Consider the following 44,742-nt stretch of genomic DNA (forward strand, 5'->3'; position numbering starts at 1 on the left):
ACGTCGGCATCATCGGCATGCTGATCCTCACGCGCTGGTGGGACTTCTGGACCAGCTGACGGGGCGGGGCGGGGCGGGGCGGAACCGATCGACGACTCGTATCGAACTGCCGGGGAGACAGCGGTGGGCAAAGAAGCGGCGGCCGAAAGGCCGGGCGAGGGACGATTCACCCGGCGGGTCACGATGCGCGGCCTCATCGCGTTCGGCGTCGCGTCCGTGACGGCGCCGGCCGCCCTCCTCTGGCCGACCCGGCACGCGGCCGGAGACCGTACGACCGACGACCGGGGCTCGGGCGCGGGCGCGTTCGACGACCGGGGCTCGGGCGCGTTCGACGAGATGTACGAGGGCCGGCACATCCGGGGCGCGAGAGTCGCCGGTGGCCGGCAAGACGAGGGCGCCGCCTGGGAGATCACCGTCGACGGCCGCCCCCTGCACCTCATGCGGCGCGCCGACGGCGGATATCTGAGCATGGTCGACCACTACCAGTCGTATCCGACGCCCCTCATCGCCACCCGCAGAGCGGTGGACGAACTCGGCCCCGGCCAGCAGCTGCGCGACAACGCCTGAGCACTGCCCCGCACATCGCACCGGAGGAGCGCACCGAAGTGGTCTACACGCGCAAGAACCAGGCCCGGCTCACCAGCACCGAGAAGCGCCGCTTCGTCAACGCCCTGCTCGAACTCAAACGCAAGGGCCAGTACGACGAGTTCGTCCGCACGCACATCGAGCACTACGTCTCCGACGGGGAGAGCGGACTGCGGGTGGCCCACATGACGCCCTCCTTCCTGCCCTGGCACCGCAGGTTCCTGCTGGAGTTCGAGCGGGCCCTCCAGCGGGTGGACTCCTCGGTGTCCGTCCCGTACTGGGACTGGACGGTGGACAGGAAACCGAGCTCATCGCTCTGGGGCAGCGGCCTCATGGGCGGCAATGGACGCCGCTCCGACCGGCAGGTCATGACCGGCCCTTTCGCCCGCAGGAACGGGCACTGGACCATCAAGGAAGGGGCGACGGCCGGCGACTTCCTCATGCGCGACTTCGGCCGGCCGGACAACCCGATCGCGCTGCCCACCAAGGCGGAACTGGCCAGGGCCATGCGCGACCCGGTCTACGACACACCGCCCTGGGACTCCACGTCCGCCAAGGGCTACCGCAACAAGCTGGAGGGATGGACGTCCCGCTCCGGCAACGCCAAGTGGCGCAACCACAACCGCGTCCACCGCTGGGTGGGCGGGCACATGCTCGGCGGCGCGTCGGTCAACGACCCCGTCTTCTGGCTGAACCACGCCTTCGTGGACCTGCTGTGGGACCGCTGGCGGGCGCGGCATCCCCGCTCGGCGCCCTATCTGCCCGCCGAACCGACGGGCGCGGACAACGGCCCGCTGCACGGCCACGTCGCCGCCCGCCACGAGGCGATGCCGCCGTGGGGCGTGACGCCGGACGAACTGCTCAGCCATCGAGGCATCTACCGCTACGGGTGACCGCGCGCTGCCTTCGGCACAGGTGAGCGCCCGCCGCCTTTCGCTACGGGTGACCGCCCGCCGCTATACGGGTGACCGCCCGCCGCCAGGCATCACAAAGCCCCCGGTGGTCCGTGACCGCCGGGGGCTTTCGCATGAGGGGATCAGCCGCCGTAGCCGCCGTGGCCGCCCGGCTTGCCGTGGTGGCCGTGACCGCCGTCGGCGTTCACGCAGGTGTTGCCGAACGCCGGGTTCAGCAGCCCGATGACGTCCACAGTGTTGCCGCACAGGTTGACCGGGACGTGGACCGGGACCTGGACGAGGTTGCCCGAAAGGACACCGGGCGAGCCGACGGCCGCAGCTTCGGCGCCCGCGTCCGCCATGGCCATTCCGGTGCCACTGAGCACCACGGCGCCCGTGCCGAGGGCAACAGCGGCTGCCTTCGCGATGCGAGACATCACGTTCTCCTTTGAATTGACGACTACCGCCGCACGTACGCGGCCGTACTGTCCCTTCAACGGCGTCACGGTCTGCAGGTAACGGCACTGATCGGTACATCATTGGTGAAATCGTCTGAGAGCCCGTGTCCAGTGCTCCCCCGAGCCGTTGCGCATCACATGATCTCAACACGACGAATGGCCGCCGCCTTCGCTCTCGCCGTCGGTGCCTCCGCCCTGGCCGCGCCCGCCGCGAACGCCGCCATCTCCCCCACCGACCTGGTCGACTCGCTCGCCATGAGCGGGATCCCAAAGGAGCAGCAGGACGAACTGCCGACCGTGACCAGCCAGCTCAACGGGCTGAACGAGTTGCACGAGCTGAACCAGCTGCACCAGCTGACCGACATGGCGGCGCCGGTCATGGGGCTGCTGCCCGCGATCGAGCCGTAGACACGCGGCGCCGTAGAGGCACGGCAAAGAGGCAGGGTGAAGAGGTGAAGAGGCAGGGTCGGGCCCTCGGGAGTCCGGCCCTGCTTTTAATTCCCGTGACCGTGCCGGGTACCGCTCACTACACTCGCCGGACATCGATCAGTCAGCCGAGCGAGGGGAGCCGGGCCATGCGTCACCGCACAGCCGTCCGTACTCCCCGTTCGCGGTTCGACGTGATCCTGGTGTCTTCGCCCGCGCGGTAACGGCTGCGCGGCCGTCACCGCTCCACCGCGGCGAACACCGGACCGGCACTCACTGGCCGACCCCTTTTTCCTTCCTGACGCCCGTCACGCCCGTCACGCCGGTCACGCCCATCACGCCCGGAAATCGCGCTGCCCTGCCCCGCATCACACCGAAAGGCCCCGGGCCATGCGCACCAACTCCCGACCCCTGCCGTCCCGTTCCTCCGCCGACGTCCGCAACATCGGCATCCTCGCCCACGTCGACGCCGGGAAGACCACCGTCACCGAACGGATCCTGTTCCTGACCGGCGCCACCCACAAGAGAGGCGAGGTCCATGACGGCACGACCGTCACCGACTTCGACACGCAGGAACGCGACCGCGGGATCACCATCTTCGCCGCGGCCGTCAGCTGCGCGTGGGACGGCCACCGGATCAACCTGATCGACACTCCCGGTCACGTCGACTTCGCCGACGAGGTCGAGCGCTCGCTGCGGGTGCTCGACGGCGCGGTCGCGGTGTTCGACGCCGTCGCCGGGGTCGAGCCGCAGAGCGAGTCGGTGTGGCGCCAGGCCGATCGGTACGACGTGCCGCGTATCGCGTTCGTCAACAAGCTGGACCGGGCGGGCGCCGATCTCGACACGGCGGTCGCGTCGATACGGGAACGCCTGCACACGGCCCCGCTGGTGGTACAGCTGCCGATCGGGCAGGAGGACGGGTTCACCGGCGTCGTGGACCTGCTGCGCATGCGTGCTTCTGTCTGGCACACGCCCGATGGGTCGTACGACGTGATCCCGATCCCCGAGGCCCTGCGCGAGGAGGCGCTGCGGCGTCGGCACCTCCTTGAGGAGACGGTGGCGGAGCTGCACGCCGCGGCGATGGAGGAGTACTGCGCGACGTCGGCGCTCTCCACCTCGGCTCTGGCCTCGGCGCTGCGCGATCTCACGCTCAGCGGCGAGGGCCTGGTGGTGCTCTGCGGTTCCGCCTACCGCAACCGCGGCATCGAACCGCTCCTTGAGGCCGTCGTGGCGTACCTGCCGTCGCCGGTGGACGTGCCCGCGGTGCGCGGAACCCTGGACGGCGCCGTGCGGGAGCGTGCCGCGGACCCCGCGGCGCCGTTCGCGGGCCTTGCCTTCAAGGTGAACGCGACGGCGACCGGGCGCCTTACGTATCTGCGCGTGTATTCGGGAACGATCACGAAGGGAGACACAGTGATGGACGCGGGCACGGGCCGCACCGAGCGGATCGGCCGGATCCTGCGCGTACAGGCCGACCGCCACGCCGAACTGGACCGGGCGACGGCCGGCGACATCGTGGCCGTGGTGGGCCTGAAGACGGCACGCGCCGGTACGACGCTGTGCTCTCCCGCGGCGCCCCTGATCCTCGAACCGCCCACGGTGGCGGCGTCGGTGGTCTCCGTGGCGGTGGAGGCCCACAGGACGGTGGACACGGGCCGCCTCTCGTCGGCCCTCGCCCACCTGGTCGAGGAGGATCCCTCACTGGCGGTGCGGGTCGATCGCGAGACGGGCCAGACCGTCCTTTCCGGCATGGGTGAACTGCATCTGGAGGTCGCCGTGGAGAAGATCCGCCGCGCCCACGGCATCGGGGTCGGCGTGGGCCGCCCGCAGGTGTCGTACCGCGAAACGGTCGTCCGAGGGGTGTCGGACCTCGTGTACCGGCACGTGAAGCAGGACGGCGGCGCGGGTCAGTTCGCGCACGTGGTCATCGACGTCGAGCGCTTGGAGGAACACACGTTCACCTTCACCTCCACGGTGACCGGGGGCCGGGTGCCGCAGGAGTACGTCCGCGCGGTGGAGGCGGGTTGCCGCGACGCGCTCGCCGAGGGCCCCATCGGCGGCCATCCGGTGACGGGCCTGCGGGTGACGCTGACCGACGGCTCGACGCACTCCAAGGACTCCTCGGAGATGGCGTTCCGTACGGCGGGCAGATTCGCCCTGCGTACGGCACTGCAGTCGGCTGTCATGCAACTCCTCGAACCGGTCGTGGAGTTGACGGCGACGGTGCCGGACGATGCGGTCGGCACCGTACTCGGCGACCTGGCGTCACGCCGCGGCCGAGTCACGAACTCGACCACGCGGTCGGGCACGGCCACGATCACGGCAACGGTGCCACTGGCCGAACTATTCGGCTACGCATCCCGCCTACGCAGCCGCACCCAGGGCCGCGGCACCTTCACGACGCGACCACTGGGGTACGCGGCGGCGCCGACGGGGGTCACGACCGCGACGCCGGCCCGGTAGCGACCTGACGTAGACCGAAGCGAAAAAAGGTGGGGCCCGGCTCCAGAGCCGGGCCCCACCTGAACCACGCCTTCGCCATATCCACCGACGTGGCGTATCGCTTCAGCCGCTCACACGTTGAAGCGGAACTCCACAACATCCCCGTCCTGCATCACATACTCCTTGCCCTCCATGCGCGCCTTGCCCTTCGCGCGGGCCTCTGCGACCGAGCCGACCTCGACCAGGTCGTCGAAGGAGATGACCTCCGCCTTGATGAAGCCCTTCTGGAAGTCCGTGTGGATGACGCCCGCGGCCTCGGGGGCCGTGGCGCCCTGCGGGATCGTCCAGGCGCGGGATTCCTTGGGGCCGGCCGTGAGGTAGGTCTGCAGGCCCAGGGTGCGGAAGCCCACGTGGGCCAGGGTGGCGAGGCCGGGTTCTTCCTGGCCCACCGACTGGAGGAGTTCCAGTGCCTCTTCCTCGTCCAGCTCCGCGAGGTCCGACTCCAGCTTGGCGTTGAGGAAGATCGCCTCCGCGGGGGCGACCAGCGCGCTCTGGGCGGCCTTGAACTCGTCGTCCGTCAGCTCGTCCTCGTCCACGTTGAAGACGTAGAGGAAGGGCTTGGTGGTGAGGAGGTGCAGGTCGTGGAGGAGTTCCTCGTTGCCCGAGCCCTGGACGATGCCCGCCGAGAAGAGCGTGTCGCCCCGCTCCAGGATCTCCTTGGCCTCTTCCACCGCCTTCACCTTCGGGGCGATGTCCTTCTTGATGCGCGATTCCTTCTGGAGGCGCGGGAGAACCTTCTCGATCGTCTGGAGGTCCGCGAGGATCAGCTCCGTGTTGATCGTCTCGATGTCGTCCTTGGGCGAGACCTTGCCGTCCACGTGCACGACGTTCTCGTCCTTGAACGCGCGGATGACCTGGCAGATCGCGTCCGACTCGCGGATGTTCGCCAGGAACTTGTTGCCCAGGCCCTCACCCTCGCTCGCGCCGCGCACGATGCCCGCGATGTCGACGAAGTCGACCGTGGCGGGCAGGATCTTCTGCGAGGAGAAGATTTCCGCCAGTTTCGTGAGGCGGGGGTCCGGGACGCCGACCACGCCGACATTCGGCTCGATCGTGGCGAACGGATAGTTGGCCGCAAGCACGTCGTTCTTGGTCAGGGCGTTGAACAGGGTCGACTTGCCGACATTGGGCAGACCGACGATTCCGATCGTGAGCGACACGTTGCGACTTCCCGTACGTGAGTGCTGTGGGTGGACGGCCCGAAGGGCCGGAGCGACCATGGGGCGATCCCCCAGTCTACGGCGTGCGGGCCACGCCCTCGTCGGCGTATCGCTCTCCTATCGAACGCATGGCCAAGGTCGGCCAAAGGGCGTGTCTCATGCCGGATTATCGGTACGGCTCGACCTAGGTTGGTCCGGTGGAGCAACACAGGACGCGTCCCCCTCAGCCTCCGGCCCGGCCGCGACGCACCGCGCCCCTGCCGCCGCAGGGCAGGTCCGGGCCCGCGCAGGGCAGGCCCGCCGAATCCGCGGCCGTCTACCGCGCCGCGTCCCGTCCCCGCCGCCCCGTTCCGCCCTTCGTACGCAAACTGCGCGCGATGCCGCTCTACCGCGCGCTGCGGGCCATGCCGAACCCACGCCTGACGGGGCTCGGCAGCGGGCTCTTCTGCGCCGCGGTGATGTTCCTGCTCGCCTGTCTGCTGTGGCTGCTCTTCGGCGGTTCGATCGTCGCGTACGGCGTGCTGTTCCTGCCCGTGAGCGCGCTGACCGCCCTGTGGGTGCGCCCCGCCGACCTGATGACCGCGCCGGTGGCCGTGCCGATCGCGTTCGCCGTCGGGTTGCTGCCGATCTCGGGGGGCAGCGGGGGGTTCGGCGGGCAGCTCATGGGGCTGATCACGTCCCTCGCGTTGCACGCGGGCTGGCTGTACGGCGGGACGCTCGTCGCCTGTTTCATCGTGATCGTGCGCAAGATCAAGCATCTGGCGCAGCGGCGGCGGGCGCGGCCGGTCAGCGGCGCGAAGCAGACCGGGGGGCGGATTCCCACCGCCCAGCGGCGGCGCGCAGCACCCGCCGAGTAGCGACGTCGGTTCCGGTCCTCGCGGGCGGGGCTGCCATGGCTGCTACGCCTTCCGCGACTCCGCCGCCGCCATCGCCGCCCCCACGATGCCCGCGTTGTTCTGCAGCTGCGCGGGGACAAGCTCGGCCTTGATGTCCTTGATCAGCGGCAGGAACTTGTGGGACTTGCGGCTCACGCCGCCGCCGATGATGAACAACTCGGGCGAGAACAGCATCTCCACGTGCGCCAGATACTTCTGGACGCGCCGCGCCCAGTGCTCCCAGCTGAGGTCCTCGTCCTCCTTCGCCTTGGACGAGGCGCGCTTCTCCGCGTCGTGCCCGTGCAGCTCCAGATGGCCGAGCTCGGTGTTCGGGACGAGGCGGCCGCCGGTGAAGAGGGCGCTTCCGATGCCGGTGCCGAGGGTGAGCAGGATGACCGTGCCCTTGCGGCCGCGGCCCGCGCCGAAGTGCATCTCGGCCACGCCCGCCGCGTCCGCGTCGTTCAGGACGGTGACCGGGGCGCCGCCGCCGAGCCGGTCAGCGATCAGGCTCTCGATGTCCGTGCCGATCCAGCTCTTGTCGACGTTGGCCGCCGTACGCGCCGTACCGCCCGTGATCACGCCGGGGAACGTGGCGCCGATCGGTCCCGTCCAGCCGAAGTGCTCGACCACCTCGCGCACCTTGTCGGCCACGCCGTCGGGCGTGGCCGGTTGCGGGGTAAGCACCTTGTGCCGCTCTTTTGCCAGGTCACCACGGTCCAGGTCTACGGGAGCACCCTTGATCCCGGATCCGCCGATGTCCACACCGAAGATCTGCATGAGAACCACCGTACGGCCAGTGCCCGGCCGTCGCGTTACTTCTGTGACAGCTCCGCGGCCTCGGCGCGCAGGTCGCGGCGGAGCTCCTTCGGCAGCGAGAAGGTGATCGACTCGTCGGCCGTCTTCACCGTCTCCACGTCGCCGTACCCCCGCTCGGCGAGCCATTCGATGACGCCGTCCACCAGGACGTCGGGAACGGACGCGCCCGAGGTGAGGCCGACCGTACTGACGCCTTCGAGCCACGCCTCGTCGATCTCCTCGGCGTTGTCGACGAGATGCGAGGCCGGCGCGCCCGCGTCGAGGGCGACCTCGACCATGCGGATCGAGTTCGAGGAGTTCTTGGAGCCGACGACGATGACGAGCTCGGCGTCCTCCGCCAGCTTCTTCACCGCGATCTGGCGGTTCTGCGTGGCGTAGCAGATGTCGTCGCTCGGCGGGGAGAGCAGATTCGGGAACTTGCCCTTGAGGGCGTCGACCGTCTCCATGGTCTCGTCGACCGAGAGGGTGGTCTGCGAGAGCCAGACGACCTTGTCGGGGTCCCGGACCTCGACGTTCGCGACGTCGTCGGGGCCGTCGACGAGCGTGATGTGGTCGGGCGCCTCACCGGACGTACCGATGACTTCCTCGTGGCCCTCGTGGCCGATCAGGAGGATGTCGAAGTCGTCCTTGGCATAGCGGACGGCTTCCTTGTGGACCTTGGTGACCAGCGGGCACGTCGCGTCGATCGTCGCCAGTTTCCGCTCGGCGGCCTCCGCGTGGACCGTCGGCGCCACTCCGTGCGCGGAGAACATGACGATGGAGCCCTCGGGGACCTCGGCCGTCTGGTCGACGAAGATCGCGCCCTTCTTCTCCAGGGTCTGCACCACGTACTTGTTGTGAACGATCTCGTGACGGACGTAGATCGGGGACCCGTACTGCTCAAGGGCCTTCTCGACGGCGATCACGGCACGGTCCACACCCGCGCAGTAGCCGCGGGGGGCGGCGAGCAGGACTCGGCGGGCAGGAGTCGAAGCAGTCATACCCCCATCGTAAGGCCGAGCCCAGCGCGTCAAAGATCGCCTTCTTGGGGAGACTGGAGGCCTGCGTTCACTTACGGAGGCATGATGTCCGGTTACTCCGGCAACTCAGACACGACGGCCGGTGGTGCTCATCCCGGTGGCGCCCGTCCCGGCACCGCCGCCGAGGACGACGGGCTCCGGCGCAGTCTCAGCTTCCGTGATCTTGTCGTCTACGGCTTGCTGTTCATCGCCCCGATGGCGCCGGTCGGCGTCTTCGGGACTCTCGACGCCAAGTCGCACGGCGCGGTGGCGCTCGTCTACATCATCGCCACGATCGCGATGGCGTTCACCGCTTTCAGCTACGCCCAGATGGTGAAGGTGGCCCCCCGGGCGGGCTCCGTCTTCGCCTACGCGCGCGTGGGGCTCGGCAACGGTCCCGGATTCATCGCCGGGTGGATGGCGATGCTCGACTACCTCCTCATCCCGGCCGTCGCCTATCTCTTCTCCGGTATCGCGATGGAGGCCCTTGTGCCTTCGGTGTCCCGGTGGGTGTGGACGGCGATCGCGGTCCTGGTGACGACCGCGCTGAATCTGTGGGGCGTACGGGCGGCCGCGCGGGTCGGGTTCCTGGTGCTGGCGATGGAGATCGTGGTCCTCCTTGTCTTCGTGGTGTCGGCGATCGTCGTCCTCGCGACGGACGGTGCGCAGCGGGACTGGCTCTCGCCGCTGAGCGGGGACGGCTCGCAGGGTGCGTTCGCGCTGGGGGCCGTGGTGGGAGCGGTGTCGGTGGCGGTGCTCTCCTATCTGGGCTTCGACGCGATCGCCTCGTTCGCGGAGGAGGTGACGGGCGGGTCGGCGAAGGTGGCGCGGGCGGTCCTGTGCTGCTTGGCGCTCGCCGGCGTGCTGTTCATCGCCCAGACGTACCTGGTCGCTCTGCTCGAACCGATGTCGTCGGCCCAGCTCGCCGCCGACCCGGCCAAACAGGGCTCCGCCTTCTACGACGCGACCGACTCGGCCGTCGGGGACTGGCTGCATGACCTCGTGGCCGTCAGCAAGGCGATCGGCGCGGCGTTCGCGGCGCTGGCCGGGCAGGCCGCGGCGGGGCGGCTGCTGTTCGCCATGGCGCGTGACCGGCGGCTGCCGGGGGCTCTGTCGAGAACGGATTCGGGTACGCCCCGGCTCGCGCTGCTGTGTGCGGCCGTCGTGACGCTGGTGGCCGCGGTGTGGGCGGCTCGGCGGGACGACGGGATGGATCACCTGGTCTCGGTGGTGAACGTGGGTGCCTTGACGGCGTTCGTGCTGTTGCACGCGAGCGTGGTGGGGTGGTTCGTCGTTCAGCGGGAAGGGGGGCCTGTCAGCTGGTGGCGGCATCTGCTCGTCCCCGTGCTCGGGGCGGCCATCACCATCGCGGTGATCGTCGAGGCGGCCGGGTCCGCGCAGGTGGTGGGGTTGATCTGGTTTGTTGTGGGGCTTGCGGTGCTGGTGGGCCAGCGGACTCGGCGTGGGCAGTCCTAGGCCGCGTTTTCTGGCGGGGCGCCTGGCGGGTGTCTGTCCTGGACCGCCGCTTCGCGGCGGATGTCTCCCGCCCGCCCACCCGGCACTCCGGGTCCTGCCCTTGTCGTAGGAGGCCGGGGCGGGAGAGCGGGGTCTGTCAGAGCCGGCCGATACGCTCGGTGCATGGCTTTGAATACGTCTGCTGACGCTCCGCTGCCCGTCGGTGAGGTGTCGCGGCTCATCGGGGGGTGGATCGACCGGCTCGGTGCCGTGTGGGTCGAGGGGCAGATCACGCAGCTGTCCCGCAGGCCCGGCGCCGGCGTCGTATTCATGACGCTGCGCGATCCCTCGCACGACATCTCCGTCAGCGTCACCTGTTACCGCCAGGTGTTCGACGCCGTCGCGGACGTCGTCTCCGAGGGCGCCCGCGTCGTCGTCCACGCCAAGCCCGAGTGGTACGCACCTCGCGGGCAGCTCTCCCTGCGGGCCGTCGAGATAAAGCCCGTCGGAGTGGGCGAACTACTCGCGCGCATCGAGCAGTTGAAGAAGAGCCTGGCCGGGGAGGGGCTCTTCGCCGCCGACCGGAAGAAGGCGTTGCCCTTCCTTCCGCAGCTCATCGGGCTCGTCACGGGGCGCGCCTCGGCCGCCGAGCGCGACGTCCTGGAGAACGCCCGGCACCGCTGGCCCGCCGTCCGCTTCGAGGTGCGCAACGTCCCCGTCCAGGGCGTGCACGCCGTCCCGCAGGTCGCGCAGGCCGTGAAGGAGCTCGACGCCCTCGACGCCGTGGACGTGATCATCGTGGCCCGCGGCGGCGGCAGCGTGGAGGATCTGCTGCCGTTCTCGGACGAGCAGCTCGTACGGGCCGTCGCCTCCTGCCGTACGCCGGTCGTCTCCGCGATCGGCCACGAGCCGGACAACCCCCTGCTCGATTACGTGGCCGACCTGCGCGCCTCCACCCCCACCGACGCCGCCAAGAAGGTCGTCCCGGATGTCGGCGAGGAGTACGAGCGCGTGCGCTGGCTGCGGGACCGGGCCCGGCGCTGCATGGACGCCTTCCTGGACCGCGAGGACCGCGGCCTCGCCCACGCGCTCGCCCGCCCCTCCATGGAGAATCCGCACCGCATGATCGAGGAGCGCGAGGAGCAGGTCTCGGCGCTGGTCGACCGCAGCCGCCGCACGCTCGGGCATCTCCTGGACCGCGCCGAGTCGGAGCTGACGCACACCCACGCGCGCGTGGTGGGCCTCTCCCCCGCCGCCACGCTCCAGCGGGGTTACGCGGTGTTGCAGAAGGCGGACGGCTCGGTGGTACGGGCCGCGGAAGAGGTGGACGCCGACGAGGAGCTGCGGGCCAGGGTCGCCGAGGGCGAGTTCACCGTACGGACGGTAGGGCCGTAGGCAGGGCGTAGCACCGCAGGAGACCACAGGAGACCGCAGGGGGCCGCAGATCCCCGGAACCGCAGAACCCCGCGGCACACACATGCCGCACAAGCCACAGAAGCCGTACGAATCGACATTTAGGGTGGGGCACATGACCAGCAAGACGGACGAGGCCACGAGCCCGGCGGACGCACTCGGCTACGAGCAGGCGCGGGACGAGCTCATCGAGGTCGTACGCCGCCTGGAGACGGGCGGCACCACGCTCGAGGAGTCGCTCGCCCTGTGGGAGCGCGGCGAGGAGCTGGCGAAGGTGTGCCGCCGCTGGCTGGACGGCGCCCGCGCCCGCCTGGACGCGGCCCTGGCGGGCACCGACGGGGACAGCGACGACGACGAGGCCGCGGACGACGCCTGAGCCGCCCGCCCGGCGGGATCACGCCCGCGACCTGGTGCGTTGTGAAGCGGATCACCTCACGGCCGATTTGGTTGAAACTTAAACCGCAACGTCGTACGGTCGACACCGCAAGCTGATCCACGCTTCCACCCACGCAACGCACCGAGAAGGTTGATCCATGTCTCTCGTCCTTGACCCCGCCGCACAGGACCTGCTCTTCCGCGAGGCCCGCACCGCGAACTCCTTCACCGATGAGCCGGTCACCGAAGAGCAGGTCCAGGCGATCTACGACCTGGTCAAGTACGGTCCGACCGCCTTCAACCTGTCGTCGCTGCGCATCACGCTGGTCCGCTCCCCCGAGGCCCGCGAGCGTCTCGTCCAGCACATGGCCGAGGGCAACCAGCCCAAGACCGCGAGCGCCCCGCTCGTCGCGATCCTCTCCGCGGACAACGAGTTCCACGAGGAGCTGCCGGCGCTGTTCCCGCACTTCCCGCAGGCCAAGGACGTCTTCTTCGCGGAGCGCCCGGCCCGTGAAGGCGCCGCGCACCTCAACGCCGCGCTGCAGGCCGCCTACTTCATCATCGGCGTGCGCGCCGCCGGTCTGGCCGCGGGCCCGATGACCGGCTTCGACGCCGCCGGCGTCCAGAAGGAGTTCCTGGACGACGACCACACCCCGCTGATGGTCGTCAACATCGGCAAGCCCGCCGAGAACGCCTGGTTCCCGCGCTCCCCGCGCCTCGAGTACGACCAGGTCATCGAGACCGTCTGAGACTCGGACGCGTAGTACGCCCCGGACACGCAGCACGAGTGAGGGCCCCGGCGACAGCGCCGGGGCCCTCACTCGTTCGTTTCCGCAGGTGTCAGGACGTCTTCAGCGCCCGCGCCATCTCCGTCAGCTGCCCGAACGAGGCCGTGCCCGCGACCACCGTCGTCGCGCCCTTGTCCTCGCGCACCAGGGCGTCGTACGTCGCGCCCTTGTAGCGGTGCCACGTCTTGCCGCCGATCTCCTCGGTGGCCTTCGTCCGCTCGGCCCGCTGCGTGGCCTCGTCGATGAACTCGGACGGCTTCGCCGTGGACTGCTTGACCGCGACGTACTCACCGGACGGGGCGAGGTACCCCAGGTGCCAGCTGTCGCCCTTCGAGCCGTCGAACCGCACCGACGTCGGCTTCCACGCCTTGGCCAGGCCCTCGGGCGCGGCCACCGGATAAGCCGCGGCCCTGCGCGCGGACAGCAGCTCCACGCGGTAGTCGACGCGCTTGACGGGGCTCTTGGAGTCGTCGTGCGGGATGAAGATGTACATCGCGCCGGCGACCAGAACGATCACCGCCATCGACCACAGCATGTTCCGTACGGTCTGCTTGCCTTGTCTGCCTGCCACGTCCCCATGTTCTCAGGCCACGGACGCGGCTCTTCCCCCGGTGCTCCCCAAGCGGGTGCCCAGTGCCCGTTCCGCTCATGCGTGGGGCCCTCTGCTCATTTTGTCGGCCTACGGATAGAGTCAAGTCACACCCTCATCCGGCCGTCGTCGTATCAGCAGAAAGGTGCGCTCCGATGACCGAGCATCAACACCATCTCCCGTCCGAGCTCGAAGTCTCTCCCGAGGCTCCCGACCGCAACCTCGCCCTGGAGCTCGTCCGGGTCACCGAGGCCGCCGCCATGGCCGCGGGCCGCTGGGTCGGCCGCGGCGACAAGATCGGTGCCGACGGCGCCGCCGTCAGGGCCATGCGGACCCTCGTCTCCACCGTCTCGATGAACGGCGTCGTCGTCATCGGTGAGGGCGAGAAGGACGAGGCCCCGATGCTCTTCAACGGCGAGCGCATCGGTGACAGCACCGGCGCCGAGGTCGACATCGCCGTCGACCCGATCGACGGTACGACCCTGTGCGCGAAGGGGATGCCGAACGCCATCGCCGTGCTCGCCGCCGCCGACCGCGGCGCCATGTTCGACCCGTCCGCGGTCTTCTACATGGACAAGCTGGTCACGGGCCCCGAGGCCGCCGACTACGTGGACATCAACGCCCCGGCGTCCGTGAACATCCGCCGCGTGGCCAAGGCCAAGGGCCGTTCGCCCGAGGACGTCACGGTCATGATCCTCGACCGCCCCCGCCACGAGGGCATCGTCAAGGAGATCCGCGAGACCGGCGCGCGCATCAAGTTCATCTCGGACGGCGACGTCGCCGGTTCGATCATGGCCGTACGCGAAGGCACCGGCGTCGACATGCTCATGGGCATCGGCGGCACCCCAGAGGGCATCATCTCGGCCTGCGCGATCAAGTGCCTGGGCGGCGTGATCCAGGGCAAGCTGTGGCCGAAGGACGACGCGGAGCGCCAGCGCGCGCTCGACGCCGGGCACGACCTGGACCGCACCCTTTCGACGACCGACCTGGTCCAGGGGGACAACGTCTTCTTCGTCGCGACCGGCATCACGGACGGCGAGCTGCTCCAGGGCGTGCGCTACGCCGCGGAGACCGCCTCGACCTCGTCCCTGGTCATGCGCTCCAAGTCGGGCACGATCCGCAAGATCGACTCGGATCACCGCCTCGCGAAGCTGCGCGCCTACAGCGCCATCGACTTCGACCGCGCCAAGTAGACTTGATCGCGCGCGAGTTGCGCGTGCAGCGCGAGTTGCGCACGACAGAGGGGGCGCCCCGTGCGGGGGACGCCCCCTCTGTTGCGTACGGACCGGTCGACAGACCAGGTGACGAACGGCTATCCCGCGGCGGCGATCGGCCCCGCGGACGTGTGCGCGGCCTTCTTGAGCTCCACCTCGCGCCGGCGCCGCCTGGCGAGCACCACGCGGCGCTCGGCGGCCGTGAGGCCGCCCCAGACTCCGTACGGCTCGGGCTGGAGCAGTGCGTGCTCCCGGCACTCGACCATCACAGGACAGCGGGCGCAGACCCGCTTCGCGGCTTCCTCGCGGGAGAGGCGTGAGGCGGTGGGCTCCTTGGACGGGGCGAAGAACAGCCCGGCCTCGTCTCGGCGGCACACCGCCTCGGTGTGCCATGGAGCGTCTTGGTTCCTATCGCGCACTGGCACCCGCGGGGCCGGAACAGCGGCGACCTGCAGGGACTGATGCGACGGCTGCAGCACGGGTCTACTCCTGACGACGGCTTCGCGAGCGAGAGACGATGCAGCAAGCTCTACCCGCTGTGCATGCGCCTATGCACTGAGTTCCGATGTACGAAAGTTCGCGCTGCCGTCGAGCGCGTGCGCCCCTGCTTTGGTGGCCGAATGCGCCCCCTCGTTCAGTGCCCCAGATGCTTGCGCAGCTGCTTGTGCAAGTCCCGCACGAGCTTGCCCCGCTTGGGTTTCGCCTCGATGTTGCCAAGGACCGCGAAACCGTCGACGAAGACCACCGGAGCGTCCTGTTCGGCTGAATCGAGCATGTCCACCTCGAAGTTGCCGAGAATGCCCGTACCGCGTCCCCGCAGCGAGACGTTCTCCGGGACGCGGACCTCGACGTTGCCGAAGACCGAGACCGCCTTGATGAGGACCTGCCGCTGCTCGAAGATCGCCTCGCTGAGATCGATCTCCACGTTGCCGAATATCGCGTACGCGTGGGTGCGGCGGCCCACGCGCCAGCGGCCCTTGCGGACGGAGCTGCTGAAGACCGCGACCAGGTTCTCGTCGGGGACCGGGGGCACCGAGCCGTCCGAGGGCCGGACCGGGGCGGGCTCGGGCCTCGCCGTCGACCGCCCCGCGCCGCTCGCCGCCGGCAGGTCGCTGACCAGCGGCTCCAGGTCACCCATGGTCTTGGCGCGATAGACGCCGTCGATCCGCTCGCCGTGCTCCTCCGCGGTGAGCCGGCCCTCCGCGAGGGCCTCGCGGAGGATGTCCGCCGTGCGGTCCCGGTCGGCGTCCGACGCGCGCAGGCCTGCCGGCTGCGGGTCCGGGTGGGTGGTCTGCTGGGGGCGCTTCTCTAGGTCCACACCGCTCAGCGTACCCAAACGCGATAGATCGCGACTAGACCCGCGGAACCCTGACGCATCCCTGAACTACCCCAGCGGCCTCCAGCAGCTTCTACTGAGCCTTACCTCACAGGCTCGGCCCGATCCGCGCGTTCTACGCTGGTTGGCGCGCCGCCAATGGAGGCCGCGCCGCTGTCTGCCGAGTGAGGAATGGCCGTAATGTCTGTTAGCCCCCGCCCACCCATCCCGGCGTTCGAGTACTCCGAACTGCTCCCCCTGGGAGAGGACACCACGCCGTACCGGCTGGTGACCGCCGAGGGTGTCTCCACCTTCGAGGCCGACGGGCGGACGCTCCTCAAGGTCGATCCGGAGGCGCTGCGCAAGCTCGCCGCCGAGGCGATCCACGACATCCAGCACTACCTGCGGCCCGCGCACCTGGCCCAGCTGCGGCGCATCGTCGACGACCCGGAGGCCTCGGGCAACGACAAGTTCGTGGCGCTCGACCTCCTGAAGAACGCGAACATCGCGGCGGCGGGCGTGCTCCCCATGTGCCAGGACACCGGCACGGCGATCGTCATGGGCAAGCGCGGCCAGAACGTCCTCACCGAAGGCGAGGACGAGAAGGCGCTCTCCAAGGGCATCTACGACGCGTACACGAAGCTGAACCTGCGCTACTCCCAGATGGCCCCGCTGAACATGTGGGAGGAGAAGAACACCGGCTCCAACCTCCCGGCCCAGATCGAGCTGTACGCGACCGACGGCGGCGCCTACAAGTTCCTCTTCATGGCCAAGGGCGGCGGCTCGGCCAACAAGTCGTTCCTCTACCAGGAGACGAAGGCCGTCCTGAACGAGGCCTCCATGATGAAGTTCCTGGAGGAGAAGATCCGCTCCCTGGGTACGGCCGCCTGCCCGCCGTACCACCTGGCGATCGTCGTCGGCGGCACCAGCGCCGAGTTCGCCCTGAAGACCGCGAAGTACGCCTCCGCGCACTACCTGGACGAGCTGCCCGCCGAGGGCTCCCCGACCGGCCACGGCTTCCGCGACAAGGAGCTGGAGGAGAAGGTCTTCGAGCTGACGCAGAAGATCGGCATCGGCGCGCAGTTCGGCGGCAAGTACTTCTGCCACGACGTACGCGTGGTGCGTCTGCCCCGGCACGGCGCCTCGCTGCCCGTCGCGATCGCCGTCTCCTGCTCGGCCGACCGCCAGGCCACCGCGAAGATCACCGCCGAGGGCGTCTTCCTGGAGCAGCTGGAGACGGACCCGGCGCGCTTCCTGCCGGAGACCACGGACGAGGCCCTCAACGACGACGCCGAGGCTGCCGACGTCGTGAAGATCGACCTCAACCAGCCCATGGACGACATCCTCGCCGAGCTCACCAAGCACCCGGTGAAGACCCGCCTCTCGCTCACCGGCCCCCTGGTCGTGGCCCGCGACATCGCGCACGCCAAGATCAAGGAGCGGCTCGACGCGGGCGAGGAGATGCCGCAGTACCTGAAGGACCACCCGGTCTACTACGCGGGCCCCGCCAAGACCCCCGAGGGCTACGCCTCCGGCTCCTTCGGCCCGACGACGGCCGGCCGGATGGACTCCTACGTGGAGCAGTTCCAGGCGGCGGGCGGCTCCAAGGTGATGCTCGCCAAGGGCAACCGCTCCAAGCAGGTCACCGACGCCTGCGACGCGCACGGCGGCTTCTACCTGGGCTCGATCGGCGGCCCCGCCGCGCGCCTCGCCCAGGACTGCATCAAGAAGGTCGAGGTCGTCGAGTACGAGGAGCTCGGCATGGAGGCGGTCTGGAAGATCGAGGTCGAGGACTTCCCGGCCTTCATCGTGGTCGACGACAAGGGCAACGACTTCTTCCAGAACCCGGCCCCCGAGCCGACGTTCACGCACATCCCGGTGCGCGGCCCGGGCCTGGCGTAAGTACTGCGGCTACGGCCCCTCCACGCGCGCGTGCAGGGGCCGCAGCCGTACCGCGCTCTCGATCGGAACTCTCAGGCGAACCGCTGGTCGGCCGCCCCTGCGCACTTCTGGAGCCGCAGCGGCTCCTTGGCCCCCGCCAGGGTCAGACAGAGCCCGGTGTCGGCGGCGGGACGCACCGTGCCCGCCTCGCGGACGAACTTCTGGTTGCCGCCGCCGTGGCAGTTCCACAGCGTCACGGCGGCCCCCTCCTTGTAGGCGCCGTCGGGCACGTCGAGACAGCGGTCCTGGGTCAGGCCGGTGTGCAGCGAACCCCGGCCGCCGGAAGTGCCGTCGTACCACCAGGTCTGGTTGCGGTTGCCCGTGCAGTCCCAGCCCTGCACCTTGGTGCCGTTGCGGGTCTTGGACGCGTCGACGTCCACGCACGTCCCCGTGCCCTCGTTCTTCAGTGGCTTGTACGCGTCGTCCCAGCCGCCCCGGTACAGCTTCGGGCTGCCGGTGCTCGCCGGGTCCGCGCAACCGCCCTCGCTCAAGCCCGCTTCGTAGATCTGCGTCAGGCAGGACGCGAAGGCCGCGTGGCCGCGGGCGTTGGGGTGGAAGGACTGGCGGACCGAGTTGGAGTCCGGCGGGAAGGGGTTGGACAGGTCCACGTAGAGGCCGCGCGCCCAGGTGTCCTCCATGCAGACCTCATGGCCGTGGAAGAGCCGGGAGTTGTCGAGGTAGGTCGCCCCTGCCGCCTTCGCCGCCTTGCGCATGCCGGTCTCGAAGGCGGGGACGGCGTAGTTGCGTCCCCACTCGGTGTCGGAGTCGTAGCCGAGACCGCCGCAGACCAGTTTGCCGGGGAACTTCGGGTTGTCCCGGAAGTCCGGGCCGATCGGGCTCGGGTAGCCCATGACGACCAGCTTGTAGTCGTCGCCCGCGTATCCCGCGTCCTTCATGACGGTCTTCAGGTCGCGGATGGACTGCTCGACCTTGGGCACGAGCGCGTCGACCCGCGCCTGCCAGCCCGCCGAGTACTTGCCCGCGCAGGCCCCCTGGCCGAGCAGGAAGCGCGTCACGCAGTCGGTCATCACCGGCGCGAACTGGAGGTCGTCGTTGGCCCCGATGACCAGCATGACGGCCTTGATCCGGGTGTTGCGCGCCTTGATGGCGAGGTTGTCGCTCTGCACCAGCTCGTCGGGGTACTGCTTCTGGCCGCCGATCCTGATGTTGACGGTCTGCGCTCCCGAGCAGGCGACGTTGTACGTCTCGTCCGCCGGGATGCCGGTGCGGTGGATCGCGGCGTCCGGGGAACGGTGGCACCAGTTGTCGGGGCCGTCGGTGCCGGGTTCGTACGTTCCGACGCCCTCCCCCGAGATCTCGCTGTCCCCGAGCGAGATGAGGCCGGTCTTCCGGTCGGCCGGCGGGCGTTCGGCCGGATCGCCGTAGAGCTTGGTGGCCTCGGCCGCCCGGATCTTCTCCAGTTCGGGCGGAAGGGGCGTGGCGGCCGTCACGGCGCTCTTGCCCTCCGCGGCCTGTGCGGGCGTCCCCGCGACGGTGCCGAGCACCGCCGCCATCGCGACGGCTGCCGCGAACGTACGTCGCGGCCCGCTCCGGCGGCCGTGTCTGGTGCGCTTCATTGCGCCTCCCCGGTTTGGTGTTACCCACGGTTTTTACTGGTGGGTAGGAGCATTGGGAACACCTAGAACAAGACAAGTGCTCAACTTTTCGACGGGATCCGACGAAGGAGTAGGTTCGAGGGATGACCAGCGACGCCATTGCAAGCGACAGCGGTGAGTACCGGATCGAGCACGACTCCATGGGCGAGGTGCGGGTCCCCGTCCACGCCAAATGGCGGGCGCAGACGCAACGGGCGGTGGAGAACTTCCCCGTGTCCGGGCAGCGCATCGAGCGCGCGCACATCGCCGCGCTCGCCCGCATCAAGGCGGCGGCGGCCAAGGTCAACGCGGACCTCGGGGTGCTCGACAAGGACGTGGCGGCGGCGATCGCGGACGCGGCCGGCGAAGTGGCCGAAGGCCGCTGGGACGAGCACTTCCCGGTGGACGTCTTCCAGACGGGGTCCGGCACCTCGTCCAACATGAACACGAACGAAGTCCTCGCGACGCTGGCCACGGAGAAGCTCGGCCGCGACGTCCACCCGAACGACCACGTGAACGCGTCCCAGTCGTCGAACGACGTCTTCCCCTCCTCGATCCACATCGCGGCCACCGGCGCCGTGACGCAGGACCTGATCCCGGCGCTCGAACACCTGGCGGCCGCTCTGACGCGCAAGTCGGAGGAGTTCGCCGACGTGGTGAAGTCCGGGCGCACACACCTGATGGACGCGACGCCCGTGACCCTCGGCCAGGAGTTCGGCGGCTACGCGGCCCAGGTGCGCCACGGCGTCGAGCGGCTCAGGGCCTCGCTGCCGCGGCTGGCCGAACTGCCGCTCGGCGGCACGGCGGTGGGCACCGGCATCAACACCCCGCCCGGCTTCTCGGCGGCCGTGATCGACGAGGTGGCACGGGTCACGGGGCTGCCGCTGACCGAGGCGCGCGATCACTTCGAGGCCCAGGGCGCGCGGGACGGCATCGTGGAGACCAGCGGCCAGCTGCGGACGATCGGCGTCGGTCTCACGAAGATCGCCAATGATCTGCGCTGGATGGCGTCGGGGCCGCGGACCGGGCTTGCCGAGATCAACCTGCCCGATCTGCAGCCCGGTTCCTCGATCATGCCGGGCAAGGTGAACCCGGTGATCCCGGAGGCGGCGCTGATGGTCGCCGCGCAGGTCACCGGCAACGACGCGACGGTGGCCGCCGCCGGCGCCGCGGGGAACTTCGAACTGAACGTGATGCTGCCGGTCATCGGCAAGAACGTCCTGGAGTCGATCCGGCTGCTCGCCAACGTCTCGCGGCTGCTCGCCGACAGGACGGTGGACGGCATCACCGCGAACGCCGAGCGCGCCAGGGAGTACGCCGAATCCTCGCCCTCCGTCGTCACCCCGCTGAACAAGTACATCGGGTACGAGGAGGCGGCGAAGGTCGCCAAGAAGTCCCTCGCCGAGCGCAAGACCATCCGGGAGGTCGTGCTCGAAGGCGGTTACGTCGAGCGGGGCGAGCTCACGCTCACGCAGCTGGACGAGGCGCTGGACGTGCTGCGGATGACGCGGCCGTAGGGCGATTTCGCACGGCGCCCGGACGGGCCCGCCCCGGCAGGTTCCGGGAGGTCCGTCCGGGCGCCGACTAATATCTCTGCATGACAGACCTCACCACGCCGCCAACGACGAGCAGCGAGGCAGCACGCTGGGTTCCCGGCTCCCATGTGCTGTGGCGGTACAAGGACAACGCCGGGGACGGGATACACATCTGCCGGCCCGTCACGGTCGTACAGGACACCGAAGAACTGCTCGCCGTGTGGATGGCCCCCGGCACCGAATGCGTGAAGCCCGTACTCGCCGACGGGACCGCCGTGCACCGCGAGCCCCTGGCCACCCGCTACACCAAGCCCCGTGCCCTGCGCAGGGACCGCTGGTTCGGCACCGGCGTACTGAAGCTCGCACGGCCCGCCGAGCCGTGGTCGGTGTGGTTGTTCTGGGATCCGGGATGGCAGTTCAAGAACTGGTACGTCAACCTGGAGGAGCCGCGTGCCCGTTGGGCCGGAGGCGTTGATTCCGAGGATCACTTTCTGGACATCTCCGTACGGCCGGACCGGACCTGGCAGTGGCACGACGAGGACGAGTTCGCCCAGGCCCAGCGCGCCGGCCTCATGGAGGCAGGAAAGGCGCGGGAAGTCAGGGCGGCGGGACACGCCGCCATCGACGTGATCCGTTCCTGGGGACGGCCGTTTTCGGACAACTGGCAGCACTGGCGCCCCGATCCGGACTGGGAGATTCCACCCCTTCCGGATGACTGGGACCGCACGCCCACGCATGTGACGTCATGAGACCCTTGATGCGCCCCCATGGTTCAAACGTAGGATCGTCCTCCGCAAGGGCGCACAGCGATAACTCAGCAGCAACTCCCTGAGCTCGCGCGTTGCCTGACTGTTTGTCATCGAGGGGCGGCAGAACGTGAGCGAGGCGAGCGAGCTCGACAGGTACGGCGGGCCGGCCGGCCCGATGCCCGACCGGACGGGGCAGGCCGAGGCCTTCGACGCCATCGGAGCGCACTACGACAGCGCCTTCCCCCACAAGGACGGCCAGCTGGCGGCCGGACGCAGGCTCGCCGACGCGCTGCCCGCCGGGTCACGTGTTCTCGACGTGGGATGCGGCACCGGAGTCCCGACCGCCCGGCAGCTGACCGACGCCGGGCACCGCGTCCTCGGCATCGATCTGTCGCCCGGCATGCTCGACATCGCCAGGACAAACGTTCCCTCGCAGAACGCCGATTTCCGGCAGCTCGACCTGGCGGCACTGCGGGCCGAAGGGCCCGACGGAGTCGGCGAGTTCGACGGGATCGCGGCTTTCTTCGCGCTCCTGATGCTGCCGCGCGCCGAAATCCCGTACGCTCTGCGGCTGCTGCACGGACTGCTGCGCCCCGGCGGCCTGCTCGCGCTCTCCATGGTCGAGGCCGACCTGGACGACGCGGGTATTCCGTTCCTGGGGCACACAATCCGGGTATCCGGTTACCTGCGGGACGAACTGCGGCAGGTAGTACGTGACGCGGGCTTCGACATCCTCGACGAGGACACGTACTCCTACGCCCCGGCGAGTACCGACGTTCCACCCGAGCACCAGATCTTCCTGCACTGCCGACGCGGCTGACCAAAGTAGCCACCGGACACCAAGGCGCAGCCCCGGACGGACGGATTCGAAACGCGTGACGGAGCACTCCATCCCCGACGAGGGCCGACAGCCCCGAGCTGCCCGGCCCGCCGCCCCCGCGGACGCCCGCGGGGCGCATGCGCGTGCCCGCAAGGCGCGGGACACCCCGGGCGCGCCCGCTTTCCCCGCACAGGCCCAGTCCCGTACGGGCGATCCCGCGGCCGGACCCTGCGACGAGCACTCCCAGCCGACCGGGCACTCGGCACAGCAGCCCGACCCGCACCGGCCGCGCCCGGTCCCCGGCGGCCCGCCCGCACGGCCGGACACCGACCCGTTGGCCGGACACCACGGCGACCGGGACATCCACGACGGCGCCCCGCCCGGCGCCCCCGGCGGCGAGGAGCGGCGTACGGGACAACCGCGGCCGCCCGGCTCGGGCCCCGCGGCGATGCGCCGCGACGGCGACCGGCTGCGCTTCGTGGGCGCCGCGACCCGGCGCATCGCCCGCGGCATCGACCTGGACGAGATCGTGATGGGCCTGTGCCGGGCCACGGTGCCGACGTTCTCCGACGCGATCCTGGTCTACCTCCGCGACCCGCTGCCGGTCGGCGAGGAGCGGCCGAGCGGCGCCCTCATCCTGCGCCTTCGCCGCACCGACCGGCTGCGCTCGATCGAGGAAGGGGCCGATGACCCCGACACCGAGAGCGGCGGCGTGCCCGCGCTCCAGGTGCAGAACGAACTCGTGTCGACGGCCGAGCTGTGCGAGGTGCGCCCCGGCGGCGCCCTCGCCGAGGTCCTGCGCGGAGTGCGCCCGGTCTTCGCCGACACCCCGGCGGCCCGCGCCGCACTGCCCGAACTGCTCGGCGACGGCCGCACCGTGCCGCTCGGCAAACGCACGATCCTCGCCCCGCTGCGCGGCAGGCGCCGGGTGATCGGCGCGGCGGTGTTCCTGCGCCGCCCCGACCGGCACGCCTTCGAGAACGACGACCTCCTGGTCGCCGCCCAACTGGCCACGCACAGCGCGCTCGGCATCGACAAGGCCGTGCTCTACGGCCGCGAGGCGTACATCGCCGACGAGCTCCAGCGCACGATGCTGCCCGAGACCCTGCCGCGCCCGACCGGCGTGCGCCTCGCGTCCCGCTATCTCCCGGCCGCCGAGACGGCCCGGGTCGGCGGCGACTGGTACGACGCGATCCCGCTGCCCGGCAGCCGGGTCGCGCTCGTCGTGGGCGACGTCATGGGGCACTCCATGACCTCGGCGGCGATCATGGGCCAGCTGCGTACGACGGCCCAGACCCTCGCCGGGCTCGACCTGCCGCCGCAGGAGGTCCTGCACCACCTGGACGAGCAGGCCCAGCGGCTCGGCTCGGACCGGATGGCCACCTGCCTCTACGCGGTCTACGACCCGGTCGCGCACCGCATCACCATCGCCAACGCCGGCCATCCGCCGCCCGTCCTGCTCCACCTGGGCGGCCGTGCCGAGGTCCTGCGGGTGCCGCCGGGCGCCCCCATCGGCGTCGGCGGCGTCGACTTCGAGGCCGTGGAGCTGGACGCGCCCGCGGGCGCCACCCTGCTGCTCTACACCGACGGCCTGGTCGAGTCCCGCCTGCGCGACGTGTGGACCGGCATAGAGCAGCTGCGCGAACGTCTCGCCGCCACCGCCCAGTTGACGGGCCCGGACCATCCGCCGCCCCTTGAGGCCCTCTGCGACGACGTGCTCGACATGCTCGGCCCCGGCGACCGGGACGACGACATCGCGCTGCTCGCCGCCCGCTTCGACGGGATCGCGCCGAGCGACGTCGCGTACTGGTACCTGGAACCGGAGGACGCCACACCCTCGCGTGCCCGCCGCCTGGCCCGCAGCGCCCTGGAGCGCTGGGGCCTCCAGGAGCTGAACGACTCCGTGGAGCTCCTGGTCAGCGAGGTCGTGACGAACGCCGTGCGGTACGCGTCCCGTCCGGTGACCCTGCGTCTGCTGCGTACGGACGTCCTGCGCTGCGAGGTCGGCGACGACGTCCCGCAGCTGCCGAGGTTGCGGCAGGCGCGGGCCACGGACGAGGGCGGCCGGGGGCTTTACCTGGTCAACAGGCTGGCCCGGCGGTGGGGCGCGACGCGGCTGAGTACCGGCAAGGTGGTGTGGTTCGAGCTGAACCACAGCTGAGCCCTGCGTTGGATCTGCCGACTAGCACCTGCGGGTGCGTCGTGGCTGGTCGCGCAGTTCCCCGCGCCCCCCTGGGGCGCGGGTCTCAGTCCCTGCCCGGCCGTCCGTTCGGGTTCTCCGGGATCTCGATGGTTTCCGACGGGTCGGGCTCCTCCGGTTCATCCGTCGGCTCCTCCGTCGTGGGCTCGTCGGTCGGCTCCTCCGTCGTCGGATCGTCCGTCGGCTTCTCGGTCGTCGGCTCGTCGCTCGGCTTTTCCGTCGTCGGCTCGTCGGACGGCTCCGTCGGCTCCTCGGACGGCTCCGTGGGCTCCTGCGTCGTCGGCTCCGGAGGCGGTGCGATGGCCGCGCCCATGGAGGTGTCCAGGTCGAACTCGCTGGGCGAGCCCATCGCCTTGAAGGTGTACGCCGCCCAGATCTGCGCCGGGAAGCTGCCGCCGTCGACGCGCGGCAGACCGCCGGCGCCCCTCATGGAGACCTGCTTGCTCTCCTCGGCGGTGCCCGCCGCTCCCTCGCCGAACAGGCCGACGGAGGTGACGAGCTTGGGCGTGTAACCGGTGAACCAGGCCGACTTGTTGTCGTCGGACGTACCGGTCTTGCCCGCCACGTCCTGCACCGGGCTGCGCACCGCGCTGCCCGTACCGTCGTCGACCACGCCGGTCAGGACCGAGGTGAGCGAGTCGGCGGTGCCGCGCTCGACGACCTTCTCGCCGATCGGGTCCGGCAGCTCGATCGTGCGGTCCTTGTGCTCCACGGAGGCCACGACCGCGGGGGTGACCTTCCTGCCATGGTTGTCGAGCGTGGCGTAGACGCCCGCCATCTCCAGCGGGCTCGCGCCCATGGTGCCCAGGGTCTGGGCGGGCACGGCGGGCAGATCATCGACGTCCATGCCGAGCTTGCCCGCGGTCTCCAGGACCTCGTCCATGCCGACGTCCACGCCCATCTGCGCGAAGACGGAGTTGATGGACTTGTTCATCGCCTTCTGGACGGTGACCTGGCCGTAGCTCTTGTCGTCCTCGTTCGGCGGCGCGAAGGCGACGTCGCTGCCCTTGACGGGGCGCTCGCTCGTGCCGTCGTAGACGGTGTTCGCCGTGATGGGCTGGCCCGACTGCGTCTTGGCCCCGTTCTCGAGCGCGGCGGCCAGGATCAGCGGCTTGAACGTGGAGGCGGGCTGGTAGTCACGCCGGGTGGCGTTGCTGACCTGGTGCTTGACGAAGTCCTGCCCGCCGTACATCGCAAGTACCTTGCCGGTCTTGGGGTCGACGGACACGGCACCCGCCTGCACCCGGGCGTCGGCCTTGCGCTTGTCGGGGTCGAGCTTGTCGTTCAGCCTCTTGTCGACGGCCTTCTCGAGCTGCTTCTGCTTCTTCTCGTCGATGTTGAGCGTGATCGAATATCCGCCCGCGTCGAACTGCTTCTCGCTGAGGTGGCCCGCCTTCATGACCTCGGCCTTGGCCCGCGTCACGAGGTAGCCGTTCTGGCCTTCGAGGCCGGGCGCGGCCTTGGGCGGCTCCGGCTTGTCGAAGGTCAGGCCCTCGCGCTCGCTCGCGGACAGCCAGTTCTCCTCGACCATGTTGTCGAGCACATAGTTCCAGCGGGCCTCGACCAGCTTCTTGCTGGCGTCCGTGGCGGACGTCCAGTCGTACTGGCTCGGGGCCTGGAGGAGGGCTGCGAGATAGGCGCCCTGCGAGACGCTCAGCTTCTCCGCGTCGACGCCGTAGTAGGCCTGAGCGGCGGCCTGGATGCCGTAGGCGCCGCGGCCGTAGTAGCTGGTGTTGATGTACCCGGCGAGGATCTTGTCCTTGCTGCTGTTCTGATCCACCTTCAGCGAGATGACCAGTTCCCTGAACTTACGGGTCACCGTCTGGTCCTGCGTCAAGTAGTAGTTCTTGACGTACTGCTGGGTGATCGTCGAGCCGCCCTGTTTGCCCTTGCCGGTGACGGTGTTGATCAGGCCGCGGGCCGTGCCCTTGAAGTCGACGCCCTTGTCCTTGTAGAAGGACTTGTTCTCGGCGGCCACGAACGTGCGCTGGACCTTCTTGGGCACCTTGTCCAGGTCGACGACCTCGCGGTTCAGCTCGCCGGTCCTGGCGATGACCTTGCCGTCCTTGTACTTGTAGACGTTGCTCTGGAGCTTGGCCGCGGCGTTGCCCTCGGGCACGTCGACCATCATGTAGAGGACGACGAAGCCGAGCATGCCGAGCAGGCAGAGCCCGAAGAACGTGCCCAGGATCTTCTTCAGCGTGAAGAAGCGGCGTATGCCCGTGCGCTTGGGTTTGCCGCCGCCGGCGGGGCGCCCGCGCGATGCCCGGCGCGCGCCGCGCTGCCGCGCTTGTCGCTCTTCCGCTCGGCCCATGAGTGTGAATGCTCCGCTTCCGTCTCGTGCACTTATTCCGTATGCCGTGGCAAGTCAGCTCAAGAAGCTAACACCGCACCTAGGGACAAAGGACTGCCGATCCGGCCTTTTCCGGACGTGACAATCAGCACCTGCCCCACAGGAACCGTGGATCGCTCCCGGAAGACAACCCCCGGCAGAAGACAGCCCCACCAGGAGACAGCTCCCAGTAAACCGACGTTCCCGGGGCCCAGAAGGTTGCCCGCCTCTCGAACCTGTGAGCTTCCCGTGACGGCTATACATGCCACGTATACACACGGTGTACAGTGCTCCGCATGTCCATCGGTCACACCCTCCTCGGCCTCCTTGAGTCGGGCCCGCGTCACGGCTACGACCTCAAGCGCACCTTCGACGAGAAGTTCGGTCACGACAAGCCCCTGCATTACGGGCAGGTCTACTCGACCATGTCCCGCCTCCTGAAGAACGGCCTCGTCGAGGTCGACGGCATAGAGACGGAGGGCGGCCCCGAGCGCAAGCGGTACGCGATCACCGACGCCGGCATCACCGACGTCGAGACGTGGCTCGCCACCCCCGAGAAGCCCGAGCCCTACCTCCAGTCGACCCTCTACACCAAGGTCGTCCTCGCCCTCCTCACCGACCGCGACGCCTCGGAGATGCTCGACTCCCAGCGCGCCGAGCACCTGCGCCTGATGCGCATCCTCACCGACCGCAAGCGCAAGGGCGACCTCGCCGACCAGCTCATCTGCGACCACGCGCTCTTCCACCTCGAAGCCGACCTGCGCTGGCTCGAACTGGCCGCCGCGCGCCTCAACAAGCTCGCCGAGGAGGTGCGCTCCGCATGACTCCCGCGGGTTCCCTCCTCACCGCCTCCGGGCTGCGCAAGACGTACGGTCCGACGACCGCGCTCGACGGCGCCGACTTCTCCATCCACCCCGGCGAGGTCGTCGCCGTGATGGGCCCCTCGGGCTCCGGCAAGTCCACGCTTCTGCACTGCCTCGCGGGGATCGTCAAGCCCGACGAGGGCTCCATCACCTACAACGGCCGTGAGCTCGCGGGCCTGCCGGACGCCGCGCTGAGCGCCCTGCGCCGCAGCGAGTTCGGGTTCGTCTTCCAGTTCGGGCAGTTGGTCCCCGAGCTGACGTGCGTCGAGAACGTCGCGCTTCCGCTGCGGCTCAACGGCGCAAGGCGCAAGGACGCCGAGCAGACCGCCCGTACCTGGATGGAGCGTCTGGAGGTCGACGACCTGCTCGGCAAGCGGCCCGGCGAGGTGTCCGGCGGTCAGGGCCAGCGCGTCGCCGTGGCCCGCGCGCTCGCCACCAACCCGCGCGTCCTCTTCGCCGACGAACCGACCGGCGCGCTCGACTCGCTCAACGGAGAGCGCGTGATGGAGCTGCTGACCGACGCCGCGCGCTCGACGAACGCCGCCGTCGTCCTCGTCACCCACGAGACGCGGGTCGCCGCCTACTCCGACCGCGAGATCGTCGTGCGCGACGGCAGGTCACGGGACATGGAGCGGGCCGTATGAGCCTCGACACCCGGGCGAAGGGCCATACGGAGACCGCGGCACCGCACCCCGGGCACACCCCGCCGGCGAGCGTGCGCGCCCGGGCCCGCGATCTCGTCCTCGGCATACGCTTCGCCGTCGGCGGCGGCCGTGCGGGCTGGGCCCGTACGATCCTGACCGCCGTCGGCGTCGGCCTCGGTGTGGCGCTGCTGCTCGGCGCGGCCTCCGTGCCGAACCTGCTCCAGCACCGGGACGACCGCTCGGTGGCCCGCTCGGACGCGGGCCAGTTCGACGGCAAGGACCGCCGGCGGTCCGACTCCAGCGTCCTGGTGCGCGGCGCCGACACCGACTTCCGGGACTCGACGGTGGCCGGCCGTGTGCTGCGCGCCGAGGGGAAGCACCCCGTACTGCCGCCCGGCCTGGACAAGATCCCCGCGGACGGCGAGATGGTCGTCTCGCCCGCCCTGCGCGATCTGCTGGACAGCCCGGAGGGCAAGCTCCTCAAGGAGCGCTTCGGCGCGTACCGCGTCACCGGCACCATCGGCGACCCCGGCCTCGTCCACCCCAAGGAGCTCTACTTCTACACCGGTTCCGACGCCCTCACACAGGCCAAGGGCGGTCACCGTGTCGCGAAGTTCGGCTACAAGCAGCCCCCGGAGCCGCTGGACCCGGTCCTCGTCGTACTGGTCGTCCTGGGCTGCGTGGTCCTGCTCACCCCCGTGATCATCTTCATCGGCACGGCGGTCCGCTTCGGTGGCGACCGGCGGGACAAGCGCCTCGCCGCGCTGCGCCTCGTCGGCGCGGACGCGAGGGCGGTACGCAGGATCGCGGCGGGCGAGTCCCTGTGCGGCGCGCTGCTCGGCCTGGTCCTCGGAGGCCTCGCCTTCCTGGCCCTGCGCGAGCTGCTCGGCGTGTTCGACGTGTGGAAGCTCAGCGCGTTCGCCTCCGACGTGACGCCGGTGCCCGGCCTCGCGGTGCTCGTCCTGCTCGCCGTCCCGCTCACCGCCGTCGTGGTCACGCTGATCTCGCTGCGCGCCGTCTCCATCGAGCCCCTCGGCGTCTTCCGCAACGCCAAGCCCCGCAAGCGCCGGATCTGGTGGCGCGTCCTCATGCCCGTGGTCGGCATCGGCATCCTGCTGTCCTCGGGACGCCTCGCGGGCGACCTGACCCCGCCGGTCTACGCCATCGGCCTGGGCGCGACGCTCACCCTGATCGGCCTCGCCGCGCTGCTGCCCTGGCTCGTCGAAGCGGCGGTGGCCCGGCTGCGCGGCGGGCCCGTGCCCTGGCAGCTGGCCATCCGCAGGCTTCAGTTGAGCAGCGGTACGGCGGCCCGCGCGGTCAGCGGCATCACGGTCGCGGTGGCGGGCGCCATCGCCCTGCAGATGATGTTCGGCGCGATGCACGACGACTTCAACCGGGTCACGGACAACGACCCCGGCCGGGCCAAGCTCCAGGTGCTCGCGGACGTCGGGGACGGCGAGCTCGCCGAGCAGATGATCGACAAGTTCCGTACGACCAAGGGCGTCGAGAACGTCATCGGCACGGTCGTCTCGTACGTCGTGAAGCCGGGCAAGCTGAAGAACGCCGACGACATCAGGCCCACGACCGAGCTGACGGTCGGCACCTGCGCGAACCTGCGCGAGCTGGCCCGGATCGACTCGTGCGAGGACGGCGACACCTTCGTCGTGCACACCGGTGACGCCGACATGAACGACTGGGTCGACGAGGCGGCCCGCCCCGGCAAGCCCGTCGACCTGAACTCCGTCAGCTGGGACGAGCCCGGCCACCGGCACATGCCGTGGACGCTGCCCGCCGACTCGCCCACGGTCAAGGCCCGCCCCGACCCGCGCGGCGACATGCACGACGGCATCTTCGCCACTTACGGAGCGATCTCCCCGTCCAAGCTGGTCGACGCCTCGACGAACGCCATGATCCAGGTCGATCCGGACGTGCGGGACAACGAGGAGTACGTCCGCAACGCCGCGGCCCGCATCGACCCGTTCCTCGACGTGATGACGCTGCGCGCGGTCGAGCGGGACAAGCAGTACGCCTCCATCCAGACCGGCCTGCAGATCGGGGCGATGGCGACGATGGTCCTCATCGCGGCGTCCATGCTGGTCTCGATGCTGGAGCAACTGCGCGAGCGCAGGCGCCTCCTTGCCGCGCTCACCGCGTTCGGCACACGCCGCGGCTCGATGGCGTGGTCGGTCCTGTGGCAGACGGCGATCCCGGTGGCCCTCGGTCTCGCTCTCGCCGTCGCGGGCGGTCTGGGCCTCGGCTTCGTCATGGTCCGCATGATCGAGAAGTCGGTCGCGGACTGGTGGATCTTCCTCCCGCTGACCAGTGCCGGGGCGGTGCTCGTCGCCGTCGTGACGCTGCTCAGCCTGCCGCCGCTGTGGCGCATGATGCGCCCGGACGGTCTGCGGACGGAGTAACCCCGCTCACCAGGGGGGGACGTTGCCGGTGCGGGGTCACAACACCCGCACCGGCAACGGCTTCGCGGCCCCCCTCAGCGCTGCGGCGAGCGCCTCGTACTCCGCCGCGCGCGCGGCTCCCGTACGCATCGCGAGGGCGACGCGCCGGGTCGGCGCCGGGTCCGCGAAGTACCCGGTGAGCAGCTGGTTGCTGCGGCTGGTCTCTACGCGGACGGCGGTGCGCGGCAGCAGCGTCACGCCGAGACCGCCTGCCACCAGCTGTACCAGAGTGGAGAGCCCGGCGGCGGTCGTGGTCACCGGCGCGTCCGCCCGCCCGGCCTCCCGGCAGATGTCCAGGGCCTGGTCGCGCAGGCAGTGCCCTTCGTCGAGCAGCAGCAGGTTCAGCTCGCGCAGGGCCTCGCGCGGGATTCCCTCGCGTCCGCCGAGCCAGTGGTCGAGCGGCGTGACGAGCACGAAGTCCTCGTCGAAGACGGGCAGTTCGGTGACGCCGGGCACGCCGAGCGGAACGGCGAGCAGCAGCAGGTCGAGCCGCCCGGCGCCGAGCCCCTCGATCAGCGACGAGGTCTGCTCCTCGTGCACCTGGAGATCCAGATCCGGGTACTTCTCGTGCACGAGCCCGATGAACGTGGGCAGCAGATACGGCGCCACGGTCGGGATGACGCCGAGCCGCAGCGCTCCGGTGAACGGCGCGCGCACCGCGTCGGCCTCCTCCATCAGCGCCCCGACCTCGTCGAGCACGGCCCTGGCCCGCACCGCGAGCCGCGCGCCCGCCGACGAGAGCAGCACCTTGCGGGTCGTACGCTCGAGCAGGGTGACCCCGAGCGTCTCCTCCAGGGCGGACACGGCGCCGGAGAGCGCGGGCTGGCTCATGCCGATCGCGGCGGCGGCGTCCCGGAAGTGCAGATGCTCGGCCACGGCGGCGAAGGCGCGCAGCTGGGCGAGGCTCGGCTGACGGGCGCCGCGCTTGGCCGCGGGCTTGGCGCTGGTGGCCACGTCACTCCTCCTTCTTGCTTGTCCCCTTGTTCACGAGGACTGATAGCTAGTTCCGATCAACACGACCCACTCTAGCTATTTCCATAATCAATGCACCCTGTGCCACCATCAACATCAGTCCAACCCCCCAGGAAACTCCCCAAAAGGGATTTTCTTTGCAGCAAGGAGTGCGCGTGCTCACTGTCGGTGACAAGTTCCCCCAGTTCGATCTGACCGCCTGCGTCTCGCTGGAGAAGGGCGCTGAGTTCAAGCAGATCGACCACAAGACCTACGAGGGCAAGTGGAAGATCGTCTTCGCGTGGCCCAAGGACTTCACCTTCGTGTGCCCCACCGAGATCGCCGCCTTCGGCAAGCTGAACGACGAGTTCGCTGACCGTGACGCCCAGATCCTCGGCTTCTCCGGTGACTCCGAGTTCGTGCACCACGCCTGGCGCAAGGACCACCCGGACCTGACCGACCTGCCCTTCCCGATGCTGGCCGACTCGAAGCACGAGCTCATGCGTGACCTCGGCATCGAGGGCGAGGACGGCTTCGCGCAGCGCGCCGTCTTCATCGTCGACCAGAACAACGAGATCCAGTTCACGATGGTGACCGCCGGTTCCGTGGGCCGTAACCCCAAGGAGGTCCTCCGGGTCCTCGACGCCCTCCAGACCGACGAGCTGTGCCCCTGCAACTGGAGCAAGGGCGACGAGACCCTCGACCCGGTCGCGCTGCTCTCGGGCGAGTGAACGGAGCTTTCTGAACATGGCACTCGACGAACTGAAGTCCGCCGTACCGGACTACGCCAAGGACCTGAAGCTGAACCTCGGCTCGGTCATCGGCAACTCGGACCTGCCGAAGCAGCAGCTCTGGGGCACGGTGCTCGCCTGCGCGATCGCATCCCGCTCCCCGAAGGTGCTGCGCGAGCTGGAGCCCGAGGCGAAGGCGAACCTCTCCCCCGAGGCGTACACCGCCGCCAAGTCGGCCGCGGCCGTCATGGCGATGAACAACGTCTTCTACCGCACGCGCCACCTCCTGTCGGACCCGGAGTACGGGACGATGCGGGCCGGCCTGCGGATGAACGTCATCGGTAACCCGGGCGTGGAGAAGGTCGACTTCGAGCTGTGGTCGCTCGCGGTCTCCGCGATCAACGGCTGCGGCCAGTGCCTCGACTCGCACGAGCAGGTGCTGCGCAAGGCGGGCGTGGATCGCGAGACGATCCAGGAAGCCTTCAAGATCGCCGCGGTCATCCAGGCGGTCGGCGTGACGCTGGACTCGGAGGAGTCCCTGGCGTAATGCCGTACGGAAAGGCCCCGCTCAGCAACTGCTGAGCGGGGCCTTTCCGTGTCGTGCCTCAGGCCTGCGACTGCGCGTCCGTCGGCGGGGAGGGCGTCGGATCCACCGGGGCGACATCCACCGCCGTGGCCCCCCGCGGCTGCGGCGACTGCTTCAGGGCCGCCTCGCGGGAGTAGGCCCGCAAGTAGCCCACCACCGTGTTCGTCACGGCGACCAGCGGCACCGCCACCACCGCCCCGCCGATCCCGGCGACGAGCCCGCCCGCGGCCACGGAGAGCACCACGGCCAGCGGATGCACGCGTACGGCACGGCCGAGGATGAACGGCTGGAGGATGTGGCCCTCGATCTGCTGCACCGCCAGGACCACGACCAGCGTCATCACGCCGGTGAAGACGCCCTGGGTCACCAGACCGACCACCACGGCGAGCGCGCCCGAGACCACCGCGCCCACCAGCGGGATGAACGCGAACAGGAAGATGAAGACGGCCAGCGGCACCGCCATCGGCACCCCGAGGAAGTAGATCCCGAGGCCGATGAAGATCGCGTCGATCAGAGCCACTATCACCGTGCCGCGCACATAGGCCGTCAGCGTGCGCCAGGCACGCGGCCCCGCACCCGCGATACCGGGCCGCGCGGGCGCCGGGACCAGGTTCAGGACCCACTGCCAGATCCGCTTGCCGTCGTAGAGCAGGAACAGCGTCGAGAACATCGCGAGCAGGATGCCCGTCATGGCCTCCACGATCACGGTGACCCCTTCGAGCCCCGCCGACGTCAGCTCCTCCGTGTTCGCCCCGACCGCCTCGCGCAAACTCTTGGCGATGTCGTTGATCTGGTCCTCGGTGACGTGGAACGGGCTGGTGAGCAGCCAGTTGCGCAGATCGTCGATGCCGTCCTGGACCTGGCTGGAGAGCGTGTCCACGTTGTCCATGACCTGCCAGACAACGAACCAGCCGACCAGGCCGATGACGACGAAGCCGAGGACGGCCGTGACAACCGTCGCGAGCCCCCTGGGAAGACCGAGCCGCTTGAGCCGGACCACTGTCGGCTGGAGCATCGCGGTCACGAGCAGCGCCGCGACGAAGGCGAAGACGACGAGCTGTACGGCGCTGATGACCTTCATCAACACCCAGAGCGTGCCCGCGAGTACGAGAAGGCGCCAGCCGGCCTCGGCCGCCACCCGCATCCCCCACGGCACCGCGGCGACGGGGTCGGGCCGCGCGGACACGGCGGGCGCGTACGCGGGCGGGGCGGGCACGACCTGCTCGAGATCCTCGTCGATGGCCGGCCCTGCCGCCAGGCCGGCGTCGTCGCCCACCATCCGCCCCGGCGACTTCATTCCGTCCGACGGACCGGAATCGGGGTCATCGCGCCCCATCCGCTCGCCCATCTGAGACAGCCCGGCACCGAGCCGGCCGATCCACCCAGGTACTCGCGACATGATCCGTCCTCTTCCCCCGTCTTTCCCCACCACTCCCCCCTGGAAGCCGTCGGACTGACCGTACACGGCTGAGACCCCCCACCGAATGACGGTGAGGGGCCTCGAAAAGGTTGAGCGAGCCGCAGCTCAGTACCAGTTGTTCGCCTGCCAGAAGTCCCAGGCACCGCAGGGGCTTCCGTAGCGGTCGTTCATGTAGCCGAGACCCCACTTGATCTGCGTGGCGGGGTTCGTCTGCCAGTCCGCTCCGGCCGAGGACATCTTGGAACCGGGCAGCGCCTGGACGAGGCCGTAGGCACCCGAAGAGGGGTTGCTGGCCTTGTAGTTCCAGGTGGACTCGTGGTTGACGATGTTGCTGAAGCACTGGAACTGGTCGCCGGGGACCATCTGCCGTGCCATCGCCTGAACCTGCGCGACCGTGTACGAGGACTGCGTGGTGAAGGACGAGGCGTCACGCGTGGAGGAACGGCTGGCCTTGGACTCGGCCTCCTCCTTGCGCTCCTTGGCGTCGGCCGCCTTCTGGGCTGCCTCCGCCTTCTCCGCCTTCTCGGCGGCCTTCTGCTTGGCGATCGCCGACTCGGCGGCCTTCTTGCGGGCTGCTTCCGCGGCAGACTTCTTCGCGGCCGTGTCCGCAGCCATGGCCTGTGCGTCGGCCTGCTGCGTCAGGGACGCGGTCTGCACCTGGGCCTGCTGACCCGCGGGGATGTCTGCGAGGAGTGTCGCGTCGCTTGCCGCCGCCTCGAAGTCGTTGTCATTCGAGGCGCCCTGGGTGCTGCCCGAGGCGACACCGACAACAGCGCCGACAGTGGTGACCGCGGTGGCGGATGCCACGGCGAATCCCCGGACCGAAATCCGGCTCACACGGTTTCCTTCCAGCATCGCCCGCATAGGTGACCTCGCGGACGCAATCGTGCCCCTGAACGCTGGCCTCCGCTGGTTTCTCGGTCACGGGAGGCACGGGCCCGGTGGGCAACCCCCGTTACGGGAGTGCCGCGTGGTACTTCGGGCGGCATGCGACGGCCACTATGAAGTTCTGGTGTTTCCGGGTTGCAGTACCTCTGGGGGTACACGTGTGTCGCATGCGGGGCCTGACAGGACCCAGACTCTGCCCCAGCCGGACGCCGCAAGGCAATTCTCCGTGCCGTGTGAAAGCTCACACCTCGTTTGCCCCGGGAGTTTTTCGGAAAAGGGCGGACGCCAAGACGCCGCCCGGCTAAGCTCCTTCGCTTCGCCGGGCGGCGCCAACTACCGCGTAACCAGGGTGAACTGGTTCAGATCTGGCCGTCCTCCAGCATTTCGGTCACAAGCGCCGCGATCTGCGAACGCTCGGAGCGGGTGAGCGTGACATGGGCGAAGAGCGGATGGCCCTTCAGCTTCTCGACGACGGCAACTACCCCGTCGTACCGCCCCACTCGGAGGTTGTCGCGCTGGGCGACGTCATGAGTGAGGACGACTCGGGAGTTCGCCCCGATCCTGGACAGAACGGTCAGAAGAACGTTTCGCTCCAGGGATTGGGCCTCGTCGACGATCACAAACGCGTCGTGCAACGAGCGCCCGCGGATATGGGTGAGCGGGAGCACTTCGAGCATGCCGCGCGCCGTCACCTCCTCGATGACCGCCTTGCCCGCCACCGAGCCCAGCGTGTCGAAGACCGCCTGCGCCCAGGGGCCCATCTTCTCGGCCTCGGTGCCGGGCAGATAGCCGAGCTCCTGCCCACCCACCGCGTACAGCGGCCGGAAGACCATCACCTTCTGGTGCTGGCGGCGCTCCAGGACGGCCTCGAGGCCCGCGCAGAGCGCGAGAGCCGACTTGCCCGTGCCCGCACGGCCGCCCATCGACATGATGCCGATGTCCGGATCGAGCAGCAGATCGAGCGCGATGCGCTGCTCCGCACTCCTTCCCTTGAGGCCGAAAGCCTCACGATCACCGCGTACGAGACGGACGTTGCCCTCTGCCGTGACGCGGCCGAGCGCCTTGCCCTTCTCGGACTGGATGGTGAGCCCCGTGTGCACGGGCAGGTCCGCCGCCTCCGGTACATACAGAGTGTCTTCCTCGAAGAGGAGATCCACCTGTTCGCCGGAGAGGGTCAGTTCGGTCATTCCGGTCCAGCCGGAGTCCGTGATGGCGAGCTCGGCGCGGTACTCCTCCGCGAGGAGGCCGACCGAGGACGCCTTGATCCTCAGGGGCAGATCCTTCGACACGACGGTGACGTCGTATCCCTCTGCCTGGAGGTTGCGTGCGACGGCGAGAATCCGTGAGTCGTTGTCCCCCAACCGGTAGCCGGCCGGAAGCACGCCGGGATCGGAGTGGTTGAGCTCGACTCGCAGCGTGCCGCCCAGGTCGCCGATCGGGATCGGCGCGTCCAGGCGACCGTGCCGGACCCGGCAGTCGTCCAGGAGGCGCAGGGCCTGCCGGGCGAAGTAGCCGAGCTCGGGATGGTGCCGCTTCGCCTCGAGCTCCGTGACCACGACGACGGGCAGCACGACTTCGTGCTCGTCGAAGCGGTACATGGAGTTCGGGTCTGCGAGCAGAACGCTGGTGTCGAGAACATAGGTGCGCCTGTCGGGCATGCGGCGCTTCGTGCTGGTCACCACGGAAGGACGTACCCCCTCGGATGAGGTCGGGGAGCGACGGGAAGGATGCCGGGAGAAATCCGGGCCGGTCTCGGACCCCAGTGCGCGGGCCGAGCTCCGGCCCTCCGCTTCGCCCGTACTCACCGCACGGTCGTCCTGGTGCAAAGGGCCTCCCGGGCGGACGGCCCCATGCCGTCCGCTGAGATACGACATCCGTGAATCGGATGTCGACCTGGAAGGCTTATTCCCTCGAACAAGCGCAGCCATGCCAGGGCATATGACGGCGCGTCCGTGAACTCTGGGTTACTCACACCTCATCGCCATGAGTACCCCGCGACCGCCTCAGGGGCGTCAGCCGCCGTAACGCCGGTGCCGGGCCGCGTAATCACGCAGCGCGCGCAGGAAATCGACCTTGCGGAAAGCCGGCCAGAAAACTTCACAGAAGTAGTACTCGGAGTGGGCCGACTGCCAGAGCATGAAGCCGGACAGGCGCTGCTCACCACTCGTTCGGATCACCAGGTCGGGGTCCGGCTGGCCGCGTGTGTAGAGGTGCTTGGAGATCAGGTCGACGTCCACGGTCTCCGCGACGTCCTCCAGGCTCGTGCCCTTCTCCGCGTGGTCCAGGAGCAGCGAGCGGACCGCGTCGGCGATCTCCTGCCGGCCGCCGTAGCCGACGGCCACGTTGACCAGTATTCCCTTGTTGCCGTGGGTGGCCTGCTCGGCTTCCTTCAGGACGGCCCGGGTGCGGTCGGGCAGCAGGTCCATCGTGCCCACGTGGTGGACGCGCCAGCGGCCGTCGGCGGCGAGGCTGCGGACCGTGTCCTCGATGATGCCCAGGAGCGGGATCAGCTCCCGCTCGGGGCGGTCGAAGTTGTCGGTCGACAGCATCCAGAGGGTGACGACCTCGACGTCGGTCTCGGCGCACCAGCCGAGGAACTCCTCGATCTTGTACGCACCCGCCTGGTGTCCCTGTTCGGTGGTCCCGCCGGAGGCCTTCGCCCAGCGCCTGTTGCCGTCGAGGATGACCCCGATGTGCTTGGGCACCTGGTCGTGGTCGAGGCGGCCTTCCACCCGGCGTGCGTAAAGTCCGTACACCAGGTCGCGCAGGTTCACTTCTGTCAGCCCCTCCATGCAGATGGCAGTCCCCGAAGGCGAAAGCCTACCGCTGTGAGGCCGGGGTTCCGCCCTCGGGTGATCCGGGCTTGCCCCCGCAAGATCGAGCGCTGAAGTAGCTTCGTACCCATGAACGACACGTCTCTGTACCAAGCGGCAGCGGACCGTTACGACACCATGGAGTACCGGCGCACGGGCCGCAGCGGCCTGAAGCTGCCCGCCGTCTCCCTCGGCCTGTGGCACAACTTCGGTGACGACAAGTCCCTGGAGAGCCAGCGCGCGATCCTGCGCCGCGCGTTCGACCTGGGCGTCACCCACTTCGACCTGGCGAACAACTACGGCCCGCCGGCCGGTTCCGCCGAGCTCAACTTCGGCAAGCTGTTCGCACAGGACTTCGCCCCGTACCGCGATGAACTGGTCATCTCGACCAAGGCGGGCTACCTCATGCACCCCGGCCCGTACGGCGAGTGGGGCTCGCGCAAGTACCTGCTGTCGTCCCTCGACGCCTCGCTGAAGCGGATGGGCGTGGACTACGTCGACATCTTCTACTCGCACCGCTTCGACCCCGAGACGCCGCTCGAGGAGACGATGGGCGCGCTCGCCTCCGCCGTACAGCAGGGCAAGGCGCTGTACGTGGGCGTCTCCTCGTACAACAGCGAGCAGACCGCCGAAGCGGCGCGCCTGCTGCGGGAGATGGGCGTGCCCGCGCTCATCCACCAGCCCTCGTACTCGATGATCAACCGCTGGACCGAGGACGACGGGCTGCTCGACACGCTCGAGGACGCGGGCATGGGCTGCATCTCGTTCGTGCCGCTGGCGCAGGGGCTGCTCACGAACAAGTACCTGAAGGGCATCCCGGAGGGTTCGCGTGCCACGCAGGGCAAGTCGCTCGACCCCGACCTCCTGAGCGACGAGGTCGTGCGCCGGCTCAATGGCCTGAACGACATCGCGGCCCGCCGCGACCAGTCGCTCGCGCAACTGGCGCTGAACTGGGTCCTTCGCGACGAGCGCATGACCTCCGCGCTCATCGGCGCCTCCAGCGTGAAGCAGTTGGAGGAGAACGTGGCGGCCCTCGCGGGCCCGAAGCTCACGGACGGGGAACTGGCCGAGATCGACACGTTCGCGGTGTCTACGCCGGGGACCAACATTTGGGCGGGCCGGAGTTAGTCCGGAGTCGGTCCGGCGGGATTCAGCCGGTGTACCCCTGCCCCTGCCACTGCGCCGGGGCGGGGGTGCGCCCGCGCTTGAACCAGGCGCCGGCGGAGCCCTGGCCGAGCAGGATCACGAGTGCGATCGAGCAGCCCACGAGGATGAGGCCGCCCGGGCCCGCACCCCGGCCGAGGGCGCCGAACCCGACCAATATCTGCACGCTGCTGAGCACGATCGACGCGACACGCTTCCCGTGACCGGGCAGGTGGAAGCGGAAAGCCAGCACGCACAGCGTGATCAGCAGGAAGTTGCTCCCCAGTACCGCGCCCGCCGCTTCGGGCCCGTACAGCGCGCCGCCGATGACGGAACCGAGCAGGCACATCCCGGAGAGCGTCCAGATGATCACCTGCGCGGCACGGACGCTCCCCGGCATCTTCTGCGGCAGAAGCGGTCCGAAGCCGTACGCGCCATAGGCGGCGTAGGCGGGGTCCATCGCGGGGCCCGGGTAGCCGGGCAGGCCGGCCTGCGGGTTCTGCGGCGGAGGGAACTGGTTCGACATGTCCCTGACCATATCCGGAGGCCTCGGATCCCGGCCGGGACGGGCGGCGCGGGACAGCCCGCGTCCGGGCACAAAAAATCGGGCCGGTCCATGGGGGGGAGATGGACCGGCCCGAGGGGGGGTTTCCACCATAACCCTTCGTAAGTGTTGTCGCGCGCATCGGCGTGCCACAACTACTCTCCGAAACCGGATGACGACTCCGAGACCCTGTTCTCCCACCGGATTTCCGCCTCCGGCGGCATATTCCGGCCTCGCGGTGCGTAGCCCATTGGAGGGAACGGGCGGCGGGGCGCGGGCTTGACGCGGCGGGCGGCCGTGGCGCTAGCTTCGGCTCGTATGGCGACGCTTCTGCTCCCGACCGGCCAGGCACTCCCCCTGGAGATCGCGGACTCCGCCGGTGCGCGGCGGCGCGGGCTGCTCGGCCGGGACGGAGTGACCGGGGCGCTGTTACTGAGCCCCGCGAACAGCGTGCACACGGTGCGGATGCGGTTCGCCGTGGACGTGGCACATCTGGACCGGGAGCTGCGGGTGCTGTCCGTGCGGACGATGCGGCCCTGGCGGATCGGGCGGCCCCGGCTGCGGGCCCGGCACGTCCTGGAGGCGGAGGCGGGGGCGATGGCCGGGTGGGGCGTGCGCCGGGGCATGCGGGTCGAGGTGCGGACCCGTGAGCCGGGCGGCTCCGAGGGGAAGTGAGGGCGCGCGGAGCCGCGCGGCCCCCTCCACCGCGCGGCACCGCTACACGTGGCTTTGCTCACGCGAATTCGCCTTGGTCTGAACTTACGTGATGTCCGCGCCGAGATCGAGCCGGTACCGATAACGATGCGGAATCAACGCCACCTGTTCCGGGATCACTTGGCTAACAATCGGCACGGCGAGGCAACCATCCACCCGGTTTCTCCGTCGGGCGGCGCCCGTCCAGCAGGCGCCGTCCGTCAGGCCGCCGTGCCTTCCTTCTTGCAATCCCGGTTGGCCACCAGCTGCTCCATGTGCTCGTCGCCCCACACGCCCAGCGGGATCAGCGCCTCGTTCAAAGACGTACCGAGGGAGGTCAGCGAGTACTCGACCTTCGGCGGCACCTCCCGGTACACCTCGCGATGCACGATGCCGTCGGACTCCAGCTCGCGGAGCTGCTGGATGAGCACCTTCTCGCTGATCCCCTCGGTGTGCCGCCGGAGCTCGCCGAAGCGGAGTGTCCTGCCGGCGTGGAGCGCCCACAGGATCATCGGCTTCCACTTGCCGCCGACGACGTCGACGGCCGCATCGAGTCCGCAGACGTACATCGCCTTGCCGCCCTCGCCGCTCCCCTTGTCGCTCTCCGAAATGCCCTCCGTGCCGGTCTTCGGCATGGTCCACTCCTCGTGTCCGCAGAGCCACTTACCCGATGGACAGTATCGAAGGAGACTGCCGATGAGCGCCCCTGTCACCGTCACCTGGAGTGCTGCCAACGCCCGGCGCATGGGGCGGCAGTTCCTGCGGACGCCGGCGAAACCGGGTGAGGCAGGACCCGGCGAGGTCGTCGGCGCGATGCTCGGTGCGCAGGCGCAGGTGTCGTCCGCCGCGGAGCTGTCGGTGGGGCTGCGGATGGACGGGGCGACCCGGCAGGACGTACGCGAGGCGCTGTGGGGCGAGGAGCCGAGCCTGGTCAAGACGTACGGGCCGCGCGGCACGATCCACTTCCTGCCGGTCGCCGAACTCCCCCTCTGGACAGGCGCGTTGTCCGCGATTCCCGGCGGCCCGAGCCCCTTCAAGGCCGCTGATCGGCTCACCGAGTCGCGGACGGAGCAGATCGTGAGCGCGATCGGGGAGGCGCTGGACGGGGCCCGCCTGACGATCGACGAGCTCGGCGACGAGGTGGTGGCGCGCACGGGCCCCTGGGCGGGTGATCTGGTGCTGCCGGCCTTCCAGGGGATGTGGCCGCGCTGGCGCTCGGCCATGCATCTGGCGGGCCACCGCGGGATGCTGTGCTTCGCGCCGAACCGGGGACGCAAGGTGACGTACACCCGCCCGCCGGCCGCCGGTGAGCCGCCGCTCGACGCGGAGACGGCGACGGGACGCCTGGCACGGCGGTTCCTGTACGCGTACGGGCCCGCGACACCTCGCCAGTACGCCAAGTGGGCTGCCGCGCCCGGCGCTTGGGCGGACGCGGTTTTCGCGTCCCTGGCGTCTTCCGGGGACATCGAGGAGGTCCGGGTGGAGGGGGAGCCGGGGCCGGCGTCGTGGGTGACCGCGGGTGACACGGAGTTCCCCGAGTACCCGGAGGAGCTGGTGGCGGGCGTACGGCTGCTCCCCTACTTCGACGCGTTCGTGATCGCCTCCCACCCGCGGGGCCGGCTCTTCCCCGGTCGCGCCTACGAGAGGGCGCTGGCCGGGGGCCAGGCAGGCAACTTCCCCGTGCTCCTGATCGACGGAGTCGTGGCAGGGGTCTGGCACCAGCGCCGCAGCGGCCGCCGCGTGACGGTCACGGTGGAACCCCTCGCCCCGCTGACTGCCGCGCGGGAGCGGGGCCTGGAGGGGCAGGTGGAGAGGGTGGGGGAAGTGCTTGAGGGGCGGGCGGAGTTGGTGGTGGGTGAGGTGACGGTGGGGGCGCATGCGTAGGGGTGCGCGCTTAGGGGTGCGCGCTTAGAGGTACGTGCGTAGGGGCGGCCCGGAGCCTCTGCACAGGCGCCCGCGAGATCAGGGCTTGCGGGCGTTGATCAGATGCCGTGTGCTGTGGGCCACGAAGGGCCCCCGCTCCTCGATCTGCTGGTGCAGTTCCAGCAACTGGGGCCGGTAGCGCTCCACCGAGAAGTCCGGCACCATCCACACGACTTTCCGCAGGAAGTGGACGACGGCCCCGATGTCATGGAACTCGATCCGCAGCCGCTCGGCCCGCAGGTCGACGATCTCCAGACCGGCCGCCTCCGCCTCCGCGCGCTCGCCGTCGGGGTGACGTCCGTTCCGTACGGAGTCGGGCTGAGGCCCGAGGAAGTACTCGACGACCTCGAAGACGCTGGCGGGGCCCACGTGCTGCGCGAAGTACGTCCCTCCGGGACGCAGGACGCGCGCGATCTCCACGAAGTCCGCCTTGACCGGATGCCGACTGGTGACCAGGTCGAACGCCTCCGCCGCGAACGGCAGCGGCGCGTCCTCCGGCGAGGCCACGACCACCGCGCCGCGCGGATGCAGCAGGGCGGTGGCCTTGGCGACGTTCGGGGCCCATCCCTCCGTGGCGACGGCAAGCGGCGGCAGGGCGGGCGCGGAGGCGAGGACTTCGCCGCCGCCGGTCTGGATGTCGAGGGAGGCGGTGGCGTGCCCGAGCCGCTCACCCATGGCGTGGGCGTACCGCCAGGAGGGCCGCTCCTCCGTGGCCCGCCCCTCGAACCAGGAGAAGTCCCAGCCCTCGGTAGGGGCCGACTCCGCTTCCGCCACAAGTACGTCGAAACTGCGCATGCGGCGATCTTCGCATCGGACGGGGCGGCGGCTCATCTCCATTAACTGCTGACCGGGTCCGGAGCCGGAGCGCCGGCCCGGTACACCGGCCATGTCAGCTACCACCCGCTCCGTAGTGGAGGAACATCCTCGGCCGGATCGGATCGGCGAAGGAGACTCCGAGCGCATCGCCGCGCTGTACGCCCACGACGCTTCGGCCGGGACCGAAACTTTACGGCCCTAGGTTCGCCCCCCATGAGCACGCATACGCATACGCATACCCACGCATACCAAGTAGACCTGCACTGGCGGGGTTCCACCGGCGCCGGGATCCGCGCCTACTCGCGCGACCACACCGCCGTCGCCGCGCCCGCTCCAGCCGTCGGACTGAGCGCGGACCCTGCCTTCCGCGGCAGCCCCGAGCGCCTCAACCCCGAGCAGCTCGTGGTCATGGCCGCCTCGTCCTGCCAGATGCTGTCCTTCCTCGGAGCGGCCGCCCGCGCGGGCGTGGACGTACTCGCGTACGACGACGAGGCCACCAGCCACCTCGACCTGACGGCGAAGCCCGTCCGCCTGGCGGGCGTTCGCCTGGACGTGACCGTGAGGGTCGCCGCCGGGACGGACGCGAACACGGTTCAAGAACTCACCGCGCAAGCTCACCGCGGCTGCTACATCGCGAACAGCCTGTCCGTTCCGGTGGAGGTCACGGTCACGGTGGTGACCGCGTGAGCGCGCACTTGCAGGACATCGAGGTACGCCTGCCGAACCGGCCCGGCGCGCTGGCCGACCTCGGCCAGGCTCTCGGGGGCGCCGGGGTGAGTCTGGAGGGCGGGGGCGTGTTCACCCACGACGGGCGGGCCGTCGCGCACTACCTCGTCGACGACGGCCCCGCCGCGCTGGCTGCCGCCACGGCTGCGGGGCTCGGTCCCGCCGTCGTACGCGACGTCGTCATGACCCGCCTCGACCAGGAGACGCCGGGCCGGCTCGGCACCCTGACCCGCCTGCTCGGCAACGCCGGGGTCAACATCCAGGTCCAGTACAGCGACCACGCCGGCAACCTCGTCCTACTCGTACCGGACGAGGACGCCGAGGTGTGCCGTGCCGCTCTCGGAGGGTGGGACCAGGGCCGGTCCGCGGGGTGAGGAGTTCTATTGGGGTCAGGGGCAGCTGCTGTGCTGGTCCGGCGACGGTGTTGGTTGCCGGTGCCGTCCGGTTCTCCGGAGTTTGGCGGTTACGGGCCGGGCGTAAAGGGCGCTCCGCTGCGCTGCGCGTCGGCTGCGCC

General features: G+C 69.8%; 42 protein-coding genes. 25 read left to right on the forward strand and 17 right to left on the reverse strand.

Features of this window, described 5'->3' with window-relative positions; genetic code table 11:
* Positions 1-123 precede the first annotated feature (123 nt).
* Together IE226_RS39435 and IE226_RS39440 are read left to right on the forward strand one after the other, a co-directional pair.
* Positions 124-567, forward strand: a complete 444-nt coding sequence (locus tag IE226_RS39435) for a tyrosinase family oxidase copper chaperone (RefSeq protein ID WP_229871853.1) — start codon at positions 124-126, stop codon at positions 565-567.
* Positions 568-605: 38 nt separating this feature from the next.
* Positions 606-1,478 (forward strand): tyrosinase family protein, encoded by an 873-nt coding sequence (locus IE226_RS39440; protein ID WP_190086339.1) that lies wholly within the window; start codon positions 606-608, stop codon positions 1,476-1,478.
* Positions 1,479-1,621: 143 nt separating this feature from the next.
* On the opposite strand, the gene IE226_RS39445 is transcribed toward IE226_RS39440, so the two are convergent.
* A complete protein-coding gene (locus IE226_RS39445) occupies positions 1,622-1,915 on the reverse strand; it encodes a chaplin (RefSeq protein ID WP_190086340.1) in 294 nt (97 codons plus the stop codon).
* A gap of 159 nt (positions 1,916-2,074) precedes the next feature.
* Between IE226_RS39445 and IE226_RS39450 the strand changes: the two genes are divergently transcribed.
* On the forward strand, positions 2,075-2,344 hold the full coding sequence (locus IE226_RS39450) for a hypothetical protein (RefSeq protein WP_190086341.1): 270 nt from the start codon (positions 2,075-2,077) through the stop codon (positions 2,342-2,344).
* Between the two features lie 408 nt (positions 2,345-2,752).
* Positions 2,753-4,825 (forward strand): elongation factor G, encoded by a 2,073-nt coding sequence (fusA, locus tag IE226_RS39455; protein WP_190086342.1) that lies wholly within the window; start codon positions 2,753-2,755, stop codon positions 4,823-4,825.
* 110 nt (positions 4,826-4,935) lie between these two features.
* Here fusA and ychF read toward each other — a convergent pair whose 3' ends face one another.
* Complete coding sequence (gene ychF, locus IE226_RS39460) at positions 4,936-6,024, reverse strand: redox-regulated ATPase YchF (protein ID WP_190086343.1); 1,089 nt, start codon at positions 6,022-6,024, stop codon at positions 4,936-4,938.
* Between the two features lie 197 nt (positions 6,025-6,221).
* On the opposite strand from ychF, the gene IE226_RS39465 reads away from it, so the two are divergent.
* Positions 6,222-6,881 (forward strand): DUF6542 domain-containing protein, encoded by a 660-nt coding sequence (locus tag IE226_RS39465; protein WP_190086344.1) that lies wholly within the window; start codon positions 6,222-6,224, stop codon positions 6,879-6,881.
* Between the two features lie 42 nt (positions 6,882-6,923).
* Here the strand turns inward: IE226_RS39465 and ppgK are convergent, their stop codons facing one another.
* Together ppgK and IE226_RS39475 are read right to left on the reverse strand one after the other, a co-directional pair.
* Positions 6,924-7,676 carry a polyphosphate--glucose phosphotransferase gene (gene ppgK, locus IE226_RS39470; RefSeq protein WP_190086345.1) on the reverse strand — a complete coding sequence of 251 codons (753 nt, stop codon included), beginning with the start codon at positions 7,674-7,676 and terminating at the stop codon, positions 6,924-6,926.
* Between the two features lie 35 nt (positions 7,677-7,711).
* A complete protein-coding gene (locus IE226_RS39475) occupies positions 7,712-8,695 on the reverse strand; it encodes a 4-hydroxy-3-methylbut-2-enyl diphosphate reductase (protein WP_190086346.1) in 984 nt (327 codons plus the stop codon).
* Between the two features lie 84 nt (positions 8,696-8,779).
* On the opposite strand from IE226_RS39475, the gene IE226_RS39480 reads away from it, so the two are divergent.
* The 4 genes from IE226_RS39480 (at position 8,780) to IE226_RS39495 (ending at position 12,705) form a co-directional block, all read left to right on the forward strand.
* Positions 8,780-10,189, forward strand: coding sequence for an APC family permease (locus IE226_RS39480; RefSeq protein ID WP_190086376.1), 1,410 nt, complete (start codon positions 8,780-8,782; stop codon positions 10,187-10,189).
* Between the two features lie 162 nt (positions 10,190-10,351).
* Positions 10,352-11,563 carry an exodeoxyribonuclease VII large subunit gene (gene xseA, locus IE226_RS39485; protein WP_190086347.1) on the forward strand — a complete coding sequence of 404 codons (1,212 nt, stop codon included), beginning with the start codon at positions 10,352-10,354 and terminating at the stop codon, positions 11,561-11,563.
* 133 nt (positions 11,564-11,696) lie between these two features.
* On the forward strand, positions 11,697-11,957 hold the full coding sequence (locus IE226_RS39490; protein ID WP_190086348.1) for an exodeoxyribonuclease VII small subunit: 261 nt from the start codon (positions 11,697-11,699) through the stop codon (positions 11,955-11,957).
* Between the two features lie 157 nt (positions 11,958-12,114).
* Positions 12,115-12,705 (forward strand): malonic semialdehyde reductase, encoded by a 591-nt coding sequence (locus IE226_RS39495; protein WP_190086349.1) that lies wholly within the window; start codon positions 12,115-12,117, stop codon positions 12,703-12,705.
* 91 nt (positions 12,706-12,796) lie between these two features.
* Here the strand turns inward: IE226_RS39495 and IE226_RS39500 are convergent, their stop codons facing one another.
* The gene (locus tag IE226_RS39500; protein WP_190086350.1) at positions 12,797-13,315 is read right to left on the reverse strand and encodes a DUF4245 domain-containing protein; all 519 of its coding nucleotides are present in this window, start codon (positions 13,313-13,315) and stop codon (positions 12,797-12,799) included.
* A 173-nt stretch (positions 13,316-13,488) separates the two neighbouring features.
* Between IE226_RS39500 and glpX the strand changes: the two genes are divergently transcribed.
* A complete protein-coding gene (gene glpX / locus IE226_RS39505; RefSeq protein WP_190086351.1) occupies positions 13,489-14,526 on the forward strand; it encodes a class II fructose-bisphosphatase in 1,038 nt (345 codons plus the stop codon).
* A gap of 119 nt (positions 14,527-14,645) precedes the next feature.
* Here the strand turns inward: glpX and IE226_RS39510 are convergent, their stop codons facing one another.
* Positions 14,646-15,026 carry a WhiB family transcriptional regulator gene (locus IE226_RS39510; protein ID WP_190086352.1) on the reverse strand — a complete coding sequence of 127 codons (381 nt, stop codon included), beginning with the start codon at positions 15,024-15,026 and terminating at the stop codon, positions 14,646-14,648.
* A 155-nt stretch (positions 15,027-15,181) separates the two neighbouring features.
* Complete coding sequence (locus IE226_RS39515) at positions 15,182-15,865, reverse strand: DUF1707 SHOCT-like domain-containing protein (protein ID WP_190086353.1); 684 nt, start codon at positions 15,863-15,865, stop codon at positions 15,182-15,184.
* A gap of 222 nt (positions 15,866-16,087) precedes the next feature.
* Here IE226_RS39515 and IE226_RS39520 point away from each other — a divergent pair, with 222 nt between their 5' ends.
* Positions 16,088-17,764, forward strand: coding sequence for a fumarate hydratase (locus IE226_RS39520; RefSeq protein WP_308429592.1), 1,677 nt, complete (start codon positions 16,088-16,090; stop codon positions 17,762-17,764).
* 71 nt (positions 17,765-17,835) lie between these two features.
* On the opposite strand, the gene IE226_RS39525 is transcribed toward IE226_RS39520, so the two are convergent.
* Positions 17,836-19,380, reverse strand: a complete 1,545-nt coding sequence (locus tag IE226_RS39525) for a ricin-type beta-trefoil lectin domain protein (RefSeq protein ID WP_190086355.1) — start codon at positions 19,378-19,380, stop codon at positions 17,836-17,838.
* Between the two features lie 122 nt (positions 19,381-19,502).
* Between IE226_RS39525 and IE226_RS39530 the strand changes: the two genes are divergently transcribed.
* From IE226_RS39530 to IE226_RS39545, 4 genes are all read left to right on the forward strand, one after another.
* Positions 19,503-20,915 carry a class II fumarate hydratase gene (locus tag IE226_RS39530; protein WP_190086356.1) on the forward strand — a complete coding sequence of 471 codons (1,413 nt, stop codon included), beginning with the start codon at positions 19,503-19,505 and terminating at the stop codon, positions 20,913-20,915.
* Between the two features lie 80 nt (positions 20,916-20,995).
* Positions 20,996-21,682 carry a cytidylyl-2-hydroxypropylphosphonate hydrolase gene (fomD, locus tag IE226_RS39535; RefSeq protein ID WP_190086357.1) on the forward strand — a complete coding sequence of 229 codons (687 nt, stop codon included), beginning with the start codon at positions 20,996-20,998 and terminating at the stop codon, positions 21,680-21,682.
* Positions 21,683-21,857: 175 nt separating this feature from the next.
* Positions 21,858-22,502 carry a class I SAM-dependent methyltransferase gene (locus tag IE226_RS39540; RefSeq protein ID WP_190086377.1) on the forward strand — a complete coding sequence of 215 codons (645 nt, stop codon included), beginning with the start codon at positions 21,858-21,860 and terminating at the stop codon, positions 22,500-22,502.
* A gap of 55 nt (positions 22,503-22,557) precedes the next feature.
* The gene (locus IE226_RS39545; RefSeq protein ID WP_190086358.1) at positions 22,558-24,663 is read left to right on the forward strand and encodes an ATP-binding SpoIIE family protein phosphatase; all 2,106 of its coding nucleotides are present in this window, start codon (positions 22,558-22,560) and stop codon (positions 24,661-24,663) included.
* Positions 24,664-24,748: 85 nt separating this feature from the next.
* Here IE226_RS39545 and IE226_RS39550 read toward each other — a convergent pair whose 3' ends face one another.
* Positions 24,749-27,016 carry a transglycosylase domain-containing protein gene (locus IE226_RS39550; RefSeq protein WP_190086359.1) on the reverse strand — a complete coding sequence of 756 codons (2,268 nt, stop codon included), beginning with the start codon at positions 27,014-27,016 and terminating at the stop codon, positions 24,749-24,751.
* 314 nt (positions 27,017-27,330) lie between these two features.
* Here IE226_RS39550 and IE226_RS39555 point away from each other — a divergent pair, with 314 nt between their 5' ends.
* Genes IE226_RS39555 through IE226_RS39565 form a run of 3 tightly spaced genes read left to right on the forward strand, consistent with a single transcriptional unit; the run spans position 27,331 to position 30,955 of the window.
* On the forward strand, positions 27,331-27,858 hold the full coding sequence (locus IE226_RS39555) for a PadR family transcriptional regulator (RefSeq protein ID WP_190086360.1): 528 nt from the start codon (positions 27,331-27,333) through the stop codon (positions 27,856-27,858).
* The gene (locus tag IE226_RS39560; RefSeq protein ID WP_190086361.1) at positions 27,855-28,541 is read left to right on the forward strand and encodes an ABC transporter ATP-binding protein; all 687 of its coding nucleotides are present in this window, start codon (positions 27,855-27,857) and stop codon (positions 28,539-28,541) included. Before IE226_RS39555 ends, IE226_RS39560 begins: the two co-directional genes overlap by 4 nt.
* The gene (locus tag IE226_RS39565; RefSeq protein ID WP_229871854.1) at positions 28,538-30,955 is read left to right on the forward strand and encodes an FtsX-like permease family protein; all 2,418 of its coding nucleotides are present in this window, start codon (positions 28,538-28,540) and stop codon (positions 30,953-30,955) included. Before IE226_RS39560 ends, IE226_RS39565 begins: the two co-directional genes overlap by 4 nt.
* Positions 30,956-30,991: 36 nt before the next feature.
* On the opposite strand, the gene IE226_RS39570 is transcribed toward IE226_RS39565, so the two are convergent.
* Entirely contained in the window at positions 30,992-31,948 is a 957-nt protein-coding gene (locus IE226_RS39570; RefSeq protein ID WP_190086362.1) for a LysR substrate-binding domain-containing protein, read from the reverse strand.
* Between the two features lie 173 nt (positions 31,949-32,121).
* Between IE226_RS39570 and IE226_RS39575 the strand changes: the two genes are divergently transcribed.
* Positions 32,122-32,676 carry a peroxiredoxin gene (locus IE226_RS39575; protein ID WP_190086363.1) on the forward strand — a complete coding sequence of 185 codons (555 nt, stop codon included), beginning with the start codon at positions 32,122-32,124 and terminating at the stop codon, positions 32,674-32,676.
* A 16-nt stretch (positions 32,677-32,692) separates the two neighbouring features.
* Positions 32,693-33,223: an alkyl hydroperoxide reductase gene (locus IE226_RS39580; RefSeq protein WP_190086364.1), complete on the forward strand. Its 531-nt coding sequence runs from the start codon at positions 32,693-32,695 to the stop codon at positions 33,221-33,223.
* A 58-nt stretch (positions 33,224-33,281) separates the two neighbouring features.
* Here the strand turns inward: IE226_RS39580 and IE226_RS39585 are convergent, their stop codons facing one another.
* From IE226_RS39585 to IE226_RS39600, 4 genes are all read right to left on the reverse strand, one after another.
* Positions 33,282-34,661, reverse strand: coding sequence for an AI-2E family transporter (locus IE226_RS39585; RefSeq protein ID WP_190086365.1), 1,380 nt, complete (start codon positions 34,659-34,661; stop codon positions 33,282-33,284).
* 126 nt (positions 34,662-34,787) lie between these two features.
* Entirely contained in the window at positions 34,788-35,519 is a 732-nt protein-coding gene (locus IE226_RS39590) for an aggregation-promoting factor C-terminal-like domain-containing protein (protein ID WP_506417425.1), read from the reverse strand.
* 410 nt (positions 35,520-35,929) lie between these two features.
* Positions 35,930-37,252, reverse strand: coding sequence for an RNA 5'-3' helicase PhoH2 (gene phoH2, locus IE226_RS39595; RefSeq protein ID WP_190086367.1), 1,323 nt, complete (start codon positions 37,250-37,252; stop codon positions 35,930-35,932).
* A gap of 330 nt (positions 37,253-37,582) precedes the next feature.
* A complete protein-coding gene (locus tag IE226_RS39600) occupies positions 37,583-38,344 on the reverse strand; it encodes an isoprenyl transferase (protein WP_229871856.1) in 762 nt (253 codons plus the stop codon).
* Between the two features lie 129 nt (positions 38,345-38,473).
* Between IE226_RS39600 and mgrA the strand changes: the two genes are divergently transcribed.
* Entirely contained in the window at positions 38,474-39,511 is a 1,038-nt protein-coding gene (mgrA, locus tag IE226_RS39605) for an L-glyceraldehyde 3-phosphate reductase (RefSeq protein WP_190086369.1), read from the forward strand.
* 22 nt (positions 39,512-39,533) lie between these two features.
* Here the strand turns inward: mgrA and IE226_RS39610 are convergent, their stop codons facing one another.
* Positions 39,534-40,052, reverse strand: a complete 519-nt coding sequence (locus IE226_RS39610; protein ID WP_190086370.1) for a hypothetical protein — start codon at positions 40,050-40,052, stop codon at positions 39,534-39,536.
* A gap of 336 nt (positions 40,053-40,388) precedes the next feature.
* Here IE226_RS39610 and IE226_RS39615 point away from each other — a divergent pair, with 336 nt between their 5' ends.
* Positions 40,389-40,745 (forward strand): DUF192 domain-containing protein, encoded by a 357-nt coding sequence (locus tag IE226_RS39615; RefSeq protein ID WP_190086371.1) that lies wholly within the window; start codon positions 40,389-40,391, stop codon positions 40,743-40,745.
* Between the two features lie 239 nt (positions 40,746-40,984).
* Here the strand turns inward: IE226_RS39615 and IE226_RS39620 are convergent, their stop codons facing one another.
* Entirely contained in the window at positions 40,985-41,332 is a 348-nt protein-coding gene (locus IE226_RS39620; protein ID WP_190086379.1) for a winged helix-turn-helix transcriptional regulator, read from the reverse strand.
* Between the two features lie 127 nt (positions 41,333-41,459).
* Between IE226_RS39620 and IE226_RS39625 the strand changes: the two genes are divergently transcribed.
* Positions 41,460-42,647 carry a winged helix DNA-binding domain-containing protein gene (locus IE226_RS39625; protein ID WP_190086372.1) on the forward strand — a complete coding sequence of 396 codons (1,188 nt, stop codon included), beginning with the start codon at positions 41,460-41,462 and terminating at the stop codon, positions 42,645-42,647.
* A 78-nt stretch (positions 42,648-42,725) separates the two neighbouring features.
* Here the strand turns inward: IE226_RS39625 and IE226_RS39630 are convergent, their stop codons facing one another.
* The gene (locus IE226_RS39630) at positions 42,726-43,481 is read right to left on the reverse strand and encodes a class I SAM-dependent methyltransferase (RefSeq protein ID WP_190086373.1); all 756 of its coding nucleotides are present in this window, start codon (positions 43,479-43,481) and stop codon (positions 42,726-42,728) included.
* A gap of 234 nt (positions 43,482-43,715) precedes the next feature.
* Between IE226_RS39630 and IE226_RS39635 the strand changes: the two genes are divergently transcribed.
* Both IE226_RS39635 and IE226_RS39640 read left to right on the forward strand, forming a co-directional pair.
* Complete coding sequence (locus IE226_RS39635; protein ID WP_190086374.1) at positions 43,716-44,189, forward strand: OsmC family protein; 474 nt, start codon at positions 43,716-43,718, stop codon at positions 44,187-44,189.
* Complete coding sequence (locus IE226_RS39640; protein WP_229871855.1) at positions 44,186-44,602, forward strand: ACT domain-containing protein; 417 nt, start codon at positions 44,186-44,188, stop codon at positions 44,600-44,602. The genes IE226_RS39635 and IE226_RS39640 overlap by 4 nt, the downstream gene beginning before the upstream one ends.
* Positions 44,603-44,742 lie beyond the last annotated feature (140 nt).

Source organism: Streptomyces longisporoflavus (genome assembly GCF_014649775.1).
Taxonomy (GTDB): Bacteria; Actinomycetota; Actinomycetes; order Streptomycetales; family Streptomycetaceae; genus Streptomyces; species Streptomyces longisporoflavus.

Excerpts from the sequence above, each read along its gene's own strand:
- IE226_RS39620 (WP_190086379.1), bottom strand. The coding sequence starts at position 41,332 with ATGTACGTCTGCGGACTCGATGCGGCCGTCGACGTCGTCGGCGGCAAG.
- mgrA (WP_190086369.1), top strand. The coding sequence starts at position 38,474 with ATGAACGACACGTCTCTGTACCAAGCGGCAGCGGACCGTTACGACACC.
- IE226_RS39475 (WP_190086346.1), bottom strand. The coding sequence starts at position 8,695 with ATGACTGCTTCGACTCCTGCCCGCCGAGTCCTGCTCGCCGCCCCCCGC.
- IE226_RS39630 (WP_190086373.1), bottom strand. The coding sequence starts at position 43,481 with ATGCGCAGTTTCGACGTACTTGTGGCGGAAGCGGAGTCGGCCCCTACC.
- IE226_RS39565 (WP_229871854.1), top strand. The coding sequence starts at position 28,538 with ATGAGCCTCGACACCCGGGCGAAGGGCCATACGGAGACCGCGGCACCG.
- fusA (WP_190086342.1), top strand. The coding sequence starts at position 2,753 with ATGCGCACCAACTCCCGACCCCTGCCGTCCCGTTCCTCCGCCGACGTC.
- IE226_RS39580 (WP_190086364.1), top strand. The coding sequence starts at position 32,693 with ATGGCACTCGACGAACTGAAGTCCGCCGTACCGGACTACGCCAAGGAC.
- IE226_RS39615 (WP_190086371.1), top strand. The coding sequence starts at position 40,389 with ATGGCGACGCTTCTGCTCCCGACCGGCCAGGCACTCCCCCTGGAGATC.
- IE226_RS39560 (WP_190086361.1), top strand. The coding sequence starts at position 27,855 with ATGACTCCCGCGGGTTCCCTCCTCACCGCCTCCGGGCTGCGCAAGACG.
- ppgK (WP_190086345.1), bottom strand. The coding sequence starts at position 7,676 with ATGCAGATCTTCGGTGTGGACATCGGCGGATCCGGGATCAAGGGTGCT.
- IE226_RS39450 (WP_190086341.1), top strand. The coding sequence starts at position 2,075 with ATGATCTCAACACGACGAATGGCCGCCGCCTTCGCTCTCGCCGTCGGT.
- IE226_RS39480 (WP_190086376.1), top strand. The coding sequence starts at position 8,780 with ATGTCCGGTTACTCCGGCAACTCAGACACGACGGCCGGTGGTGCTCAT.
- IE226_RS39550 (WP_190086359.1), bottom strand. The coding sequence starts at position 27,016 with ATGGGCCGAGCGGAAGAGCGACAAGCGCGGCAGCGCGGCGCGCGCCGG.
- IE226_RS39530 (WP_190086356.1), top strand. The coding sequence starts at position 19,503 with ATGACCAGCGACGCCATTGCAAGCGACAGCGGTGAGTACCGGATCGAG.
- IE226_RS39525 (WP_190086355.1), bottom strand. The coding sequence starts at position 19,380 with ATGAAGCGCACCAGACACGGCCGCCGGAGCGGGCCGCGACGTACGTTC.
- IE226_RS39610 (WP_190086370.1), bottom strand. The coding sequence starts at position 40,052 with ATGTCGAACCAGTTCCCTCCGCCGCAGAACCCGCAGGCCGGCCTGCCC.
- fomD (WP_190086357.1), top strand. The coding sequence starts at position 20,996 with ATGACAGACCTCACCACGCCGCCAACGACGAGCAGCGAGGCAGCACGC.
- IE226_RS39585 (WP_190086365.1), bottom strand. The coding sequence starts at position 34,661 with ATGTCGCGAGTACCTGGGTGGATCGGCCGGCTCGGTGCCGGGCTGTCT.
- IE226_RS39540 (WP_190086377.1), top strand. The coding sequence starts at position 21,858 with ATGCCCGACCGGACGGGGCAGGCCGAGGCCTTCGACGCCATCGGAGCG.
- glpX (WP_190086351.1), top strand. The coding sequence starts at position 13,489 with ATGACCGAGCATCAACACCATCTCCCGTCCGAGCTCGAAGTCTCTCCC.
- IE226_RS39490 (WP_190086348.1), top strand. The coding sequence starts at position 11,697 with ATGACCAGCAAGACGGACGAGGCCACGAGCCCGGCGGACGCACTCGGC.
- xseA (WP_190086347.1), top strand. The coding sequence starts at position 10,352 with ATGGCTTTGAATACGTCTGCTGACGCTCCGCTGCCCGTCGGTGAGGTG.
- IE226_RS39555 (WP_190086360.1), top strand. The coding sequence starts at position 27,331 with ATGTCCATCGGTCACACCCTCCTCGGCCTCCTTGAGTCGGGCCCGCGT.
- IE226_RS39445 (WP_190086340.1), bottom strand. The coding sequence starts at position 1,915 with ATGTCTCGCATCGCGAAGGCAGCCGCTGTTGCCCTCGGCACGGGCGCC.
- IE226_RS39495 (WP_190086349.1), top strand. The coding sequence starts at position 12,115 with ATGTCTCTCGTCCTTGACCCCGCCGCACAGGACCTGCTCTTCCGCGAG.
- IE226_RS39635 (WP_190086374.1), top strand. The coding sequence starts at position 43,716 with ATGAGCACGCATACGCATACGCATACCCACGCATACCAAGTAGACCTG.
- IE226_RS39625 (WP_190086372.1), top strand. The coding sequence starts at position 41,460 with ATGAGCGCCCCTGTCACCGTCACCTGGAGTGCTGCCAACGCCCGGCGC.